Genomic DNA, 55,922 nt, shown 5'->3' with positions numbered 1-55,922 from the left:
CATGGCCCAGGCGCTGTTCATCGGCGTCAGCGCAGTACTGATTGGCGTGCAAGCGGTGGAGCGGCTGCAGAATCCGCAACCTTTGGGTGACACCGGGATCGGCATTGCCGTGATGTTGCTGTCACTGGTGCTGACCGTTGCCTTGCTGATGCTGCAAGGCAAGGTCATCCGCATCACCGGCTCCACAGCGGTACGCGCCGACTCACTGCATTACCGCTCCGACTTGCTGCTCAACGGCAGCATCCTGGTCGCGCTGGTATTGGCGCGCTTTGGCTGGCCACAGCTGGATGCGTTTTTCGGCCTGGGCATCGCCTTGTACATTCTCTGGAGTGCCCTGCAGATCGCTCGGGAAAGTGGCTCGATCCTGATGGATCAAGAACTGCCCAGCGACATCAGCGAGCAGATGCTGGCGCTGGCCTGCAGTGTGCCCGGTGTGCGCGGCGCCCATGACTTGCGCACGCGGGTGTCGGGCAGCCACTGGTTTGTGCAACTGCACCTGGAGTTGCCCGGGGACTTGCCGCTGACCCAGGCCCATGCCTTGTGTGACAACGCTGCGGCGGCGATCAACAGCAAGTATCCGAAGGCTGAAGTACTGGTGCATGCGGATCCGGTGATATGAGGCAGTTGGCAAGGCTGCGCCTTGCCAACGATGGGCAGCGCAGCAGCCCCGGTTCAATTGACGCTATAATCCCCGCCCACTCAAACACGCCCCCTGGGCCCACCGATAGTTATCGGCCACCTGCGCCGACGGCGCATAAGTGGCTGTAGCCGGGTCAAAACCGGTCTGCTCCACTGCCCAGCGATAACACTCATAACGGTCGCGATCCTGCTGCGGATTCTGCTCCACCGCACCGGGCCCTGGTGGACTGACCACCACATACTCGCGGCTGTCGTTCAGGTACTGGTAGTACGTCCCCGCCGCGAGAAAGTACAGTGCACTGCCAACCCACACCTGCCGCGCATAGTCCGGCAGGTAGTTGACCCGCACGCCATAAGGCGGCGTTACCACCACATAGCGCGGGCCTTGTGGGCGATACCAGTAGCCGCCGGAGTAAAAGTAGTCTTGACCGCGATAGGGTACTTTCCAGTACGGATCGGGGAAGCGCTCGATGCTATGTCCCGGGCGATACTGCGGCCCAGGCCCCCAGCCGTTGCCGTGATTCTCAGGGTGTCCCGCCTGGTAGTAGCGGCTGTCGTTACGCCGGGGAATATCCTGGTAGTAACCGATGCGCGGTTCCTGGGTCTGGCGGACTTCATCCGGACGCGACTGCAGCGGCGAGCCGCCATGGGCTGCACCCTGCCCTTCGGCCAGCAGCGGCAGATTGACACTCATGCACAAAAAACCAACACCCGCCATACGCCAGACGCGCGACTTCATACTTTCCTCTCGGACCGATAACAAGGGGCCAGGGATTACTCTATCAGGCCGTCTGCCACGGGTTATCGGCCGCCAGATGAAATTCAGGTAATAAAAAAGGGAGACCCTGGGGTCTCCCTTTGAGAATTTTGTCCGTGCTCGGCGCTTGTGACACCGGCTCACCTCACGCCGTCTTGTGGACAGTGTGTAGCCCGGGGGCCGAGCACAACCTGGTGGGGTTGCTGGCCGCAGCTGGCCTGATTGGGCCCGCCGCACTGGACTGATGTCCGGGCAGTGATTCTGGTGATAAGAATACGGCGAAGGCAGCGGCAGAGGATTGCGAAGATTGCTCAATTAAATATCACTTGCGCAATTTTTGCCTACAGATTGATAATTCAACGCAATCGAAACAGAAAAGGCCATTCCCATGAGCAAGCTTGACCGCTATGACCTGAGCATTCTTGCCGAATTGCAGCGCGATGCGCGTATCTCCAACCAGGAACTGGCCGAACGCATCGGTCTGTCGCCTTCGCCTTGCTCGCGCCGGGTCAAGCAACTGGAAGACGACGGCTACATTGCTCGCCAGGTCGCCCTGCTCGACCGCAAGAAACTCGGCTTGAGCCTGACCGCCTACGTACTGATCGGCATGGACCGTCACACGCCCGAGCGTTTCGAGACCTTCGAGGCGGCGATCCGCAGCCTGCCGCAAGTGCTCGAATGCAGCCTGGTCACCGGGATGGATGCCGACTACCAGCTCAAAGTCGTGGTGCCCGACATGGACCACTACCAGCAGTTGCTGCTGGGCCACCTGACGCGCATCGAAGGGGTTACCAGTGTGCGCTCAAGCTTCGTTCTCAACCAGGTTTTGGCCAGCACCGAATTGCCGCTCACGCACCTGCGTTAGTCAGGCTGGCAAGCGGGGCGTATAATCACGCGCCTCAACCTGCCGGAGAGTATCGATGGATCCTGCGTTGTTCGAAGAGTGGATGATGACCATCCTGGTCACCATCCTGATTGGTTTCATGGGTTTTATCGTCTGGGATCTGGCGAAAAAATCCAAGGCCGGCAAGTTCGGCACCTTCATTCTGTTTTTCGTGCTGGGCCTGGGCATCCTCGCCTTCATCATCAAAAGCGTGGTAATCGGCTTTATCGAAGGCGTTTAAAGCTTGGCCGGCACTTCCCGCCACTGGCCCTGATCAAGGCCATCCAGGCTCCAGTCGCCGATCCGCACGCGCACCAGGCGCAGGGTCGGCAGGCCGACCGCAGCGGTCATGCGCCGCACCTGACGGTTGCGTCCTTCCTTGATCACCAGCTCCAGCCAACTGGTCGGTACGCTTTTACGAAAGCGCACCGGCGGGTTGCGTGGCCACAGCTGCGGCTCATCGAGTTGACGGGCCTGGGCTGGCAAGGTCGGGCCGTCATTGAGCTCGACGCCATCGCGCAATCGCTGCAGTTGCTCCTCGCTCGGTTCACCTTCCACCTGTACCCAATAGGTCTTCGCCAGCTTGTGCTTGGGGTCGGCAATGCGCGCCTGCAACTGGCCGTCGTTGGTCAACAGCAACAAGCCTTCGCTGTCACGGTCCAGGCGTCCCGCCGGATAGATGCCGGGGATGGCGATGAAGTCCTTGAGGGTCGCGCGCCCTTCGCCGTCGCTGAACTGGGTCAGCACATCAAAGGGCTTGTTGAACAGGATCAACCGCGGCTCGGCCGGCGGCGCCTTGGCTTGGCGACGCGGGCCGGCGGGTTTGGCCGCGGGGCGCCGCGGCTTGGAGCGTGGGGGTAACGACATGGGGCCTCAGCGGAACGGCGGCTCATCAAAACTGCGCAGTTTACGCGAGTGCAGCGAGTTGAGCTCGGTACGCAGCAGGTCGAGGGCGGCAATGCCGATCTTCAGGTGCTGGCTGACCGCCCGGTTGTAGAAGGCGTTGGCCGCCCCCGGCAGTTTGATCTCGCTGTGCAGCGGCTTGTCGGAGACGCACAGCAAGGTGCCGTAGGGAACCCGCAAGCGATAACCCTGGGCCGCGATAGTGCCGCTTTCCATGTCTACCGCCACAGCCCGCGACAGGTTGATCAACGGCCGTTCCTGAGCCCAGCGCAGCTCCCAGTTGCGGTCGTCATAGGTCAACACGGTGCCGGTGCGCAGGCGCTTTTTCAGCTCGTCGCCGCGCTCGCCAGTTACTTGCGCTGCCGCTTCCTGCAACGCCAGCTGCACCTCGGCCAGGGCCGGAATCGGAATGTTCGGCGGCACCACCCGGTCGAGAATCCCGTCGCGACGCATGTAAGCGTGGGCCAGCACGTAATCGCCGATGGTCTGCGATTGGCGCAGGCCGCCGCAGTGGCCGATCATCAGCCAGCAATGCGGGCGCAGTACCGCCAGATGGTCGGTGATGTTCTTGGCGTTGGACGGGCCGACGCCAATGTTGACCAGGGTGATGCCGTCGCCATCGGCGGCGATCAGGTGGTAGGCCGGCATCTGGTAACGGTGCCAGACCACCCCGGCGACCAGGGCCTGGGCTTCGCCGTTGTCCATGGCCTTTTCGATGATCACGTTGCCGGGCAAGACCATGCGCACAAAGCGAGGATCATCACGCAGGCGCTCAAGGCCATGGGTAATGAACTGGTCGACATAGCGGTGATAGTTGGTCAGCAGGATCCACGGTTGTACATGACGCCAGTCGCTACCGGTGTAATGCACCAGGCGGCGCAGGGAGAAATCCACCCGCGCAGCGTCGAACAGCGCCAGCGGCAGCGGGTCGACGTTGGCCCAGTCGTACAGGCCATCGGCGATGCCATCGGTGGCGGCAGACAGGTCGGTGCTGGGGAACACCCGCGCCAGCGCAGCGGCAGTGATGCCGGTGCCGGCCAGCTCGTCGCCCTGCTCGACCACGTAAGGGTAAGGAATGTTCTGCTGGCTGACGCCGACTTCGACGGTGACAGTGAAGTCGCGCATCAGCGGCTTCAACTGCTCCAGCAGATAGCCACGGAACGCCGCCGGCTGGGTCACGGTGACGCTGTAGGTGCCCGGCAGCTGGACCTTGGCGTAGGCGCGGGTGATGGCCGGCACTTCGCCATGGTACTGGTAGGTCAGGCGCAGCTCGGGGTAGCGGAACTGCGCCCGCGCCTCGGCATTCGGCTCGGTGCGGTCCTTTAGGTAGCGCTTGAGCGCCTGGCTCAGGGCCGCGGTGGCTTGTTCGTGCAGGGCCGCCAGACGATCGACGGCCTGCTCGGCGGTTTCTACGACAATGAAGGCTTCATCAGTACGGCTCACAATGTACTTCCTGTCTGACATGCATGCGCCCATCTTGCCTCTATCCGGCGGCAAAGGCACGCACGTTAGAGCGGCCAGTTCGGGGTCGAGCGTTGCACCAGCGCCGCGACGTCGACACCACGGGGCAGCACGCCGTAAACCCGGCCGTTACCGCCCAGACGACTGGCGATAAAGGCGTCGCTGACCGCCGCATTGCCGGCTTCGAGCAGCAGCTTGGCTTGCAGGCCGACGGCGATGTCTTCGGTGAGCTGGCGGGCGCGGTACTGGATGTCGCCGGTGTCGGCGAACGCCGCCTTGAGGTTGCCGATATGTGCGGCCAGGCGTGGGTCACCGTGGCCATCGCCGAGTTCGGCGAACAGCGTGTCGAGCACCCCAGGCTCCTTGGACAAGGCCCGCAGCACATCCAGGCACTGGACATTGCCCGAGCCTTCCCAGGTCGAGTTGACCGGCGCTTCGCGGTACAGCCGCGGCAGAATGCTGTCTTCGACATAACCGGCGCCGCCCATGCACTCGGCCGCTTCGTTGATCATTGCCGGCGCCCGTTTGCAGATCCAGTACTTGCCCACGGCGGTGATCAGCCGGGCAAAACGCGCCTGATGCGGGTCGTCCGGCTGGTCGAGGGCGCAGCCCATGCGCAGGCTCAAGGCCAGCGCCGCTTCGCTTTCCAGGGCCAGATCGGCCAGCACGTTCTGCATCAATGGCTGCTCGGCCAGCAGCCGGCCACCGACCTGGCGATGGGCACAGTGGTGGGTGGCCTGGGTCAGGGCCTGGCGCATCAGGGCGCTGGAGCCGACCATGCAATCAAAGCGGGTCATGGCGACCATCTCGATGATGGTCGGCACGCCACGGCCTTCCTCACCGATCATCCAGGCCAGGGCCCCGCGGAACTCCACTTCGCTGGAGGCGTTGGAGCAGTTGCCGAGTTTGTCTTTCAGGCGCTGGATATAAAACTGATTGCGACTGTCATCCGGGCGGTGGCGCGGCAGCAGAAAGCAGCTCAGGCCCTTGTCGGTCTGGGCCAGGGTCAGGAAGGCATCGCACATCGGCGCCGAACAGAACCACTTGTGCCCGACCAGCTCATAAGCCTGGCCCGGGCCGGGTGCACCGACCGGATAGGCACGGGTGGTATTGGCGCGCACATCGGTGCCGCCCTGCTTCTCGGTCATGGCCATGCCCAGGGTCACGCCGACCTTGTGGCGGTCGCCAACGTTACGTGGATCGTATTCAGTGGCCAGCACCTTCGGCAACCAGTACTCGGCCAGCTCCGGCTGCAACTTGAGCGCCGGCACTGCAGCAAAGGTCATGGTCAACGGGCAGCCACTGCCCGCTTCGGCCTGGCTGTGCAGATAGGTCATCGACGCGCGGGCGACATGGGCACCTTCACGCGGGTCGGTCCAGGGCAAAGAGGGCAGGCCATGCTCGATGGCCGTGCGCATCAGCTCGTGATAGGCCGGGTGAAACTCCACCAGATCGATGCGATGGCCATAACGGTCATGACTGCTGAATTGCGGCTTGTTCTGGTTGGCCAGAAAGCCTGCGGCCATCAGCGGCCCGCCGGCCAGGGCGCCGTACGCGTCGATGCGGTCCTGGGCCCAGCCGGCGCCGTAGCGCCGCGACCACTCCTGCAGCGGCAAGTCGATGCGGTACAGGTTGGCGCCATCCAGGGACGGCGGCTGGTTGGTGACCTCATGGGTTTCAGCGTACTGGTGCAGGTTCATCGAGGGGCCTCCTGGATCCTGGCGTGACTGAAATTTCAGTGAATCACGCCCTGCCCCCCTGTCAAAGTGACAAAAACGCCTAACTAGCTGTGATTTAACCCCGGCCTGACCATGCCCAACTGCGCCTGGGGCGGGCTCAAGGGCACGCTCAGGCTCAGCTCGAAGCGGCTGCCCAGCCCCGGGTTGGACTCGTGCTGCAGACGGGCGCCGATCAGCTCGGCCAGTTGCCGGCAGATCGCCAGGCCGATGCCCAGGCCGCCGTACTTGCGGGTCATCGAGCCATCGACCTGGAAGAAGCGCTGGTACAGCGTGGCTTCATCCAGGCAATCGAAACCGATGCCGCTATCGCTGACACTCAGGCTCAAGCTCAGTTGTTCAGGCCCCAGGCGCGTACCGCGCACCTGCAACATGACCCCGCCCTGGTGGGTGAACTTGATGCCGTTATCCATCAGATAGCCCAGGCACATGGCCAACTTGTGCCGATCGCCGATCAGCACATCGGGCAGCTCCGCCGGGGTATCCAGGCTCAAGTACAGGCCCTTGGCCATGGCGGGCGCGGCGTATTCGGCCCGCACCTCCTGCAGCAGCGAGCGCAGGCTGAACGGAGCGTTCTGGGCGCTCAGGCGACCGGCCTGCAGCTCGGTGAGGACGAGGATGTCGTCGACCATGCCCATCATGTCCTGGGCCGCCGAACTGGCGGTGTGCTGGTACTGGGCCAGCTCGCCGTTCAGCGGCATGGTCTGCATGAGCTCCAACGAGCCGATCACACCGTTCATCGGCGTGCGCAATTCATGGGTGACGGTGGCCAGGAACTGGTCTTTGAGGCGGTTGCTGTTGGCCAGCTGAATGTTCAGTTGCTCAAGGGTGCGGCCGGTTTCGCGCAGGGTCTGGGCCTGCTCCTCGCGCATGCTGTTGATGCGGTCGGCCAAGGCCAGGGACAACAGACCGACTTCCAGCGCCGAGCCGATCTGGCTGGCATACATGGTCAGGAACACGTTCGGCAGGTAACCCAGCACCATCAGGGTGTTGACCAGGCCACCGAGCAAAAACGCCGTCCAGGCGATGATGAAGTAGCGGGCGACCCGCAAACCGCGGCGCCAGGCGAAAATCCCGGCGGCGAAGATGCACACGGTGAACAGCAGGGCCAAGGCGGTGGCCAGGCGCAGGGCAATGCCGTAGCTGCTGGTCAGCGACAACAGCATGACCAACGCGCCACAGCCCATCAGCACCTTGAGCACCGCGTCGAAGGCACGGCTGTGATTGCTCAGTTGCAGAAAACTGCGGGCAAACTGACAACCGAACAAGCCTGCCGCACCGATGAACATCGGCGTGGCGGCATTCGCCCACCAGGGGCTGTCGGGCCAGAAGTAAGCCACACCGGCGCCGTTGACCGAGACCTGATACAGGCCGAACGAGGCAATGTAGAGGATGTAGTACAGGTAACTGGTGTCGCGTACGCTGAGGTAGATGAACAGGTTGTACACCAGCATCCCCAGCAACACGCCGTAAATCAGGCCCAGCACATACAGGCGGGTGGGCTGTGCTTCGAGATAGGCCTGGGCCGACCACAGGGTTAGCGGTGCCTGCACCGAACCCTGGCTGTGCAGGCGCAAATAGGCTGTGGTGGTCTGGCCGGGACTGAAAGGCAGTTCGAACAGGTAGTTGTTCTGTTTGATCTGCCGGCTGGCATAAGGCAGGGCGTCGCCGGTGCGCTGGGCCAGGTGGAAGGTGCCGCTGGCGTCTGGCAGGTAAAGTTCGAGGTGATCGAGTGGCGGATACGCCAACTCCAGTAACCAGGCGCGGGGCGCGGCGGATGGCAAGGCGGCGTAGCGCAGCTGGACTTTCAGCCAGAACACCGAGGTGGAATAGCCGGCGTTAAGGACCTCGCCCCGGTGCGGGCGAAAATGCTCGCCGAACGATGGCGCACTGACCTGCGCAATGCTGGCATTGCCATCGCGGTCTTCGAACACTTGCATCACCTGCCCGAGCGGCAAGCTGCGGGTGGAGTCGTCGAAATCGACCGCCGAGGCCAGTAACGGCAACCAGCCCAGCACAACAATCAGCAAATAGCGCATACAGCCCCAGCATGGTCTGTCCCGGTCGCGTCGCGTAGCCTCCTGTCCGTTTGAGGCGACGCAATCCGGCAGTAACCGTTATCGGTTTATTCGAGCACTCTAGCATAGCTTTCCGAGCCTGCCAGACGCTACTGAAAACTTTGCGCCGAAGGCTCTAGAACGGCACTTTCAGCGATTTTAAAGTTGTAGTTCAAACGCCCGTTGAAAAATCCCCGGCGCCGGGGCGGACCCAGCAAAAGCGTTTGGTGATAAGCTCGCGCACCATGAATACCTACAGCTCCCGCCCCGTTGTCCTCTGTCTCTCCGGCCACGACCCCAGTGGCGGTGCCGGCTTGCAGGCAGATATCGAAGCCCTGATTGCGCAAGGCTGTCATGCCGCTCCGGCCGTGACCGCCCTGACCGTTCAGGACACTGTCAATGTCAGCGACTTCCGCGTCCTCGACCGCGAGTGGGTACTGGCCCAGGCCAATGCCGTGCTTGCCGATTCGACGGTCGCGGCGGTCAAGCTGGGCATGCTCGGCTCGACCGAAATGGTCGATACCGTGGTCGAACTGCTCAGTACCCATCCGCATCTGCCGCTGGTCTGCGACCCGGTCCTGCGTGCTGGCGGCGGTGGCCGCCTGGGCAAGGATGAAGTCGGCTACGCCATGCGCGAGCGCTTGCTGCCACTGGCTACCATCGCTACCCCTAACCTTCCCGAAGCGCGCATCCTGGCCGAACTGCCCGAAGGCAGTGCCGATGAATGCGCAGAAAAGCTCCTGCCTTTTGTCAGACACCTGCTGATCACCGGCGGTCACGGTGACGAACACGAAATCCACAACCGCCTGTACAGCCGCGACGGCCAGCGTCACACCTGGACCTGCCAGCGCCTGCCCGGCAGCTACCATGGCTCCGGCTGCACCCTGGCCAGCGCCCTGGCCGGCCGCCTGGCCCTCGGTGAACAACTGCAAAGCGCCGTGCGTTCGGCCCTGGACTATACCTGGCGGACCCTGCGCGACGCAGAGCAGCTGGGCAAAGGCCAGTATGTACCGCGTCGCCTGCCCCTGGATTTCTGTTCCTGATCTTCGTTTGAGGTCTACACCATGAAGTTACGCGGCCTGTATGCCATCACTGACAGCCAGTTGCTGGCCGGCAAGTTTCTGCCCTATGTCGAAGCGGCGCTCGAAGGCGGCGTGACCTTGCTGCAGTACCGTGACAAGAGCCAGGACGAGTCCCGCCGCCTGCGCGAAGCCGAGGCCCTGGCCGACCTGTGCGCACGCTACAAGACCCAGCTGATCATCAACGATGACGCCGAACTGGCTGCGCGCCTGGGCGTCGGCGTGCACCTGGGCCAGACCGACGGGCCGTTGACCCCGGCACGAGCCCTGCTCGGACGTAACGCCATCATCGGTTCCACCTGCCACGCGCAAATCGACCTGGCCGAGCAGGCCGCCCGTGAAGGCGCCAGCTACGTCGCCTTTGGCCGCTTCTTCAACTCGGTGACCAAGCCGGGCGCGCCTGCCGCCGACACCGCCCTTCTGGAACAAGCGCGCAACCGCATCAGCCTGCCGATCTGCGCGATCGGCGGTATCACCCTCGACAACGCCGCCCCGCTGGTCGCCCACGGCGCCAGCCTGCTAGCGGTGATTCACGGCCTGTTCGGCGCCGACAGCACGCAGGAAGTCACCCGCCGTGCCCGCGCCTTCAACGCCCTGTTCGCATCTGCCTGATTGAGAGAGCCCATCATGTCTCGTTCCGAAACCCTGTTTGCCAACGCCCAGAAACACATCCCCGGTGGCGTCAACTCGCCGGTGCGGGCGTTCAAGAGTGTTGGCGGCACCCCGCTGTTCTTCAAGCACGCCGAAGGCGCCTATGTCACCGACGAAGATGACAAGCGCTACGTCGACTACGTTGGCTCCTGGGGCCCGATGATCCTCGGCCATAGCCACCCGGACGTGCTCGAGTCGGTACGCAAGCAACTGGAACACGGCCTGTCCTATGGCGCGCCGACTGCCATGGAAACCGAAATGGCCGATCTGGTCTGCTCGATCGTGCCATCGATGGAAATGGTCCGCATGGTCAGCTCCGGCACCGAAGCGACCATGAGCGCCATCCGCCTGGCCCGTGGCTACACCGGCCGCGACAGCATCATCAAGTTCGAAGGCTGCTACCACGGCCACTCCGACAGCCTGCTGGTTAAAGCCGGTTCCGGCCTGCTGACCCAGGGCGTGCCAAGCTCCGCCGGCGTGCCGGCAGCCTTTGCCAAACACACCCTGACCCTGCCGTTCAACGACATCGACGCGGTCGCGAAGATGCTCGCCGAAGCCGGCCAGGAGGTCGCCTGTATCATTGTTGAGCCGGTTGCCGGCAACATGAACTGCGTACCGCCGGCGCCAGGTTTCCTTGAAGGCCTGCGCACGCTGTGCGACGAGCATGGCGTAGTGCTGATCTTCGACGAAGTGATGACCGGTTTTCGCGTGGCCCTGGGCGGCGCTCAGGCGCATTACGGCGTTACCCCTGACCTGTCGACCTTCGGCAAGATCGTCGGCGGTGGCATGCCGGTAGGCTGCTTCGGCGGCAAGCGCCAGATCATGGAACAGATCGCGCCACTGGGTCCGGTTTACCAGGCCGGTACCCTGTCGGGCAACCCGCTGGCCATGGCCGCCGGCCTGACCACCCTCAAGCTGATCAGCCGCCCGGGCTTCCATGACGAGCTGAGCGCCTTTACCAGCCGCCTGCTCGACGGCCTGCAGCAGCGCGCCGATGCTGCTGGGGTCCCGTTCGTCACCACCCAGGCCGGCGGCATGTTCGGTCTGTATTTCAGTGGCGCCGACGATATCGTCACCTTCGATGACGTCATGGCCAGCGATGCCGAGCGCTTCAAGCGTTTCTTCCACTTGATGCTCGAAGGCGGCGTGTACCTGGCGCCAAGCGCCTTCGAAGCCGGCTTTACCTCGATCGCCCACGGTGAAACCGAGCTGCAAATCACCCTGGATGCGGCGCAGAAGGCCTTCGCCAAGCTGTAAATTCAGTGAACCATCGCGGGGCAAGCCCGCTCCTACAGGAGCGGGCTTGCCCCGCGATGGGGCCTTGCAAAGCAGAAAATCGAGTAAAGACTTTGTAAGGTAGGCGCTGCTTATCCCATAATGTGCCACCAGACACTTTGGCCGCAGCTTTGCAGAGGTAAGTCGATCCCCATGAACCGCACCGGCCGCGCCCTCGCCCTGGGCTGCCTGTTGCTTCTTCAGCCCCTGCTGGCCACGGCAGGCGGTAACTCGTTGCTGATTCCAGCAACGGGCCGCTGCACCCTCGATTCCCAGCCCGAAGACCTGCCGCAAGCCCTCGCTGCCTGCCAGGAAGCGGCCAAATCCGGGGACGCACAGGCCCAGTACGAGCTGGGTGAGTTCTACTACGAAGGCACCCACACCCCACGCGACCTCAACCAAGCCCTGAGCTATTTCGAGCAAGCCTCGCTGCAAGGCCACGCCGAGGCGCAATACCGCTTGGGCACCATGTTCTACAAGGGTGAAGGTGTGGCAGCCAACAATGTGCAGGCCTACATCGTGTTGAAGATGGCCGCGGTCAACGGCGCAGAAGACGCGCTGGACATGGCCGACGAGGTGTCTGCCAAGATGCCCCGTGATGAGCTGGAAGTCGCCACCCAGGTGCTGGGGCAGATCTTCCGCAAGTACCTGCTGGAGCTACAGACCGTCGACGGTCGCACGCCTTTCGCACCGCTGCCTTAAGACCCTGCTTATTTTTCCGGCATGGGCATCGGGAACGGCATCACATTGCCAGTACCGCGCGCCTCGCTGATCTTCGGCGTGCCCAGGCGCTCGACCTCATCAATGCGCACGATCGAGTGCATCGGCACAAAACTGCGCGTCACGCCTTCGAACTGGGCCTTGAGCTTTTCTTCACTCGGGTCGACCACCACTTGGGTGCGCTCGCCAAAGACAAATTCCTCGACCTCAAGAAAGCCCCACAGATCGCTTTGATAGATCTGTTTGGCGTACATCTCGTACACCTGGCCCTGGTTGAGAAAGATCACTTTGTAGATCGGAGCTTCGCGCTTGGTCATTTTGGGCGGGGGCAATCATGGGTGGTAAATAAGTCGCAAACTATAACATAGGCACCGGGCCGACAACGCTAGGATCCAACGCCCCGGGCCCTTATAATGTGCGGTTCTTCGAATTACCAGATGATCTCCCATGGCCAAGAAGCTTTATATCGAAACCCACGGTTGCCAGATGAACGAGTACGACAGCTCGCGCATGGTCGATCTACTGGGTGAACATCAAGCACTCGAGGTCACGGCCCGCGCCGAAGACGCCGACGTCATCCTGCTCAACACCTGCTCGATCCGCGAGCGCGCCCAGGACCGGGTGTACTCCCAACTGGGCCGTTGGCGTGAACTCAAGGACCTGAAACCGGACATGGTCATCGCCGTCGGCGGCTGCGTGGCCAGCCAGGAAGGCGAGTCGATCCGCAAGCGCGCGCCCTATGTCGACGTGGTCTTTGGCCCGCAGACCCTGCACCGCCTGCCGGAAATGATCGACGCGGCGCGTACCACGCGCCTGCCCCAGGTCGATGTGTCGTTCCCGGAAATCGAAAAATTCGACCACCTGCCCGAGCCGCGCATCGATGGCCCCACCGCCTACGTCTCGGTGATGGAAGGTTGCAGCAAGTACTGCACCTTCTGCGTGGTGCCTTACACCCGTGGCGAGGAAGTCAGCCGGCCGTTCGACGATGTACTGGCCGAGGTCATCCACCTGGCCGAGAACGGCGTGCGCGAAATCACCTTGTTGGGGCAGAACGTCAACGGCTACCGTGGCCAGACCCACGACGGGCGCCTGGCGGACCTTGCCGAGCTGATCCGCGTGGTCGCCGCCGTCGATGGCATCGACCGCATCCGCTACACCACTTCGCACCCGCTGGAGTTTTCCGACAGCCTGATCCAGGCCCACGCCGAGGTGCCGGAGCTGGTCAAGCACCTGCACCTGCCGGTGCAATCGGGTTCCGACCGGGTGCTGGCGGCGATGAAGCGCAACCACACGACCCTCGAATACAAGTCCAAGCTGCGCAAACTCAAGGCCGCAGTGCCGGGCATCTGCATCAGTTCGGACTTCATCGTCGGCTTCCCCGGCGAAACCGAAAAAGACTTCGAGCAGACCATGAAGCTGGTGGCCGACGTCGGTTTCGACTTCTCCTACTCGTTCGTCTACAGCCAGCGCCCGGGCACCCCGGCCTCGGACCTGCCGGACGAAACCCCGGAAGAGGTAAAAAAGGAACGCCTCAAGGCCCTGCAGCATCGCCTCGATACCCAGGGCTTCGAGATCAGCCGACAAATGGTCGGGACTGTCCAGCGCATCCTCGTCACCGATTACTCGCGCCGCGACCCCGGCCAGTTGCAGGGGCGCACCGAGAATAACCGTATCGTCAACTTCCGCTGCGACAATCCGAAGCTGATCGGCCAGTTCGTCGACATCCATATCGACGACGCGCGCCCGCACTCGCTGTTCGGCTCGCTGGCCCACTGACCTGTCCTGCCGGGCCTTGTTACAGGCCCGGCGACCCTTGATCGTTTCAGCGCTTTCGCCCTGCAGCGGCTAGGGTTATCCTTGAGACCATATCCTTTGCCGTTGGGCGGCTGAAAAACGACCTTGAACGCACCTATCGAACCACATCGTTTCATCCTCGAGCCCTTCGAGGCCCATCGCTTCGCCAACCTGTGCGGGCAATTCGACGAGCATCTGCGCCTGATCGAACAGCGCCTGGCCATCGAAATCCGCAACCGCGGCAATCAGTTCGAACTGATCGGCGAACCCAAACACACCTCCTCTGCCGAGCAACTGCTGCGCCGCCTCTATCGCGAGGCCCAGGCCACCGAGCTGTCGCCGGAAATGGTCCACCTGTACCTGCAGGAATCGGCCGTCGAGGAGCTGGAAAACCCGGCCGTCAACGAAGTCAGTGTTTCCCTGCGCACACGCAAGGGCATGATTCGTCCACGCGGGCTGAACCAGCAGCGCTATGTGAAGGAAATCCTCGGCAACGACATCAACTTCGGCATCGGCCCGGCCGGTACTGGCAAGACGTACCTGGCCGTGGCCTGCGCGGTTGACGCCCTGGAGCGTGAACAGGTACGGCGCATCCTGCTGGTACGCCCGGCAGTTGAGGCGGGCGAGAAGCTCGGCTTCCTGCCCGGTGACCTGGCGCAGAAGATCGACCCGTACCTGCGCCCGCTGTATGACGCGCTGTACGAGATGCTCGGCTTCGAACACGTGGCCAAGCTGATCGAGCGCCAGGTGATCGAGATTGCCCCGTTGGCCTACATGCGCGGCCGCACCCTGAACAACAGCTTCATCATCCTCGACGAAAGCCAGAACACCACGGTCGAGCAGATGAAGATGTTCCTCACCCGTATCGGTTTCGGCTCCACCGCCGTGATCACCGGTGACATCACCCAGGTCGACCTGCCGCGAGGCACCAAGTCGGGCCTGGCCCATGTCATCGAGGTGCTCAAGGGCGTGCCGGGCATCAGCTTCACGCACTTCCAGCCCAAGGACGTGGTTCGCCACCCTTTGGTACAGCGCATTGTCGAGGCTTACGAGCGCTTCGAGAGCCAGCAGCAGAACCCGACCGAAGGCAAACATCGCGATGCTTGAGCTCGATCTGCAACTGGCAAGCGATGCGAACCACCCGACCGAAGCGCAGTTTCGCCAATGGTGCGAGCTGGCACTGCGCCAGCGCACGGCCGACTCGGAACTGACCATTCGTCTGGTCGATGAAGCCGAAGGCTGCGAACTGAATCACACCTGGCGGGGCAAAGACTACGCCACCAACGTGCTGTCCTTCCCGGCCGACGTGCCTGACGAGCTGCTCGACATTCCGCTGCTGGGCGATCTGGTGATCTGCATCGCCGTGGTCGAGCGCGAGGCCGCCGAACAGGGCAAGGCACTCGAAGCCCACTGGGCGCATCTGGTCATCCACGGTTGCCTGCACCTGCTGGGCTACGACCACATCGAGGACGATGAGGCCGAGGAAATGGAAGCACTGGAACGAACGTTGCTAGCTGAACTGGGTCATCCGGACCCGTACGCTGACGACGAACACGACGACATTCAACACTGATATCTGCAAAGGATCACGAGTAACCGCCATGAGCGAAGATCGATCGAGCAACGGGCAAAAGTCCTGGCTGGGCAAACTGACCCAGGCTTTTGCCCACGAGCCGAAAAACCGCCAGGAGCTGCTTGAGCTGCTGCGCGAAGCGCATCAGAACAAGCTGCTCGACAGCGAGGCGCTGACCATTGTCGAGGGTGCCATCCAGGTCGCTGACCTGCAGGTACGCGACATCATGGTGCCGCGCTCGCAAATGATGAGCATCAAGGCGACCCAGTCGCCGCGTGAATTCCTGCCGGCGGTGATCGACGCCGCCCACTCGCGCTACCCGGTCGTTGGCGAAAGTCACGACGACGTGCTCGGCGTGCTGCTGGCCAAGGACCTGTTGCCGCTGATCCTCAAGGAGAATGGCGACAGCTTCAACATCAAGGACCTGCTGCGCCCGGCCACCTTCGTGCCCGAGTCCAAGCGCCTGAACGTGCTGCTGCGCGAATTTCGCGCCAACCACAACCACATGGCCATCGTCATCGACGAGTACGGCGGCGTGGCAGGCCTGGTGACCATTGAAGACGTGCTCGAGCAGATCGTCGGCGATATCGAAGACGAGCATGACGTCGAGGAAGACAGCTACATCAAGCCGCTGCCCAGTGGCGACTTCCTGATCAAGGCGCTGACGCCGATCGAGAACTTCAACGAGTTCTTCGACAGCCAGTTCTCCGACGACGAGTTCGACACCGTTGGCGGCCTGGTGATGAGCGCCTTTGGCCATCTGCCCAAGCGTAACGAGACCACCGAGATCGGCCCGTACCGATTCCGCATTCTCAACGCCGACAGCCGCCGAATTCACCTGCTACGTCTGACCCCTATCACCCGTTAAGGACAACCATGCGCTGGATCACCCGCCCCGGCTGGCCCGGTAACCTGCTGGCCGTGGCGGCCGGTGCAATCACCACCCTGGCCCTGGCGCCATTCGACATCTGGCCGCTGGCACTGCTCGCGGCCGGCTTGTTCTACCTCGGCCTGCGCGAGCTCAGCCCGCGCCAGGCCCTGGGCCGCGGCTGGTGTTTCGGCTTTGGCCTGTACGCCGCCGGTACCAGCTGGATCTACGTCAGCATTAATACCTATGGCGGTGCCACACCGTTGCTGGCTACCGGGCTATTGCTGGCTTTCTTTGCCGCCATTGCCTGGTTCTTCGCCCTGCCCGCCTGGCTCTGGGCGCGCTGGTTACGGCGCAACGAGGCGCCGCTGGCCGATGCCTTGTGCTTCGCCGCCCTGTGGGTGGGCCAGGAAGCGTTCCGCGGCTGGTTTCTTACCGGTTTCCCCTGGCTGTACTCCGGCTACAGCCAACTCGACGGGCCGCTGTCGGGCCTGGCGCCGCTGGGCGGTATGTGGTTGATTTCGTTCTGCCTGGCCCTGTGCGCGGCGCTGCTGTGCAACCTGCCGCGCCTTCGCGAGCGCAAGTCGTTCCTGGCAGTGGCCATCACCCTGCTGCTGGCGCCCTGGGCAATCGGCCTGGCACTGAAGAACCACGCCTGGACCAGCCCAGCGGGCAAGCCGCTGACCGTTGCCGCACTGCAAGGCAATGTCGAACAAGAACTGAAGTGGAACCCGGAGCACGTCAACGCCCAGCTGGCGCTGTACCGCGACATGAGCTTCAGCTCGAAACCGGTCGACCTGCTGGTGTGGCCGGAAACCGCTGTGCCGATCCTCAAGGAGCAGGCCCAGGGTTATCTGGACATGATGGGCAACTTCGCCGCCGAGCGTAATTCGGCGCTGATCACCGGGGTGCCGGTGCGCGAAGTGGTGCACCAGCAACGGCGCTATTACAACGGCATTACCGTAACCGGTGAGGGCGACGGCACTTACCTGAAGCAGAAACTGGTGCCGTTCGGCGAGTACGTACCGCTGCAGGACATGCTCCGCGGCCTGATCGCCTTCTTCGACCTGCCAATGTCGGACTTTGCCCGCGGACCGGCTGACCAGCCGCTATTGCAGGCTAAGGGCTATCAGATCGCGCCGTACATCTGCTACGAAGTGGTCTATCCGGAGTTTGCAGCAAGCCTGGCGGCCCGCAGCGACATCCTCCTGACCATCAGCAACGACACCTGGTTCGGCACCTCGATCGGCCCCCTGCAACACCTGCAGATGGCGCAGATGCGCGCGCTTGAGGCTGGACGCTGGATGATCCGCGCCACCAACAACGGTGTCACCGGCCTGATCGACCCGTTCGGGCGGATCACCGCGCAGATCCCGCAGTTCGAGCGCGGCATCCTCTACGGCGAGGTGGTACCGATGCAGCAACTCACCCCGTACCTGCAATGGCGCTCCTGGCCGCTGGTAATCCTCTGTGCGCTACTGCTGGGCTGGGCCCTGCTGGCCAGCCGGATCGCCAAGACCGTCTAGTAGAACAGCTTGTAGCCGAGCAGGCCGACTGCCTCATTGAGCAGTTGGCCGCTCTGCCACAGCGACTTGCCTTCCGGCAGCCAGCCGCCGAATGGCCGGGCATGGTCGCGGCCGAGAAAGCCCACCGGCGCCGGCACTACGGTAAAACCGGCCTGCTCGAAGCTCCAGCGTGAACGCTGCATGTGCCAGGCCTGGGTGACCACCACGACGCGTTTGATCCCCAAGGGCTGCAACAGCTCGGCACTCATCTGGGCGTTCTCCCAGGTGGTGCGGCTGCGCTCTTCTTTCCAGCGCACGCTCACACCCAGATCACGTTGCAGGGAGTCGGCCATCAGCTGCGCTTCGCTGGGCGGGGTACCGTAGTGCAAGCCGCCGCTGGTCAGCACCGGCAAACCCGAGGCCTTGGCCAACTGCGCCGCGTAACGCATACGCTCCATGGCCACGCCCGTGGGCTGGTCCTGCGCATCCCAGGCCGGATCACCGCGTTCGCGGCCGGCGCCGAGGATGACAATGGCATCGGCATGCGCAGCCAGCCCGGCCCATTGGCGGGTGGCCAGCGCCGGCTCGCTTTCCAGTTGCCGGGCGGCTTGCTCCACCACGATCGGCAGGCTCATCAGCCACAGCCCACCCAGGCCCAGGACAAAGCACAGGGCCGACAGGCGTGGCCAGGATTTGCGTAGCCACCAGGCAACAATAAGCAACAGGAACAACACGCCAGGCGGCATGATCATTTGTTTGATGAGATAGCGAATCGGCACGGGACACCTCCTTGGAGGTGCGCAGCCTAAGAGGATCGGCACCTGGCAACAATAGTCAGGTGCCGATCAGGGAAGTTTTTTACACTTGTGGCGCACTCCGCCTTGCGCCGATAAAACCCGAACGGCTACTTGAATTGCAGCGTCCTGGACTTTGCTGTGGTAGCGGAACGCTTGTCCTTGAGCCAGACGATTCTGGCCGAAGGCGGCGTCTGCGTTTGTGGCAATGCGCCGACGCGTCCATGCCCGCCCTCTGGAAGGGATTCCAGATAGGCTTTGATCACTTCGAATTCAGCGCGGCTCAGACCACGCAACTCCAATTCAGCAGGCACTTCATCGCGTAATCGAACGGAGGTTCTGGCGACCTCGAGGGCCAGGCCCAGACGATCGATCAGCCGTTCGTAAAGCTCCGGTTTGGTTGCTTGTTGCTGCGACTCTCCCATCCGTTCACCTCATTGAAGATAAATATATCTCCCCCCACACATGAGCTTAGCGTTACTCGTAAAAGCAGCTGGACGCCGCGACCAACGGCCCGCCGCGCCGCAGCCGGTGCAATCAGGGTTTCCCTCGGTGGACAGGGGTCATGTATGCTAGGGCGTTCACCATACTTGACACCGGATTGCCGATGCAGCGGTTTGATCGCTGCCTGGATAAGGTCTCCCATTTCTCAGCGCAAAGTAGCCATGCACGAACTCTATCAGCCCCGCGAAATCGAAGCCGCCGCCCAGTCTTACTGGGATGAGCGAAAGTCTTTTGAAGTCAGTGAACAGCCAGGCAAGGACACGTACTACTGCCTATCGATGTTCCCGTACCCAAGCGGCAAGCTACATATGGGCCACGTGCGCAACTACACCATCGGTGACGTGATCGCCCGTTACCAGCGCATGCTCGGCAAGAACGTCCTGCAGCCAATGGGCTGGGACGCCTTCGGCATGCCGGCGGAAAACGCCGCGATGAAGAACAACGTCGCGCCGGCCAAGTGGACCTACGAAAACATCGACTACATGAAGACCCAGCTCAAGAGCCTGGGCCTGGCCTTCGACTGGTCGCGTGAAGTCACCACCTGCAAGCCGGACTACTACCGCTGGGAACAGTGGCTGTTCACCCGCCTGTTCGAAAAAGGCGTGATCTATCGTAAAAACGGTACCGTGAACTGGGACCCCGCCGACCAGACCGTCCTCGCCAACGAGCAGGTCATCGATGGCCGCGGCTGGCGCTCGGGCGCGCTGATCGAGAAGCGCGAAATCCCGATGTACTACTTCAAGATCACCGACTACGCCGACGAGTTGCTGGATAGCCTCGACGAACTGCCGGGCTGGCCTGAGCAGGTCAAGACCATGCAGCGTAACTGGATCGGCAAGTCCCGTGGCATGGAAGTGCAGTTCCCCTACGACCAGGCCAGCATCGGCCACGCCGGGGCCCTGAAAGTCTTCACCACCCGTCCAGACACCCTGATGGGCGCCACCTATGTGGCCGTTGCCGCCGAGCACCCGCTGGCCACCCAGGCCGCCCAGGGCAACCCAGAGCTGCAAGCCTTCATCGATGAGTGCAAGAGCGGCAGCGTCGCCGAAGCCGACATCGCCACCCAGGAGAAAAAGGGCCTGGCCACCTCGCTGTTCGTCGAGCATCCGCTGACCGGCGAAAAACTGCCGGTGTGGGTCGCCAACTACGTGCTGATGCACTACGGCGACGGCGCGGTCATGGCTGTTCCGGCTCACGACGAGCGCGATTTCGAGTTCGCCCACAAATACAACCTGCCGCTCAAGGCAGTGGTGCGCACCAGCGCTGGCGATGAAGTCGGCAGCGAGTGGCTGGCCGCCTATGGCGAGCACGGCCAACTGATCAACTCCGGCGAATTCGACGGCCTGGACTTCCAGGGCGCGTTCGATGCCATCGAAGTGGCGCTGATCAAGAAAGAGCTGGGCAAATCCCGCACCCAGTTCCGCCTGCGCGACTGGGGCATCAGCCGTCAGCGTTACTGGGGCTGCCCGATCCCGATCATCCACTGCCCGTCCTGTGGCGATGTGCCGGTGCCGGAAGAGCAACTGCCGGTCACCCTGCCAGAGGACGTCGTCCCTGATGGCGCTGGCTCGCCACTGGCGCGCATGCCCGAGTTCTATGCGTGCAGTTGCCCGAAATGCGGCACTGCGGCCAAGCGCGAAACCGATACCATGGACACCTTCGTCGAGTCGTCGTGGTACTTCGCCCGCTACGCCTCGCCCAACTACGAAGGCGGCATGGTCGATCCGAAAGCGGCCAACCACTGGCTGCCGGTCGACCAGTACATCGGCGGTATCGAACACGCGATCCTGCACCTGCTGTACGCGCGTTTCTTCCACAAGCTGATGCGCGACGAAGGCCTGGTCTCCTCCAACGAGCCGTTCAAGAACCTGCTGACCCAGGGCATGGTCGTCGCCGAAACCTATTACCGCGTTGCCAGCAACGGCGGCAAGGACTGGTTCAACCCGGCCGACGTCGAAATCGAGCGCGATGCCAAGGCCAAGATCATCGGCGCCACGCTGAAGACCGACGGCCTGCCGGTCGAGATCGGCGGCACCGAGAAGATGTCCAAGTCCAAGAACAACGGCGTTGACCCTCAGGCAATGATCGAAGCCTACGGCGCCGACACCTGCCGCCTGTTCATGATGTTCGCCTCGCCGCCAGACATGAGCCTGGAATGGTCCGACTCCGGTGTCGAAGGCGCCAACCGCTTCCTTCGCCGCGTCTGGCGCCTGGCTCAGGCCCATGTGGCCCAGGGCCTGCCGGGCAAGCTGGATGTCGCCAGCCTCGATGACGGGCAAAAAGTGATCCGCCGTGCCATCCACGCGGCCATCAAGCAGGCCAGCACCGATGTCGGCCAGCACCACAAGTTCAACACCGCCATCGCCCAGGTGATGACCGTGATGAACGTGCTGGAAAAAGCCCCGCAAGCCAGCGAACAGGACCGCGCCCTGCTGCAGGAAGGCCTGGAAGCCGTCACCCTGCTGCTGGCGCCGATCACTCCGCACATCAGCCACGAGCTGTGGCAGCGCCTGGGTCACCAGGGCGCCGTTATCGATGCGGCCTGGCCGGTACTGGACGAAAGCGCCCTGGTCCAGGACAGCATCGTCCTGGTCATCCAGGTCAACGGCAAACTGCGTGGCCAGATCGAAATGCCGGCTGCGGCCAGCCGCGAAGAAGTCGAAGCCGCCGCGCGCAGCAACGAAAACGTGTTGCGCTTCACCGAAGGCCTGAGCATCCGCAAGGTCATCGTGGTACCGGGCAAGCTGGTCAACATCGTCGCCAACTGACAGGAACGCCGGCCCGCCGCAGCGCGGGCCGGCGCACAGAATCGGCCCACAAGGGAGCTACAACATGATCAAACGCAATCTGCTGGTAATGGGCCTGGCCGTGATGCTCAGTGCCTGTGGTTTCCAGCTGCGCGGTACCGGCAACACCGAACTTGCGATCAAGGAACTGGACCTGAGCGCACGTAACGCCTACGGCGAAACCGTGACCCAGCTGCGTCAGGCCCTGCAGAGCAGTGGCGTTAAAGTCTACGCAGGCGCGCCTTACAAGCTGGTGCTGACCAACGAGCAAGAAACCCAGCGCGCCGCAACCTATGCCGGCGGCTCGGGACGTTCGGCCGAATACGAGCTGACCACGGTACTGAGCTACAGCATCGAAGGCCACAACGACACCAATCTGCTAAACGACAAGCTGGAAGTGCGCAAGATCTACGTGCATGACGGCAACAACATCACCGGCTCGCAGCAGGAAGCTACCCAGACCCGCGTAGAAATGCGCCGCGACCTGGTGCAGAACATGCTGGTGCGCCTGCAGCTGCTGACCCCAGGCCAGCTTGACAGCCTGCAGCAAAAGGCTGACGAGCGCGCCAAGGCCGAAGCCGACGCCCTCGAAGCGGCCCGCCGCGCCCAGGACGAAACGCCTCAGCAGTCGCCGCTGCAACTGCCGGTCAACTGAGAATGAACGGGGCACTGCGGTGCCCCGTCTGCCATCATGAAACTCACTCCCGCCCAGCTCAATAAACACCTGCAAGGCAGCCTCGCGCCGGTCTACGTGATCAGTGGCGATGATCCGCTGCTGTGCCAGGAAGCTGCCGATGCCGTACGCACTGCGGCGCGCCAGCAAGGTTTCGATGAACGCCAGGTGTTCAGCGCCGACGCCAACTTCGACTGGGGCACCCTGCTCCAGGCCGGCGCCAGCCTGTCGCTGTTCGCCCAAAGGCGCCTGCTCGAGCTGCGCCTGCCTTCCGGCAAGCCGGGTGACAAGGGCGCCGCCGCACTCATCGAATACTGCTCCAATCCCGCCGAAGACACCCTGCTGCTGATCAGCCTGCCCAAGCTCGATGGCAGTGCGCAGAAAACCAAGTGGGGCAAGGCGCTAGTCGAAGGCCAGCACGTCCAGTTCGTACAGATCTGGCCGGTGGACAGCCAGCAACTGCCGCAATGGATCAGCCAGCGTCTGTCCCAGGCCGGGTTGAGCGCGCAGCGCGACGCCGTTGACCTGATTGCCGCACGGGTTGAAGGCAACCTGCTGGCAGCAGCCCAGGAGATCGAAAAGCTCAAGCTATTGGCCGAGGGCAATCAGATCACCGTCGAAACGGTGCAGGCGGCAGTAGCCGACAGCGCCCGCTTCGATGTCTTCGGCCTGGTAGATGCGATTCTTAACGGCGAGGCAGCCCATGCCTTGCGCATGCTTGAAGGCTTGCGTGGCGAAGGTGTCGAGCCGCCGGTGATCCTCTGGGCCCTAGCCCGGGAGCTGCGCCTGCTGGCCGGGCTGGCCCAGCAGTTCAGCCAGGGCGTGCCGCTGGACAAGGCGTTCAGCCAGGCCCGGCCGCCGGTCTGGGACAAGCGCAAACCGTTGATGAGCAAGGCCCTGCAACGCCACTCGGCGCAGCGCTGGAGCCAGTTGCTGCAGGATGCCCAGCGCATCGACGCACAGATCAAGGGGCAGGCCCAGGGTTCGCCTTGGACCAGCCTGGCGCGTTTGTCGTTGTTGATGGCGGGGCAGCGTCTGGCGTTGCCGGCGGAGTGAAATTAATCGCGGGGCAAGCCCGCTCCTACACAGGTCGTGTGGGAGTGGGCTTGCCCCGCGATAGCTTCACGCCTATATTGCGCGCACACCCACCTAGCAGGACTCCCTGTCATGAGCAAAAAACCCGCCAAGCCCGGGCCCAACAAGGCCAAATCCATCGTCGCCCAGCCTTTGTTCCGCAGCCGCCAGGAACCCGCCGGCAAAGGCAAAGGCAGCTACCGCCGCGAAGCCTTCCAATCGAGAGATTGGGAGGCTTCTTACTTTTTAGCCGCATAAAGGCAAGAATCCGGCAGGCATGGTATGGTCGGCACCTGACCTGAAATACCTGGACCTGTGCATGCCCCTTTGTCTTTCCCGTCGCTGGCAACCTCGCCAGCTGATTGCCGCCTCCAGCCTCATCCTGCTTGTCGCCTGCGCGGAAAAACCCACCGCCGCCGATGCGCTGCCGCTGGCCCCTGCCCAGCCGGCTCCGGTAGTCACCCTGCCCACCCCCGCCGTCGACACCAGCAGCGAAATCCAGCCGCTGCAAACCTTCGCCCAATGGCAGGCGGGCTTCCGTCAGCAAGCCCTGCAAGCGGGCATCAATGCCGGCACCTTCGACCGCGCATTCCTCGGCGTCACGCCCGACATGGATGTAATCAAGGCTGATCGCAGCCAGCCGGAATTCACCCGGCCGGTATGGGAATACCTTGATGGCGCCCTCTCGCCGCTGCGTGTACGCAACGGCAAGGGCCTGCTGGAAAAACATGCAGAGTTGCTGAGCCAGATCGAACAACGCTACGGCGTCGACCGCAATGTGCTGGTTTCGGTGTGGGGTATGGAAAGCAACTTTGGCCAGTTCCAGGGCAACAAATCGGTGATCCGCTCCCTGGCCACCCTGGCCTACGAAGGCCGCCGTCCGGCGTTTGCCCAAGCGCAGCTGATCGCGGCGCTGCAGATCCTGCAAAACGGTGATATCCAGCCCGACGCCATGAAAGGCTCCTGGGCCGGGGCCATGGGCCAGACCCAGTTCATCCCCACCACTTACAACACCCATGCCGTGGACTTCGATGGCGATGGCCGTCGGGATATCTGGACCAGCTCGGCTGACGCCCTGGCGTCGACCGCTCATTACCTGCAAAGCTCCGGCTGGAAACGCGGCGAGCCTTGGGGCTTTGAAGTGCAACTGGCGCCTGGCTTCGATTACTGGCTGGCCGATGGCAGCCAGCGCAAGACGGTGTCCGAGTGGATGCAGTTGGGCCTGAAGCTGCCTGCCGGAGTGCGTCTGCCTGCCGGTAGCGAGCAGCTGTCCGCTGCCCTGTTGCTGCCTGCGGGTTATCGCGGCCCGGCCTTCCTGGTGCTGGACAACTTCCGCGCGATCCTCAAGTACAACAACTCGTCGTCCTACGCCATGGCCGTCGGCCTGCTCGGCCAGCGCTTCGATGGCTCAGGCTATATTGCCGGGTCATGGCCCAAGGATGACCTGCCGCTGAGCCGCAGCGAGCGCGTCGAGCTGCAGACTCTGCTCAGTGCCCGCAGCTACGACGCCGGCGCCGCCGACGGGATCATCGGCGCCAACACCCGCAAGGCCATTCGTAGTGCCCAGCAGGCGCTGGGCTGGCCTGCCGATGGGTATCCGACGCACAAGCTGCTCGATAGCTTGCGTCAGCGTTAAACCCCGATCGTGGGGCAAGCCAGGGTCTACAGACGCTGGCTTGCCCCGCGATTGCGCTCAAACAGATCCTGCTCCAGGCGCAAACACTTGCCCTCGGCATCCAGATGCACCCTGGCCCCGATCGGCAACGTCAGGTTCGGGTCGCAATGACCACTGCGCCATCCGGCCAGCACCGGCACCTGCAACGGCGCAAAGAACTGGCGCATCAAGGGTGCCAGCGCCTGCAGCGTGATCCCGGCAAAATCCCCGACCAGCACGCCACGAACACCCTCAAGCTTGCCCGCCAGGCGCAACTGCGTCAGCAGGCGGTCAACCCGGTACAACGGCTCGTTGATGTCCTCGATAAACAGAATGCCGCCGCCACAGTGGATTTCTGCAGGGGTGCCGAGGGTTGCGCACAGCATCGACAGGTTACCCCCTATCAAAGGTCCGCTGGCGGTGCCTGGCAGGATTGTGGTCAGCGGCCAGGCCTCGGGATGCTCAAGGCTGTCACCGGCGCCCACACGACCACTGAGCTGTTCGAACAGCGATGACAGCGTCGGCTCCTGCTTGTTGCCCAGCAATTCCGACTTGAGCATGGCGCCGTGGAAGGATACGAACCCGGCATGACGGGCGATGGCCGTGTGCAGCGCAGTAATGTCGCTGTAGCCGACCAAAGGCTTGGGATGACGGCGCAGCAGGTCAAAATCGATGTGTTCCAGCAGGCGCATGCTGCCGTAGCCACCGCGCAGGCAGATGATGGCATCGACATCCGCAGCACTAAAGGCATCATGCAAATCCTGCAAGCGCTGCGCATCGCTACCGGCCAGATAACCCTCGGCGGCGGTCACTCCCGGGTAGATCCGGCAGCGATAGCCGCGCGCCTGGAACCATTGGTGGACCTTGAGCGTATCGACCTGGGCGGGACCGGCCGGGGCAATGATCGCGATCAGCCCGCCAGCAGGCAAGGCCATCGGCAGCGGCTGGGCGTGGGACAGCACATCGGCCTGATGCGTGAAGGGAAGATTCATCCAGACGACTCCATGTGTGGACAGACCCGTCCACTGTAATTCAACGACCCGCGCAACAGCGCAAGGAAGCCCTGCCACAAACAAAAATGCCGATGCCGCAGGGTTGCGAGCATCGGCATTACGGCACGGCGGCGTCGATCAGAGCTTGATCTTGGCCTCGTGCGCCTGCTGGTCAGCATGGTACGAAGAACGCACCAGCGGACCGGAAGCAACGTTCTTGAAGCCCATCTTGTAACCTTCTTCGGCAAACCAGGCGAAGGTGTCCGGGTGCACGAAACGCTGCACCGGCAAGTGGCTGCGCGACGGCTGCAGGTACTGGCCGAGGGTCAGCATGTCGATGTTGTGCTCGCGCATGCGATGCATCACTTCGATCACTTCTTCGTCGGTTTCGCCAAGGCCGAGCATCAGGCCGGACTTGGTCGGTACGTGCGGCACCAGCTCCTTGAACTTCTGCAGCAGGGTCAGCGACCACTGGTAGTCCGAGCCCGGACGCGCAGCCTTGTACAGGCGCGGCACGGTTTCCAGGTTGTGGTTGAACACATCCGGCGGAGTCTCGGCGGTGATCGCCAGGGCCACGTCCATGCGTCCGCGGTAGTCCGGCACCAGGGTCTCGAGCTGGACGCCCGGCGACAGTGCGCGGATTTCACGGATGCAGTCGGCAAAGTGCTGGGCGCCACCGTCACGCAGATCGTCGCGGTCCACCGAGGTGATCACCACATACTTCAGGCGCAGGTCGGCAATGGCCACGGCGAGGTTCTTCGGCTCGTCGACGTCCAGAGGCTTGGGCCGGCCATGGCCAACGTCGCAGAACGGGCAACGACGGGTGCAGATATCACCCATGATCATGAAGGTCGCGGTGCCTCCCGAGAAGCACTCGCCCAGGTTCGGGCAGGAGGCCTCTTCGCAGACGCTGTGCAGCTTGTGCTTGCGCAGCAGTTGCTTGATACGGTCGACTTCCGGCGAAACCGGGATACGCACACGAATCCAGTCAGGCTTCTTTGGCAGCTCGTCGGTGGGGATGATCTTTACCGGGATACGCGCGACTTTTTCCGCGCCACGCAGTTTGACACCCGCCTCGACCTTCGGCCGTGGCGCTGGCGTCACGCTTTGCACTGGTTCTTGCACAACAGTAGTCATATTCAGAAGATTCCGCCCGTAAGGGTCGTCTGCTCAGCATAGTCGAGGTGCTTGACCAGCTGCCCGCGCAGCCTTGCCCTTACCTCAGAGAGTTCGATCGAGCCTGCCTGATCGCGCAGCTGGGTCATGGCCAGCCCCGCATACCCGCAGGGGTTAATCCGGCGGAATGGCGCAAGGTCCATGTCCACGTTCAGGGCAAGGCCGTGGAACGAACAGCCATTGCGAATCCGCAGGCCGAGCGAGGCGATCTTCGCCCCGTCGACATAGACGCCCGGCGCATCGGCCTTGGCCGCCGCTTCGACGTTGTAACTGGCCAGTAACTCGATCAGGCAGCGCTCGATGCGGCTGACCAGATCGCGCACGCCAAAGCCCAGGCGCCGCACATCCAGCAGCAGGTACGCCACCAGTTGGCCCGGGCCGTGATAGGTCACCTGGCCGCCGCGATCGGTCTGCACCACCGGGATATCCCCCGGTACCAGCAGATGCTCGGCCTTGCCGGCCTGGCCCTGGGTGAACACCGCCGGGTGTTCAACCAGCCATACCTCATCCGCCGTGCCCGGGCCACGCTGGTCGGTGAACCGACGCATGGCCTCCAGCACCGGCTCGTAAGGCAGCAGGCCGAGGTCGCGAAAGCCGAGGCAATCGGGCATCAGAGCACCATTTTCACGATTCCGGTCGCGCGCAGGGCGCTGTTGATATCGTGCAGCTGGTCTTCACCGGTGGCGACGATGTGCAGTTGCACCGTGGTGTACTTGCCTTCCTTGCTCTGACGTTCCGCCAGGGTACTCATGTCGACCGTGGCGTACTTCTTCAGGATCTCGATCACCGTGTCCTTGAAATTGACCACGGTGTCGCCAATGACCTTGATCGGGTAATCGGCGCAAGGGAATTCGATTTTGTGCGACTTGTCAGCTTCGGTCATGGCAATAACGGCCTCGTAAGCCGTGGCAACAACAACGCCCCCGCATGAATGGCGGGGGCGTGGCAGGTCACGATATCAGTTGAACAACCCGTAGAAGAATAGCCGAATGCTATCCCACACACGACGGAAGAAACCACCTTCCTCAACGCCATCCAGGGCGATCAGGTCGGCACTGTGGACAACCTTGTCATCCAGTTTGACTTCCACTTTACCGATCACGTCACCTTTGTTGATCGGAGCGATCAATTGCGGGTTCATGGTCATGCTCGCGGCGAGCTTTTTCAATTGGCCTTTAGGCAAAGTCATGGTCAGGTCTTGCGCAAGGCCGGCCTTGACCTGGTTGGCGGCACCTTTCCAGACCGGCGCCTGAGCCAGCTCAGTACCCTTCTGGTAGAAGGTCTGGGTTTCGAAGAAACGGAAACCGTAGGTCAGCAGCTTCTGAGTCTCGGCAGCGCGAGCCTGGTCGCTATTGGTGCCGAAGACCACGGCGATCAGGCGCATGCCGTCACGAACCGCGGAAGTCACCATGCAGTAGCCGGCTTCGTCGGTGTGGCCGGTTTTCAGACCGTCGACGGTCTTGTCGCGCCACAGCAGCAGGTTGCGGTTGGTCTGCTTGATGTTGTTCCAGAAGAACTCTTTCTGCGAGTAGATCGCATAGTGAGCCGGGTCTTCGTGGATGATCGCGCGGCCCAGCACGGCCATGTCGTGAGCCGACGAGTAGTGCTCGGGGTTCGGCAGACCGGTCGGGTTCATGAAGTGGGTGTTGGTCATGCCCAGGTCAGCGGCAGTCTTGTTCATCATGTCAGCGAAGGCGTCTTCGCTGCCGGCCATGTGCTCGGCCAGGGCAACGCTGGCATCGTTACCGGACTGGATGATGATGCCGTGCAGCAGGTCGCTGACGCTGACCTGGGAGCCGACCTTGATGAACATACGCGAACCGCCGGTGCGCCAGGCGTTTTCGCTGACGGTGACCGGGTCGTTCTCGCCCAGCTGGCCACGACGGATATCCAGGGTCGCGATGTAGGCGGTCATCAGCTTGGTCAGGCTCGCCGGAGGCAGACGCTGGTCACCATTGTTCTCGACCAGGATGTTGCCGCTGGAGGCTTCCATGAGCACGTAGGACTTGGCAGCCAGTTGCGGCGGCGACGGCATCATCTGCTCTGCCGCGAAGGCGGCAGGGGCAATCATCAGCGGTACAAGCAGGCAAAGGCGTTTGGCAAAGCTGGTTATGTTCATCCGTCTCTCGAAATGGCTAATGGGCTCATGCCCTTATGGGCAAAACGTTTACAGGCACATGGCCTGACGGGCAAAACCGCCATTGTACATGGCGACTAAGCCCGGCTGCATGACAAACCGATCAGTCCCCCCGATCAGTCTGCCGTGACGACTTTGGGCTGCCCCAGATTGGCCAGCCGCACGCTGTCCTGCATCTGCTGGGCTTCACCCTGGCTGTTGATCGGCCCCAGACGGACCCGGTGCAGGGTCTGCTGGTTACGCACGATGGAACTGATGAAAACCGGCGCGCTGACCATGCTGCTGAGCTTGGAGCGCAGCAGTTCGGCGGCGTCCGGGTTGGCAAAAGCGCCGACCTGCAAGTAAAGACCATTGCCGGCCTGGCTGTTGTTGCTGGCGACCTGAACCGGCACAACCGCTGCTGCATGCTGCTGCGGCGGCGGCGTCCATTGTTCGACAGTGCCGGTGCTGGCCGGCAGCGCCTGGGTCTGGGCCACTTGCGGTTGGTCGAGGACCATCGGCACCGGCTGGCCACGCTGGGCCCACCATTGTTTCGGGTCGATGCCCTCGACGCGCACCCGCGCGGTACCGGTTTCGGCATAGCCGAGCTTCTTTGCCGCGGCGTACGAGAGGTCGATGATGCGGTCGGAATAGAACGGCCCGCGGTCGTTGACCCGCAGGATCACGCTGCGCTGGTTGTCGAGGTTGGTGACCTTGACGTAGGCCGGCAGCGGCAGGGTCTTGTGCGCCGCGCTCATGCCGTAGAGGTCATAGACCTCGCCATTGGCGGTGTTCTGGCCGTGGAACTTGGTGCCGTACCACGACGCAGTGCCTTCGGCGCGGTAGTTGCGCGACTCCTGGATCGGGAAGTAGGTTTTGCCCAGCACGGTGTACGGGTTGGCCTTGTAGTTGCCGGTATGCACGGTCGGGGTCGCGTCAGGGATCTTCGAAACGTCGACATCCCACCACGGCGCGCCATCCTTGTGGGCCCGGTTGATGTCCAGGCCTGGCTTGGCCCGCACCACATTGGCATTACCCTGGGTCGAGGGGCTCGGGCGGCTGCTCGAGCAGCTCACCAGCACCAGGCCAAGGGCTGCGCAACCGAACAGTTTCAGCGATGTAGCGGAGAACATTACGCGCATTACTTGGCGCCCCGTGCTTGAACCAGCAGGTCCGAGAGCTGATGCACTGCCATGGCATACATCACGCTGCGGTTATAGCGAGTGATCGCGTAGAAGTTTTTCAGGCCCAGCCAGTATTCCGGGCCATTGTCACCTTCGAGCCGGAAGGCGGTGACCGGCAGATCATCGCGCAGCGCATCATGACTCGACCAGCCCAGTGCCCGCAACTGCGCGACTGTCTTGACCGCATCGATGCCCGGGCTCAGCCCCTCGTCGACGCGTTCGCCACGCACCGTGGCGCGGCTGACCACCTGCTCGCCGGCAACCCAGCCATGGCGCTTGAAGTAGCTGGCGACGCTGCCGATGGCATCATCCGGGTTGTTCCAGATATTGATGTGGCCGTCGCCGTCAAAGTCCACGGCGTAGGCGCGAAAGCTGCTCGGCATGAACTGCGGCAGGCCCATGGCCCCGGCGTAGGAGCCTTTGAGGGTCAACGGGTCGACCTGCTCTTCACGTGCCAGCAACAGGTACTCGCGCAACTCCTTGCGGAAGAATTCGGCGCGCGGCGGGTAATCGAAGCCCAGGGTCGACAGCGCGTCGATCACCCGGTAGTTGCCGGTGTTGCGGCCAAAGAAGGTCTCGACGCCGATGATCGAGACGATCACCTGGGCCGGCACGCCGTATTCCTGCTCGGCGCGGGCCAGGGTGGCTTCATGCTGGCGCCAGAAGTCGACGCCACGGGCAACCCGGGCATCGGTGAGGAACATCGGGCGGTAGTCTTTCCAGGGCTTTACCCGCTCGGCCGGGCGCGAAATCGCATCAAGGATCGACTGCTTGCGCTGAACCTCGCGAAACACCCCCATCAGCTGCTCACCGGCAAAACCGTAGTCGCGGGTCATTTCGCCGACGAACTCGGCTACCTGGGGCGAACCGTCGTAGTCGCCGGCAGTAGCGCTTTGCGCCCCGCCCAGCAAACCCAGAAAGCCGACCCAGGGCGCGCAACGAGCCGCCCAGCCACGCATTGCTTGCATGTAATTCTTCACCTTATTCAAACCTGCGCAATCCATTTGCGATGCGTATGGATCGACATTAAAACCCCAAACGCTGACAGCAGCGTCACCAACGAAGTTCCGCCATAACTAATGAAGGGCAGCGGCACACCCACCACAGGCAACAAGCCGCTGACCATACCGATATTGACGAATACGTAAACAAAGAAGGTCATGGTCAGGCTGCCGGCCAGCAACTTGCCGTAGAGCGTCTGGGCCTGGGCGGTAATCACCAGGCCGCGGCCGATCAGCAAAAGGTAGATCAGCAGCAGCGCACAGATGCCGACCAGGCCAAACTCCTCGCCGAGCACGGCGATGATGAAGTCGGTGTGGCTTTCCGGGAGAAAATCCAGGTGCGACTGGGTGCCCAGCAACCAGCCCTTGCCGAACACGCCGCCCGAACCGATCGCCGCTTTCGACTGGATGATGTTCCAGCCGGTGCCCAGCGGATCGCTTTCCGGGTCGAGGAAGGTCAGCACCCGCTGCTTCTGGTAGTCGTGCATGACGAAGAACCACATGGCCACCGCCACTGGCACCGCCGCCGCCACTACGCTGAGGATCCAGCGCCAGCGCAGACCGCCCATGAACAGCACGAAGGCGCCAGAAGCAAGGATCAGCAACGCGGTCCCAAGGTCAGGTTGGCGGACGATGAGAATGAACGGCAAGCCGATCAGGATCAGGCTGATCATCACGTGCTTGAGGTGCGGCGGCAGCGAGCGCTTGGCCAAGTACCAGGCGATGGTCGCCGGCATGATGATCTTCATGAACTCCGAGGGCTGGAAGCGGATCACCCCGGGAATGTTGATCCAGCGCGTGGCGCCCATGGCGTTGTGGCCCATGACGTCCACCACCACCAACAGGATTAACCCCACCACATAGGCCAGGGGCACCCAGCGGGCCATGAAACGCGGCTCGAGCTGGGCGATGACGAACATCGACACTAGGCCAATGCCGAAAGAACTGGCCTGCTTGAGCAGCAGGTCCCAGTTCTTGCCGCTGGCCGAATAGAGGACGAACAGGCTGCCGGCGGCCAGGGTCAGCAGCAGGATCAGCAACGGGCCGTCGATATGGATGCGCTGCAGGAAGCTGGCGCGACGACGCATGACGTCCTCGCTGGAGAGCATGCGATCGAAATTGTTCTTCACTTGGCCGATTCCTGAACGACGGTGGCGGGAGCGAACTCGGGTTTGAGCCGGCCATTCTCGTCGAGCAACCAGGCGTCCATCACCTGACGCATCACGGGCGCTGCGACGCGGCCACCGGCCTCGCCGTTTTCGATCATGACCGACACCACGATCTTCGGGTTCTCTGCCGGGGCGAAGCCAACGAACAGGGCGTGGTCACGGTGGCGCTCCTGAACCTTGTTGCGGTCATAGCGCTCGCCCTGCTTGATCGCCACTACCTGGGCGGTGCCACTCTTGCCGGCAATCCGGTACTGGGCCCCGGCGGCGGCGGCGCGGGCGGTGCCGCGGGCGTTGTGCATCACCTGTTCCATGCCGTGGGTAACCTTGGCCCAGTCGGACTTGTCACGCAGTACGATGTCGTCCATCGGATTCTCGTCCACCGGCGGCTGGCCTTCGATGGTCTTGGCCAGGTGCGGACGGTTCCACTTGCCCTTGCTGGCGATCAGCGCGATGGCCTGGGCCATCTGCAGCGGCGTGGTCTGCATGTAGCCCTGGCCGATACCGAGGATCAATGTCTCACCCGGGAACCAGGCCTGGCGGCGGGTAGCACGCTTCCATTCGCGGGTCGGCATCAGGCCGGCGGACTCCTCGAACATGTCGAGGGAGACTTTCTGCCCGAGGCCGAACTTGTTCATGTAACTGGACAGGCGGTCGATGCCCATCTTGTGCGCCAGGTCGTAGAAGTAGGTGTCGTTGGAGCGCATGATCGCCAGGTCCAGATCGACCCAGCCGTCACCGCTGCGGTTCCAGTTACGGTATTTGTGGTCATAGTTGGGCAACTGGTAGAAGCCCGGGTCGAATACCCGACTGCTGGCCGTGACTACGCCACTGTCGAGGCCAGCGATGGCTACTGCCGGCTTGATGGTCGAACCCGGCGGGTACAGGCCACGCAGTACGCGGTTGAACAGCGGACGGTCGATCGAGTCGCGCAGCTCGGCATAGGCCTTGAAACTGATGCCGGTGACGAACGGGTTGGGGTCGAAGCTCGGCTGGCTGACCATCGCCAGCACTTCACCGGTGTTCGGATCGAGCGCCACGATAGCGCCGCGACGCCCGCCCAGTGCGGCCTCAGCGGCCTCCTGCAGCTTGATGTCGAGACTCAGGACGATGTCTTTGCCGGGGATCGGATCGGTGCGCTTGAGCACCCGCAATACCCGGCCACGGGCGTTGGTCTCGACCTCTTCGTAACCCACCTGACCGTGCAACTCCGGCTCGTAGAAACGCTCGATGCCGGTCTTGCCGATATGGTGGGTGCCACTGTAGTTGACCGGGTCGAGGGTCTTGAGCTCTTTCTCGTTGATCCGCCCGACATAGCCGACCGAGTGGGCAAAGTGCGCACCCTGCGGGTAATGGCGCACCAACTGGGCGACCACCTCAACACCGGGCAGGCGGAACTGGTTCACTGCGATCCGGGCGATCTGTTCCTCGGTCAGTTCGAACAGGATCGGCACCGGCTCGAATGGCCGTCGGCCCTGGCGCATGCGCTTTTCGAACAGGGTGCGGTCATCCGGGGTCAGTTCCAGCACTTCGACAATCACGTCGAGCACCTGCTGCCAATCGCCGGAGCGCTCGCGGGTCATGCTCAGGCTGAAGCTTGGCCGGTTATCGGCGACGATCACCCCGTTACGGTCGAAAATCAGCCCGCGGGTCGGCGGAATTGGCTGCACATGCACCCGGTTGTTTTCCGACAGGGTCGAGTGATAGTCGTACTGGATCACCTGCAGGTAATACAGACGGGCGATCAATACGCAGATCAGCAGGACGATCGCCACTGCACCGACCACGACGCGGCTACGCACCATACGGGCGTCTTTCTCGTGATCCTTGAGGCGAATCGGCTGCGACATTGAAAAGGCTTAAGGCTTATTTATGGTAGGGGTGCCCGGACAATACGGTCCAGGCGCGGTACAGCTGTTCGCCGATCAGTATCCTTACCAACGGGTGGGGCAGTGTCAGCGGCGACAGCGACCAGCGCTGCTCGGCCCGCGCGCAAACTTCCGGCGCCAGCCCTTCGGGGCCACCGACCATGAAGTTGACAGTACGCGAGTCCAGGCGCCAGCGGTCCAGCTCGACCGCCAGTTGCTCGGTACTCCAGGGCTTGCCATGGACCTCCAGGGTGACAATCCGTTCCCCTGGCTGGACCTTGGCGAGCATGGCCTCGCCCTCCTGACGAATCAGGCGAGCGACGTCGGCATTCTTGCCCCGGGTATTGAGCGGTATTTCCACCAGCTCCAGCGACAGCTCAGAGGGCAGGCGCTTGGCATATTCATGCCAACCGTCCTCGACCCACTTGGGCATGCGCGAGCCGACCGCGATCAGACGCAGACGCACGAGCCTTCCTTATTCCCGATCTTTCAGCTTGTCTGAAAAGTCGTGGGTGTTTTCCGGGCTGTGGTGCTTGCCATCGGCGGCGCGGCTTTGCTCGGCACCCATCCACAGACGTTCGAGGTCGTAGAACTGACGGGCAGCGGCGGTCATCATGTGAACGATGACGTCGTTGAGGTCAAGCAGTACCCAGTCGCTGTCGCCCTTGCCTTCTTCGCCCAGAGGCTGCACGCCCTTGGCCTTGACCTGCTCACGGACCTTTTCCAGCATCGCGCTGATCTGGCGGTTGGAGGTACCGGTAGCGATGATCATGTAATCGGTCAGGCTGTGCTTTTCTTTTACGTCGATGACCTGGATGTCCTGGGCCTTGACGTCTTCCAGGGCTGCCTTGGTCAGTTCGACCAGCTCTTCGGCGCTGACGTTGTGTTTTTGCTTGGTCATATAAAACTCATTCAACTCAATAGTATGGGGCGCTTCTCAGCACCCTCAGTTCGGCGCACGGTAAAGGTTGTGCGCATCGATGTAGGCCAGTACTGCGTCCGGCACCAGAAACCGCACCGACTTGCCGCTGGCCAGCAGCTGTCGGATCTGCGTGGCTGACACCGCAAGCGGCGTCTGCCAGACGAATGCAATATTCCCGGCAGGCCCGTCCAGGGCCTGCGGATCACTGACCGAACGTGCGGCCAGCAGGTTGCGCAAGGCATCCGGCGGCTCGACGTCGGCATCCGGGCGTTGCAGCACCAGGATATGACAGTGTTGCAGCAATTCTTCCCAACGGTGCCAACTGGGCAGGCCGCAGAACGCGTCCCAGCCCAGCAGCAGAAACAGCTGCTCCGAGGCGGCCATTTCAGCACGCATCAGTTCCAGCGTTTCAATGGTGTACGACGGCTTGTCACGGGCCAGCTCGCGGGCATCGACCGACAGCGTCGGCACGCCCTGTACAGCACACTGGACCATCGCCAGGCGGTCCTGGGCCGACACCTGTGGCGTGTCGCGGTGCGGCGGGCGGGCGTTGGGCATCAGCCGCAGCTCGTCCAGCGCCAGCACCTCGGCTACCTCCAGCGCACTGCGCAGGTGACCGATGTGCACCGGGTCGAATGTCCCGCCGAGCACGCCGATGCGCCGGGCGGGCGACATCGTCGAGACTGGGGCGAGCGGTTTGCGCTCGGCCAAGTCAGAGCGACTCCTGTCCGCGTAGCTGACCGTCGCCGATCACCACGTATTTCTCGCAGGTCAGGCCTTCCAGGCCGACCGGGCCGCGGGCGTGCAGCTTGTCGGTGGAAATACCGATCTCTGCGCCCAGGCCGTATTCGAACCCGTCGGCAAAGCAGGTCGGGGTGTTGATCATCACCGACGACGAATCGACCTCGGCCATGAACTGGCGAGCCTGCGCCTGATGTTCGGTCACGATCGAGTCGGTATGGTGCGAACCATAGCGATTGATGTGCTCGATGGCCTGGTCCAGGCCGTCCACCACACGGATCGACAGAATCGCCGCGAGGTATTCGGTGTTCCAGTCCGCTTCTGTCGCCGGCACCGCCTCGATAATTTCAAGGGTACGCTCGCAACCGCGCAGTTCGACGCCTTTTTCCCGAAATTGGCGGGCCATTTCCGGCAAAAACTCGGCAGCTATCGACTGATCGACCAGCAGGGTTTCCATCGCCCCGCAGATGCCATAGCGGTAGGTCTTGGCGTTGAAGGCAATGCGCCGGGCCTTGTCCAGCTCGGCATGCGCGGCCACATAGACGTGGCAGATACCGTCCAGGTGCTTGATTACCGGCACCCGCGCGTCGCGGCTGATGCGCTCGATCAGGCCCTTGCCGCCACGCGGCACGATGACATCGACAAACTCCGGCATGCTGATCAGCGCACCGACCGCTTCGCGATCGGTGGTTTCAACCACTTGCACCACGGCTGCCGGCAAGCCGGCCTCGGCCAGGCCGCGCTGGATGCAAGTGGCAATGGCACGGTTGGAGTGGATGGCCTCGGAGCCGCCACGCAAGATGGTGGCGTTGCCCGACTTGAGGCACAGGCTGGCAGCGTCGATGGTCACGTTCGGACGCGACTCGTAAATGATGCCGATCACCCCCAGCGGTACGCGCATCTTGCCGACCTGGATACCCGATGGCCGGTAGCTCATGTCGCGGATCGCGCCGACCGGGTCCGGCAGGCTGGCCACCTGACGCAGGCCGACGATCATGCCGTCGATGCGTGCCGGGGTCAGCGCCAGGCGCTCGAGCATGGCCGGTTCCAGGCCATTGGCGCGGCCAGCGGCGAGGTCCAGCTCATTGGCGGCGGTCAGCTCGGCGCGGGCAGCGTCCAGGGCGTTGGCGGCGGCTTGCAGGGCGCGGTTCTTCTGCGCGGTGCTGGCACGGCCGATCACGCGCGACGCCGCGCGGGCAGCGCGCCCCAGGCGGGTCATGTAGTCAAGAACGGACTCAGTCATGGGCTCAGTGGTCTTGGCGAAGGGGAAAATCGGATGATTATAACTGTCGCGTGGTCCCACGCCCAGCGGTGACAGGCGGATGGTCGAAAAGAGTGCCGCTTCCCCACTCCATAATGACCATTCAGGGTTGGTTAAGGCAGAAATTGCTATCATCGCCCACCTGTCCACCCGCGAACCTGCCCGTATGCCCGACTCCGCCCCCTGCCCGCTCAAGGCCCTGCCTGACAGCTTTTTCGACCGCGACGCCGGCGAACTGGCCAGGGCTCTGCTGGGCAAGGTCATCCGCCACCGCCACGGCCCCTACTGGCTGGCGGCACGGATCATCGAGACCGAGGCCTACTACCTCACCGACAAGGGCAGCCACGCCTCGCTTGGCTACACCGAGAAACGCCGGGCGCTGTTCCTCGACGGCGGGCACATCTACATGTACTACGCCCGCGGTGGCGACTCGCTGAACTTCAGCGCTCACGGCCCTGGCAACGCCGTGCTGATCAAATCGGCCTATCCGTTTGTCGACGCCCTGTCGGACACCAACAGCCTGGCGCAAATGCAACTGAACAACCCCGACGCCAACGGCCAGCCGCGCCCGCCCGAACGCCTCTGCGCCGGCCAGACCCTGCTGTGCAAGGCCCTGGGCCTGAAAGTGCCGCATTGGGACGGTAAACGCTTCGATGCCGAGCAACTGTTTGTCGAAGACTGCGGTATCAACGTGAAACAAATTATCCAGACCACCCGCTTGGGGATTCCCCACGGCCGCGATGAACATCTGCCCTACCGTTTCGTCGACGCCGACTTCACCCGCCATTGCACACGGAACCCGCTGCGCCGGGGTCAAGTCGAAGGCCGGGACTACTTTTTACTGACACAAGGAAACTGACACGATGGGCCCATGGCTCGACAGCATGACCACCTGGCTCAGCGCCAACCCGCAGTGGCTGGGCTTGGCAATTTTTCTGGTGGCCTGCGTGGAATGCCTGGCGATTGCCGGGATCATCGTCCCCGGCACCGTTCTGCTGTTCGCCGTCGCGGTACTGGCCGGCAGCGGCGCACTAAGCCTGGGCGAAACCTTGTTGCTGGGTTTTGCCGGTGGCTTGCTCGGCGATGCGATCTCCTACACCTTGGGCCGGCGCTTTCACCAGAACATCCGCCGCTTGCCGCTGCTGCGCCACCACCCTGAGTGGATCGGCAGCGCCGAGACCTACTTCCAGCGCTACGGCATCGCCAGCCTGCTGGTCGGGCGCTTCATCGGCCCGCTGCGACCGATGCTGCCGATGGTCGCCGGCATGTTCGACATGCCGCTGCCGCGCTTTATCGCCGTCAGCCTGCTGGCCGGCGCTGGCTGGGCGGTGGCCTACCTGCTGCCGGGCTGGGCCACCGGCGCGGCCATGCGCCTGCCGTTGCCGGAGGGTTTCTGGCCACAGGCGGGGGTGGTGATGGGCGGCCTGGCGGTGCTGATCGGCCTCAGCGTCAACAGCAGCCTGCGCAGCATGCGTCGCGGCACCCGGCTGATTGCCGGGATGAGCCTGCTGGCCTTGATCGGGCTGTTTCTCGGCTGGCCGTACCTGACCCAGTTCGACCAGGGCCTGATGACCCTGATCCAGGAAAACCGCAACCGCGCCATCGATGGCACCGTAGTGCTGATCACCCGCCTCGGCGACTTCCGTACCCAGTTCTTCCTCGGCGGCCTGCTCACCGGCCTGTTGCTGCTGGCCCGGCAATGGCGCCCGGCGATTTTCGCCGGCAGCACCCTGATCGGCACGGCTCTGGCCAATGGCAGCCTCAAATGGCTGTTTGCCCGAGCGCGCCCGGAGGTGCTGACCGACCCGCTGACCACCTACAGCATGCCCAGCGGCCACAGCTCGGCATCGTTTGCGTTCTTTCTGGTACTGGCCGTGCTGGCCGGGCGCGGGCAGCCGCCGCGCATGCGCCTGACCTGGATTATGCTGGGCTGCATCCCGGCGCTGTCGATTGCCCTGTCACGGGTATACCTGGGGGCGCACTGGCCGACCGACATCCTCGCCGGCGCCATGCTCGCCTGCGGCGTGTGCGCTACCAGCCTGACCCTGACCCAGTATCGCCAACCGCTCACCGCCCTGCCGCTGAAGGTCTGGTGGTTGATTCTGCCGGCCTGCGTTGCCTTGCTGGCGTTTTTCGCTTTGCACTCATTGCCACACGCCCTGCTGCGCTACCAGTACTGACAGCTCAGGCAAACAGTTCGCCCTGCAGTCGATCGAGCAGCGCCTGGATAGCCTCCAGGCGTTTGTGTGGTGAGTCGATGGCCAGCAGGTCGAGCTTGTCTTCTTCAACGAACGGCAGCAGATAGGCGAGCTGGTTGGCCAGCGCCTGCTGCCCGCCCACCGTCACCGGCATGCCCAGGGCTTCGACCATCGGGTGCTCACCCAGGGCCTGCAGCAGCGCCAGCAAGTCGTGATGGTCATCTTCCAGTGGCTCGTCGGCAAGTTCCGGCAACCAGGACACATCAGCCACCAGCAACTGGTCCTTCTGCACCTCGAACGGCCCGACGCGAAAGCGCCGGGTGCCCTCGACCCGAATCCCCAACAGGCCGTTGTCCTGCTGCTGGAAATCGCGAATCACCGCCTCACAGCCGATCGGCGAGAAACCGCTGGGCGCAGCGCCCACCTGTTCGCCTTCGAGGATGCACACCACGCCAAAGCCGCCGCCCTGTTTCATGATGCGGCCGATCATGTCCAGGTAGCGCGCCTCGAAGATCTGCAAATCGAGAAAGCAGCCCGGGAACAGCACGGTATTGAGCGGAAACAGGGGTAACGTCATTGCAACTCCTCAAGCAACCAGGCTAACCGCCAGTGGCAGGAATACCGCCGTGGCAACCCCCATCAGGCTCATCGCCAGGGCCGCGAAGGCCCCGCACTCTTCACTTTCCTGCAGTGCTACCGAAGTGCCCACCGCATGCGCCGTCACGCCCAGAGCCATGCCACGCGCTTCCGGGCTGTGCACACCACAACGCGACAACAGCGCCGGGCCGAAAATCGCCCCGATCACTCCGGTGATCAGGACGAACACCGCCGCCAGCGCGGCCACGCCGCCAATCTGCTCGGCCACCAGCATGGCAATCGGCGAAGTCACCGACTTGGGTGCCATGGTCATCAGGATCATGTGCTCGGCGCCGAACCACCAGCCCAGCAACAAGCAGGCACCCGTGGCGAACACCCCTCCGATTACCAGCGTAGTAAAGGTCGGCCAGAACAGCTGGCGAATGCGCCGCAGGTTGAGATAGAGCGGTACCGCCAGGGCCACGGTCGCCGGGCCCAGGAGAATGTTCATGATCTCGGTGCTTTTGCGGTACTCGCTGTAGGTCAGGCCGCAGGTGAGCAGTACGCCAATGACCACCAGCATCGACACCAGTACCGGCTGCAGGAAGATCCAGCGGGTTTTCTCGTAGGCCGCCAGCACCAGTTGGTAGGCGCCCAGGGTGATGCCGATGCCGAACAGCGGATGGTGAATGACGGCATTGACGGCGCCGCTCCAGTCCAGGCTCATGGCTGCTCCTCATGGCTGCCCTGGCGGGCCATCAGCTTGTGCATCAGCACACCGACGAACACCAGCGTGAGCAGCGCCGACAGCACCAGGGCACCGACGATGGCCCAGAAGTCCGCGGCGATATCCGCGGCGTAGACCATCACCCCCACCGCCGGCGGCACCAGCAGCAGTGGCAGGTAGCGCAGCAGGCTGTTGGCCGCCTCGCTCAGGGGCGCGCCCACCTCGCCGCGCAGCATCAGGTACACCAGCAGCAACAGCAGGCCGATGATCGGCCCGGGCAGGATCGGCACCAACAGGTGATTGATTGCCGTTCCGAGCAACTGGAACAGCACCAGCCAGGTCAAACCACGCAACAGCATAAGCATCTCCTTGAAGCCTGGCGGCCATTATAAGCACGCTAACGACCGCGCTATAAGCCGATATTCGCCGACTTGACCGCATCCAGCGAGCGTGCTGATCTTAGACTTTCGAATCTGCCGAAGTCATAAGAAAACCAAAGACAATCTGGAGAGTCACAATGCCCTATGTACCTGTTGCAGAGCTTTCGCAGTACGTTGGAAAGGAACTGGGATGTTCCGAATGGCTGACCATCGATCAACAACGCATCAACCTGTTTGCCGAGGCAACCGGCGACTTTCAGTTCATCCATGTCGATCCGGTGAAGGCGGCAAAAACGCCATTTGGCAGCACCATCGCTCACGGCTTTCTCACCCTGTCGCTGATCCCCAAGTTGATGGAGGACATTCTGGTCATGCCCGAAGGCCTGAAAATGGTCGTCAACTATGGCCTGGACAGTGTGCGCTTCATCCAGCCGGTCAAAGTCGACAGCAAGGTGCGGCTGAAAGTCGAGCTGACTGACGTCACCGAGAAAAAGCCCGGGCAATGGCTGCTCAAGGCCACCGCTACCCTGGAAATCGAAGGCCAGGAAAAACCCGCCTACATCGCCGAACCGCTGTCGCTCTGCTTCGTCTGATCCAGGCATTGGGTGAAACCGTCCTGGCGACTGTTTCACCCGCCGCATTCTGCGGCATACTCGGGGCCTCACTCGTCCGGACCCCGCCATGCGCCCACTCGTTCCTCTTGCCCTGACCCTGCTATTGGCCGCTTGCGGTGATGGCGAACCGTTGTCGCCCCCTGATGCGCGCCTGCCCGATGGCGGCCGCTATCGTGGCGAAGTGGTCGATGGACTGTTGCAAGGTGCCGGGCGTATCGACTACCCCAATGGCAGCTGGTACCAGGGCAACTTCCTCAATGGCCAGTGGCAGGGTCAGGGCGAGTGGCACGGCAGCAATGGCGAGGTTTACCGCGGCCAGTTCCAGCAGGGCCTGTTCCACGGCCTGGGCACCCTGAAGACGCCAGGCAGCAGCTACACCGGCGGCTTCAAGCTGGGTCGGCGCGATGGCGAAGGCACCTTGAAAGAGCCCGGCCTGCTCTACCGCGGCCAATTCAAGGACGACCAGTACAACGGCGCCGGCCATCTCGAACTAGCTGACGGCAGCCAGTACCAGGGCCTGTTCACCCGAGGCAAACCCAATGGCGAAGGCATTCGCAGCGATGCCAGCGGCAACCAGTTCAGCGGCCATTTCGTCAACGGCCAGCTTGAAGGCAGTGGCACATTCAATAGCGCCGAGGGCGATCAATACATCGGCGCCTTTCACGACAACCGCCTGGAAGGTCGCGGCCGCTACGAAAACGCTGACGGCGACGTGTGGATCGGCCAGTTCAAGGATGGCTCGCTCAGCGGCAAGGGCGAGCTGATCGGCAGTGACGGCAGCCACTACAAGGGCAACTTTCGTGACTGGCGCTTTTCCGGTAACGGCCGCCTGCAGTTGCCGGATGGCAGCGTCTATGTCGGCGGCTTCGAAAACGACACCTACCAGGGCAATGGCCGCCTGACCCTGGTCGACGGGCGCAGTGAGAGCGGCCTGTGGCTCAGCGGCCAGCGCGTGCGCGACGAGCACGGCAAGCTGTTGCCCGACCCGCTGGAACTGGCCCTGCTCAACCAGGGCAACCTGCTCGACCAGGCGCTGGCCAAGGTGCCAGCCTCGACCCCGGAAATCGAACTCTACAGCCTGGCCCTTGGCGGCGATGGCAAGCAGAGCGTGTTCCTGCGCGAAGCCGATTATGTCAGCAACATGCTCAAGAGCCGCTTTGGTGCGGTGGGCCAGATCAACCTGGTCAACCACCGCGACCACCTCGCCGACCGGCCCATGGCCACCCGCGAGAACCTCGCCCGCGCGGTGCGCACTCTGGCAGAGCGCAGCGGCCCGGAAGACCTGGTGTTCATCTACCTGACCAGCCACGGCAGCCACGAGCATGAACTGGTCCTCGACCAGCCGCGCCTGCAGCTGGCTGATCTGCCCGCCGATGCCCTGGCCACAACCCTCGCGCCACTGAAAGACCGCGACAAGATTATTGTCATCTCGGCCTGCTATTCCGGCGGCTATATCGCCCCGCTCAAGGACGACAGGACCTTGATCATGACCGCCTCGCGTGCCGACCGTGTGTCGTTCGGCTGCTCGGAAGAAGCCGATTTCACCTATTTCGGTGATGCCTTGTTCGCCCAGGCCCTGAACCAGACCGATGATCTGCAACAGGCATTCGCCCGAGCCACGGCCGCCGTCGCCGAACGCGAGTCGATTGAAGGCTTTGACGCCTCCGAGCCGCAGATCTGGGCGCCCAAAGCAGTCTTAGAGCACTGGAAGCGACTGCGCCAGCAGCAAGCACGCAAGGCGTTGCAAAGTGCTGAGGGCCAATCAAGTGAACATGCAAAAAATGCGAGCAACCACTAAGCTGACTGTATCAAGGGAGAGACATCATGTACTTGACGCCTCAGCACATCCTGCTTGCCGGAGCCACCGGTCTTACCGGTGAACATTTACTTGATCGGCTGCTCAACGAGCCTACCGTCAGCCGCGTATTGGCCCCAACCCGTCGCCCTCTGGCCGAACACCCGCACCTGGAAAACCCGGTGGGTGACCCGGCGGTATTCCTCCCGCAACTGGCGGGTCGTGTCGATATCGCCTTCTGCTGCCTGGGCACCACCATCAAGCAGGCCGGATCGGAGCCGGCCTTTCGCGCCGTCGACCTGGACATGGTCGTCGCCTTCGGCAAACGCGCCCGGGAAATGGGCGCACGGCATCTGCTGGTGGTCAGCGCCCTGGGCGCCGACCGCAGATCGCCGATCTTCTACAACCGGGTCAAAGGTGAAATGGAGGCTGCATTGAAGGCCCAGGACTGGCCGCAATTGACCATTGCCCGGCCGTCGTTACTGCTGGGCGATCGCGTCGAACCGCGGCTGTCGGAGAGGCTGGCCGGGCCGCTGTCGAAGTTGATTCCGGGCAAGTATCGGGGGATCGAGGCGTGCCAGCTGGCGCGGGCGCTGTGGCGTCTGGCGCTGGAAGAGCAGGACGGGATTCGGATCGTCGAGTCGGATGAACTGCGCAGGTTGGGCAGATAACAATCGCGGGGCAAGCCCGCTCCCACAGTCCACTGCGTGGGAGCGGGCTTGCCCCGCGATGGGTCCAGTCGCTACAACCCGCCAGTCGCCTGAAACCCAACCCCCAACGCGGTCAACACCGACAACGGTAGCAACAAGGTATCGAGCAAGGCACTGCCCGGCAGGTCCCAGCCAGGATACTTCGGTGCCTGCGCCCCAAAGCGATCCATGGCGCAACAGCCACCCTGCATGGCATACAAATCAAGGCGCGTACCTGCGTAAACCACCGGCGCCCCCGGCTTGGCCGCATCCAGGGTACGTACACTGGCACAACCGCTAGCGATCAAGCACAGCACCATCACGCCAAGCAGTCGCTTCATTCATCGGCGCCGAAATGATGCTCGCCCCAACGCGGCAGCATGTCCTGGGGGATATCCAGCAGGTTGAGAATCCGTGCGACGACGAAGTCGATCAGGTCATCGATGGTCTGCGGCTGATGATAGAACCCCGGCGCCGCCGGCAGGATCACCGCACCCATGTTCGACAGCTTGAGCATGTTTTCCAGGTGAATGGTCGAGAACGGCGCTTCGCGCGGTACCAGGATCAACTGCCGACGCTCCTTCAAGGTAACGTCCGCAGCCCGCTCGATCAGGTTGTTGCAGGCGCCGGTGGCGATCGCCGACAAGGTGCCGGTAGAGCACGGCACCACCACCATCGCCGCCGGCGCGCCCGATCCCGAGGCCACTGGCGACATCCAGTCTTCTTTGCCATACACACGAATCTGCCCGGCCGCAGCGCCGGTGTACTCAGTGAGGAAGGCTTGCATGGCTTGCGGTTTGGCCGGCAGCAACACATCAGTCTCGGTGGCCATTACCAGTTGCGCGGCCTTGGAGATCAGAAAATGCACCTCGCGGTCTTCGCGCACCAGGCAATCGAGCAGGCGCAGCCCGTACTGCGCCCCCGAAGCCCCGGTCATGGCCAGGGTAATGCGTTGCGGCCCGCTCATTTCAGCGCCTCGGCCAGCTTGCCGTGCAGCCCGCCAAAGCCGCCGTTGCTCATGATCACCACCTGGGTGCCGGGCTTGGCCTGGCTCTTGACCCGTTCGATGATCGCTTCAAGGCTGTCTGCGACCACAGCAGGTACCTTGCACTCGGCCGCCGTGGCGGCCAGGTCCCAGCCCAGGTTCGGCGGGGCGTACCAGATCACCTGGTCGGCATCGTTGACGCTCTCGGGCAGGCCATCGCGGTGGGCACCGAGTTTCATCGAGTTGGAGCGCGGCTCGATCACGGCGATCAGCGGCGCATCGCCAATACGCTTGCGCAGGCCGTCGAGGGTGGTGGCGATGGCAGTCGGGTGGTGAGCGAAATCGTCATAGATGGTCACGCCCTGTACTTCAGCGACCTTTTCCATCCGGCGTTTGACGCTCTTGAACGCGCTCAGTGCCGCGATGCCCATGGCCGGCACCACGCCGACATGGCGCGCGGCTGCCAGGGTGGCCAAGGCGTTGGCGACGTTGTGCTGACCGGTCAGCTCCCACTCGACCACGCCCTGGGTTTCGCCTTCGAAGCTGACTTCGAAACGCGAACCATCGGCGCTGAGCAGCTTGACCTGCCACTGCCCGCCTTCACCAGTGGTTTGCACCGGCGTCCAGCAACCCATCTTGATCACCCGCTCCAGCGCTGGCTCGGTGGTTGGATGAATCACCAGGCCTTCGCTTGGAATGGTCCGCACCAAGTGATGGAACTGCCGCTCGATCGCGGCCAGGTCTGGGAAGATATCCGCATGATCGAACTCAAGGTTATTGAGGATCGCGGTGCGAGGGCGGTAATGAACGAACTTCGAGCGCTTGTCGAAGAAGGCGCTGTCGTATTCGTCGGCCTCGACCACGAAGAACGGCGTGCCGCCCAGACGTGCCGACACCGAAAAATTCTGCGGCACGCCGCCGATCAAAAAGCCCGGGCTCATGCCCCCGTGCTCCAGCACCCAGGCGAGCATGCTGCTGGTGGTGGTCTTGCCATGGGTACCGGCAACCGCCAGCACCCAGCGGCCCTGCAGCACATGGTCGGCCAGCCACTGCGGGCCCGACACATAGGGCAGGCCCTTGTTCAGTAAGTACTCCACTGCCGGGTTGCCCCGCGACAGGGCGTTGCCGATCACCACCAGGTCGGGTGCCGGTTCCAGCTGGGCGGCGTCATAGCCCTGGGTCAGCTCGATGCCCTGGGCCTCGAGCTGGGTGCTCATCGGTGGGTAGACGTTGGCATCGGAGCCAGTGACGCGATGGCCAAGCTCTTTGGCCAGCACCGCCAGCGAACCCATGAAAGTGCCGCAAATACCGAGAATATGAATGTGCATGATCGACCTCGCAAAACGTCGAGGCAGGGTAGCCTAGGGCGCGAAAAATCGCATCCTGTGTTTCGCTCAGGCGTCCCGGGCGATGCCGTGTTTGCGAAGTTTTCGATACAAGGTATTGCGGCTGACCCCCAACTGCGCCGCGACATGGGTCATGTGCCAGCGGTGTTGCTCGAGTACCGTCAGCAAGGCGTTGCGCTCGGCGCTGTCCAGCGGCGGCGCGGGGTTATCCACAGGCGGATTGTTTTTGCCAAGTAGCGGTGCCTGGCGCACCACCGCCGGCAAGTCGGCAAACTCGATGCGCCCGTCTTCGCACAGGGCCACCAGGGTGCGCATCACGTTGCGCAACTGGCGCACGTTGCCTGGCCAGGCAAAGTCGAGCAACGCCCGGCGCGCCGCAGGCTCCAGGCTCACCGCTTGCTCGCCGGCCTCTTCAGCCAGGATGAAATCGAGCAACTGGGATTTGTCGCTGCGCTCGCGCAAGGCCGGCAGGTCGATCTCAAGGCCATTGAGGCGGTAATAAAGGTCTTCGCGGAAGCTGCCATCCTCGACCCGCTCCAGCAGGTTGCGGTGGCTGGCGCTGATAATGCGGACGTTGACCGCCTGCGGCTCGCCACCGATGGGCACAACCATGCGGTCTTCCAGCACGCGGAGCAAACGGGTCTGCAGGGCCAGCGGCATGTCGCCGATTTCGTCGAGCAACAGCGTGCCGCCATCGGCCTGCTGCAACTTGCCACGCATGCCTTCCTTTCGCGCGCCGGTAAAGCTGCCGCCGCGATAACCAAACAACTCGCTCTCGATCAGGCTCTCGGGGATCGATGCACAGTTGAGGGCGACAAACGCTTTGCCGTTGCGCTGACTGGCCTGGTGCACGGCTTTGGCGAAGGCCTCCTTGCCGCAGCCAGTCTCGCCCCTGAGCAGCAACGGCACATCACGCTCGAATACGCGTACGGCGCGGCGAAAATCGTTCTGCAGGGCCGGATCGACCAGACAGATACCCCCGGGCTGCGCGATTTTGACCGGAGCAATAACAGGCGCCACCGCTGGCACCGAACGCACCTGACCACGCAAACTGGCGAACAACAAGCGTCCATCGCGGGTACGCAGCGGCCAGGTGGCGCTGGCCTGGGCCGTGGCGCGGCCGAACAGCTCGCTTTGGGCGCAATCGAAAAACATGTCCACAGGCTTGCCGAGCACGCCGCCACGGATGGTGCCCAGCAGGTTCAAGGCACTCTGGTTGACCGCGCAGACCCGCCCGTCGCCATCAAAGGCCAACAAGCCCTCACTGAACAGCCCGACCGATTCGGCCTGCAGGTGGAAACGCAGCAGGTACTGGTTCTCGAAATAACGCAGGAAATAACAGCTCTCGATCATCTTCGCCGAGAGGTTGACCAGCGCCATGGTGTGGAACTGGCTCTGGCGCGAGACATCAGCGCGAGCAGACGACACATCGAGCACCGCCAGCAGTTCACCGTGTGGATCGAACACCGGGCTGGCCGAGCAGGTCAGCCCGGTATGCCGGCCACGAAAGTGTTCATCCTGATGAATAGTGACTGCCTGACGTTCGACCAGGCAGGTACCGATGCCGTTGGTGCCTTCGCGCGCCTCGCTCCAGTCGGCACCCAGCCACAGCCCGGCACGCTCGAAGATGCGCCGCTCGGTAGGCGCGGTGACGCAATTGAGGATCACCCCGCGAGCGTCGGTGAGCAATACCGCATGACCGGCGCCGGAAAGCTGCTGGTGCAGGCTGTTCATCTCGTTGCCGGCGATCTGCAACACCTGCTGCAAGCGCTCACGGCTTTCCAGCACCCGGCCGTGTTCGAGCACGGTCGGGGCCATGCTCTGGGCCGGGTCCAGGTGATAGTCCTCAAGGCAACGCAGCCAGGAACGGGCGATCGATGGATCGCTGCCAGGGCCCTGTACCAGGGCCTTGCCCTGAGTCACGGTGAGTACTTGCCGGGCGTGCCGGCTGAGGTGATTGCTCTGCACTTTTTATTGTTCTCCGCAGACGAGATAGGCCCAGCATCCTCCACCCGTCGGCGCAATGCAATGCTGGCTTGACCGCCGGGTCACGCCTTGTGTCAACAACGGTACAAAGTGTCACCCAGGCTGTACCGGAGCCGCTACAGCCCCTCTCCTGAGCCCCCGCCAAACCCTGGCAAGCCCTTGATTTAACTGGGCCCGCCCACACTGGCCCAACCCTTGCTCTATGCTTTACATCCTCCCCAACAAGCACAATAGCCAGGAGACACACCATGCGTTACGCACATCCCGGTACCGAAGGCGCCAAGGTTTCCTTCAAGAGCCGTTACGGGAACTACATCGGTGGCGAGTTCGTCGCTCCAGTCAAAGGCCAGTACTTCGAAAACACCTCGCCGGTGAACGGCCAACTGATCGCCGAATTCCCGCGCTCGACTGCCGAAGACATCGAAAAAGCCCTGGATGCCGCCCACGCCGCCGCTGATGCCTGGGGCACGACGTCGGTGCAGGCACGCTCGCTGATCCTGCTGAAAATTGCCGACCGTATCGAACAGAACCTCGAACTGCTGGCCATCACCGAAACCTGGGACAACGGCAAGGCCGTCCGCGAAACCCTCAACGCCGACATCCCGCTGGCAGCCGACCACTTCCGCTACTTCGCCGGCTGCCTGCGCGCCCAGGAAGGCAGCGCCGCTGAGATCGACGGCAACACCGTGGCCTATCACATCCATGAACCGCTGGGCGTGGTCGGGCAGATCATCCCGTGGAACTTCCCGATCCTGATGGCCGCCTGGAAACTCGCCCCGGCCCTGGCCGCCGGCAACTGCGTGGTGCTCAAGCCCGCCGAGCAAACCCCGCTGGGCATCACCGTGCTGCTGGAAGTGATCGGCGACCTGCTACCCCCTGGCGTGCTCAACGTGGTGCAAGGCTACGGCCGCGAAGCCGGTGAGGCCCTGGCCACCAGCAAGCGCATCGCCAAGATCGCCTTCACCGGTTCCACCCCGGTCGGCTCGCACATCATGAAATGCGCCGCCGAGAACATCATTCCGTCCACCGTCGAGCTGGGCGGCAAGTCGCCGAACATCTTCTTCGAAGACATCATGCAGGCCGAGCAGAGCTTCATCGAAAAAGCCGCCGAAGGCCTGGTGCTGGCGTTCTTCAACCAGGGTGAAGTGTGCACCTGCCCGTCCCGCGCCCTGGTGCAGGAGTCGATCTACCCGGCGTTCATGCAGGAGGTGATGAAGAAGATCAAGCAGATCAAGCGCGGCGACCCGCTGGACACCGACACCATGGTCGGCGCCCAGGCCTCCGAGCAACAGTTCGACAAGATCCTTTCGTACCTGGAAATCGCCGAGAAGGAAGGCGCCGAGCTGCTGACCGGCGGCAAGGTGGAAAAACTCGAAGGCAGCCTGTCGACCGGTTACTACATCCAGCCGACCCTGCTCAAGGGCACCAACAAGATGCGCGTATTCCAGGAAGAAATCTTCGGACCGGTGGTGAGCATCACCACCTTCAAGGACGAAGCCGAAGCCCTGGCGATTGCCAACGACACCGAGTTCGGCCTCGGTGCTGGGGTCTGGACCCGCGACATCAACCGCGCCTACCGCATGGGCCGCGGTATCAAGGCCGGTCGCGTCTGGACCAACTGCTACCACCTGTACCCGGCCCACGCCGCGTTCGGGGGCTACAAGAAGTCCGGCGTCGGCCGTGAAACCCACAAGATGATGCTCGATCACTACCAGCAGACCAAAAACCTGCTGGTCAGCTACGACATCAACCCGCTGGGCTTCTTCTAAACGAGCAACAGGGCGGCTCTGACCCCGGGGCCGCTCTGGCTCGCTTCCTGCAAGACCATCACCAGACAAACCGGCACCCGCCGGTATTGATAAAAAGAACAGGTGAACCCTATGCCAAGCGATCATACCGGCAGCGCGCCGGCAGGCTCTTCTGTCGACTTCGAAAAGGTCGGCTCCGACTACTTCCAACAACGTGAACTGAAAAAGGGCGCCGCCGGCTGGGTATTGCTGGTGGGCCTGGGCGTCGCCTACGTGATTTCCGGCGACTATGCCGGCTGGAACTTCGGCCTGGCCCAGGGCGGCTGGGGCGGCATGTTCCTCGCCACCTTGCTGATGGCGACCATGTACCTGTGCATGTGCTTCTCGCTGGCGGAGCTGTCGTCGATGATCCCTACCGCCGGTGGCGGCTACGGCTTTGCCCGTAGCGCGTTCGGGCCCTGGGGCGGGTTTCTCACCGGCACGGCAATCCTCATCGAGTACGCGATTGCTCCGGCGGCCATTGCCGTGTTCATCGGCGCCTATTGCCAGTCGCTGTTCGGCATCGGCGGCTGGATAATCTACCTGGCCTTCTACATCATATTCATCGGCATCCACATCTTTGGCGTCGGTGAAGCACTCAAGCTGATGTTCATCATCACCGCCGTGGCCGCCATTGCCCTGGGTGTGTTCCTGGTGGCGATGGTGCCGCACTTCGACGTCAACAACCTGTTCGACATCGCCCAGACCGACGCCGTCGGCGCCAGCAGCTTCCTGCCGTTTGGCTATGTCGGGGTGTGGGCGGCGATCCCTTACGCCATCTGGTTCTTCCTCGCGGTCGAAGGCGTCCCGCTAGCTGCCGAAGAAACCAAGAACCCCAAACGCGACCTGCCCCGCGGCCTGATCGGCGCCATGCTGGTGCTGCTGGCCTTCGCCCTGCTGATCCTGGTGGTCGGCCCTGGCGGCGCCGGGGCCGAAGCACTGAAAGCGTCGGGCAACCCGCTGGTTGAAGCACTGTCGAAAGCCTACGGCGGTTCGACCTGGATGGGTGGCTTCGTCAACCTGGTGGGCCTGGCCGGCCTGATCGCCAGCTTTTTCTCGATCATCTACGCCTATTCGCGGCAGATCTTTGCCTTGTCCCGTGCCGGCTACCTGCCACGCAAGCTGTCAGAGACCAACAAGAGCAAGGCGCCAGTACTGGCCCTGGTGATCCCCGGCATTATCGGTTTCGGCCTGTCGCTGACCGGCCAGGGCGACCTGCTGATCCTGGTCGCGGTGTTCGGCGCTACGCTGTCTTATGTACTGATGATGGCCGCGCACATCACCCTGCGCATCCGCCGGCCGAAAATGGAACGGCCGTATCGCACCCCCGGCGGCATCTTCACCTCAGGCGTGGCCCTGGTGCTGGCCTGCATCGCGGTCGTGGCGGGCTTTTTGGTCGACCCACGGGTAGTGATTGGCGCTGCAGTGATTTATGCGGTATTGATTGCCTACTTTGCTTTCTACAGCCGGCACCACCTGGTCGCCGGGACCCCGGAAGAAGAATTCGCCGCGATCCAGAAGGCCGAAGAGGCCCTGCACTGATCAACGCCACCTACGCCGCAGGCCAGCCCTGCGGCGTTCTGGAGATTCTGTATGGCAAGTTTTGTTCACACGGCCGGCAACCAGACCTACCGTTTCGACAGCCTCAAGGAAGTCATGGCAAAGGCCAGCCCGGCGCGCTCGGGTGACTTCCTCGCTGGCGTCGCCGCCAGCAATGACGGCGAACGGGTAGCGGCGCAGATGGCCCTGGCCGACATCCCGCTCAAGCACTTCTTGAGCGAAGCGCTGATCCCGTACGAAGACGATGAAGTCACCCGACTGATCATCGACACCCACGATGCCAACGCCTTTGCCGCCGTCAGCCACCTGACCGTGGGGGGTTTGCGCGACTGGCTGCTCAGCGAAGCGGCCGATGAAGACAGCCTGCGCGCCCTGGCCCCGGGCCTGACCCCGGAAATGGCCGCGGCCGTTTCGAAGATCATGCGCGTACAGGACCTGGTGCTAGTGGCGCAGAAAATCCGCGTGGTCACCCGTTTTCGCGGCACCATGGGCCTGCGCGGGCGCCTGTCGACCCGCCTGCAACCCAACCACCCCACCGACGAGCCGGCCGGCATTGCCGCGAGCATTCTCGACGGCCTGCTGTACGGCAATGGCGACGCGATGATCGGCATCAACCCGGCTACCGACAGCATCGCCTCGATCTGCGCCCTGCTGGAGATGCTCGACGCCATCATCCAGCGCTACGACATCCCCACCCAGGCTTGCGTGCTGACTCACGTGACCACGTCGATCGAAGCGATCAACCGCGGCGTGCCGCTGGACCTGGTATTTCAGTCGATTGCCGGCACCGAGGCGGCCAACGCCAGCTTCGGCATCAATCTCAACGTGCTCAAGGAGGGTTACGACGCCGGCCTGAGCCTCAATCGCGGCACCCTCGGGCAGAACCTGATGTACTTCGAGACCGGCCAGGGCAGCGCCCTGTCGGCCAACGCCCACCATGGCGTCGACCAGCAGACCTGCGAAACCCGCGCCTACGCCGTGGCTCGCCACTTCAAGCCGTTTCTGGTCAACACCGTGGTCGGCTTCATCGGCCCGGAATACCTCTACAACGGCAAGCAGATCATCCGCGCCGGGCTTGAGGACCACTTCTGCGGCAAGCTGCTCGGCGTGCCCATGGGTTGCGACATCTGCTACACCAACCATGCCGAAGCCGACCAGGACGACATGGACATGCTCCTGACCCTGCTGGGTGTGGCCGGGATCAACTTCATCATGGGCATCCCCGGCTCCGACGACATCATGCTCAACTACCAGACCACTTCATTCCACGATGCGCTCTACGCCCGCCAGACCCTGGGCCTGAAGCCTGCACCGGAGTTCGAGGGCTGGCTGGCGCGCATGGGCATCTTCACCCAGGCCGACGGCCGGGTGCGTTTCGGTGACAACCTGCCACCGGCCTTCCGCCAGGCCCTGGCACAACTGGGATAAGCGAGTCGACTATGGCCAACACCCCACAACACGACAACAGCGCCAATCCCTGGCTGGAACTGCGCCGCCTGACCCCGGCGCGCATCGCCCTGGGCCGTACTGGCACCAGCCTGCCGACCGGCGCCCAGCTTGACTTCCAATTTGCCCACGCCCAGGCCCGCGACGCCGTGCACCTGGCCTTCGACCATGCCGGCCTGCGCGAGCAATTGAGCGAGCGCGGGCGTGACAGCCTGCTGCTGCACAGCGCCGCCGCCGATCGCCACAGTTATCTGCAGCGCCCCGATCTGGGGCGCCGCCTGCACGAAGATTCAGCACAACGGCTGCGCGAGCATGCCCAGGCCAACCCCGGCGGCGTTGACTTGGCCATCGTCGTTGCCGACGGCTTGTCGGCCCTGGCCGTGCATCGTCATACCCTACCGTTTCTCGCCCGCCTGGAAGAACAGAGCGCCGCCGACGGCTGGTCGACAGCACCGGTGGTATTGGTGGAACAAGGCCGGGTGGCGGTGGCCGACGAGGTGGGCGAGCTGCTCGGGGCGAAAATGACCGTGATTCTCATCGGCGAACGCCCGGGCCTGAGCTCGCCGGACAGCCTCGGGCTGTACTTCACCTACAACCCCAAGGTTGGCCTCACCGACGCCTACCGCAACTGCATCTCCAACGTGCGCCTGGAAGGCCTGAGCTACGGCATGGCCGCCCATCGCCTGTTGTACCTGATGCGCGAGGCTTGCCGACGACAGCTGTCTGGGGTCAATCTGAAGGACGAAGCCCAGGTGCAAACCCTTGAGTCAGACACTGATGCACCGAAAAGCGGAAATTTCCTGCTGAGTAAACCTTGAGATCGTAGATTGCGCTTTCTAATTGCTTTCAGGCAGCATCGGCCAAGGCTGCCGGCGATTCGCCGCAAACTCCCATGGAACCTGAGGCCTGCTTATGCGAATCATCAAAGCAACCCTGGAACATCTGGACCTGCTTGCCCCGCTGTTCGTCAAATATCGCGAATTCTACGGCCAGTTGCCTTACCCGGACTCCTCACGCTCGTTCCTGGAAAAACGCCTGGAGCGTGGCGAATCGATCATCTACCTGGCCCTGCCGGACGATGACGACAGCAAGCTGATGGGTTTTTGCCAGCTCTACCCGAGCTTCTCGTCGCTGTCGCTCAAGCGCGTGTGGATCCTCAACGACATCTATGTCGCCGAAGACTCCCGGCGCATGCTGGTGGCCGACCACCTGATGCGCGAAGCCAAGAAGCTGGCCAAGGAGACCAACGCCGTACGCATGCGGGTATCTACCAGCAGCGACAACGAAGTGGCGATGAAAACCTACGAATCCATCGGCTTTCGCGAAGACACCGAGTTCAAAAGCTACATCCTGCCGATCAACTCGGACTGAGCCGAACGCAACGGCAGGCGCAACGCCTGCCGTTGACACCCATTCGACATCCGCCGCTACAAACTGCGCAGGCACAATCTGTTCGTAGCCGTATAATGCGCCTCTTCATTGTGTGTGAAACTTTACCCATCTTCCGGGTAGCGACCGTCCGCATTCGCACTGCCAGCCATCGCAAGCCCGTCGCTCGGGTCAAGAACACAGGTGCTGTACATGGATTTCAACCCGCTGGACCTTATTCTGCATCTCGACGCCTACCTGGACCTGTTGGTCAACAACTACGGCCCGTGGATCTACGCGATCCTGTTTCTGGTGATCTTCTGCGAGACTGGTCTGGTGGTCATGCCCTTCCTGCCGGGTGATTCCCTGCTGTTCATCGCCGGCGCCGTCGCTGCGGGCGGCGGCATGGACCCGGTACTGCTCGGCGGCCTGCTCATGGCCGCGGCCATTCTCGGCGACAGCACCAACTACGTGATTGGCCGAACAGCAGGCGAACGCTTGTTCCGCAACCCCAATTCGAAGATCTTCCGCCGCGACTATCTGCAGCAAACCCACGATTTTTACGAACGCCATGGTGGCAAGACCGTGACCCTGGCGCGCTTCCTGCCGATCCTGCGCACTTTCGCGCCGTTCGTCGCCGGCATCGCCAAAA

The 55,922-nt window shown here is 63.0% G+C and carries 55 protein-coding genes and 1 pseudogene (2 of these 56 only partly in view); 28 read left to right on the top strand and 28 right to left on the bottom strand.

Annotated features, from left to right (window positions below; translation table 11 throughout):
- Window positions 1-619: the 3' portion of a cation diffusion facilitator family transporter gene (locus F8N82_RS00875; RefSeq protein ID WP_038998617.1), read on the top strand. Its footprint begins 254 nt before the window's first position; 619 of the gene's 873 nt are visible here — the last part of the coding sequence; its start codon lies beyond the left edge, outside the window; its stop codon occupies window positions 617-619.
- Window positions 620-672: 53 nt separating this feature from the next.
- On the opposite strand, the pseudogene F8N82_RS00870 reads toward F8N82_RS00875, so the two are convergent.
- Window positions 673-1,378, bottom strand: a pseudogene (locus F8N82_RS00870) (DUF6515 family protein).
- Between the two features lie 406 nt (window positions 1,379-1,784).
- Here F8N82_RS00870 and F8N82_RS00865 point away from each other — a divergent pair.
- Complete coding sequence (locus tag F8N82_RS00865) at window positions 1,785-2,261, top strand: Lrp/AsnC family transcriptional regulator (protein ID WP_010222927.1); 477 nt, start codon at window positions 1,785-1,787, stop codon at window positions 2,259-2,261.
- Window positions 2,262-2,316: 55 nt separating this feature from the next.
- Window positions 2,317-2,520, top strand: coding sequence for a DUF2788 domain-containing protein (locus F8N82_RS00860; protein WP_010222926.1), 204 nt, complete (start codon window positions 2,317-2,319; stop codon window positions 2,518-2,520).
- On the opposite strand, the gene F8N82_RS00855 is transcribed toward F8N82_RS00860, so the two are convergent.
- The 4 genes from F8N82_RS00855 to F8N82_RS00840 form a co-directional block, all read right to left on the bottom strand.
- Window positions 2,517-3,146 carry a pseudouridine synthase gene (locus F8N82_RS00855; RefSeq protein ID WP_038998613.1) on the bottom strand — a complete coding sequence of 210 codons (630 nt, stop codon included), beginning with the start codon at window positions 3,144-3,146 and terminating at the stop codon, window positions 2,517-2,519. The genes F8N82_RS00860 and F8N82_RS00855 overlap by 4 nt on opposite strands.
- Window positions 3,147-3,152: 6 nt before the next feature.
- Entirely contained in the window at window positions 3,153-4,658 is a 1,506-nt protein-coding gene (amn, locus tag F8N82_RS00850) for an AMP nucleosidase (RefSeq protein ID WP_371857296.1), read from the bottom strand.
- 32 nt (window positions 4,659-4,690) lie between these two features.
- Entirely contained in the window at window positions 4,691-6,343 is a 1,653-nt protein-coding gene (locus F8N82_RS00845; RefSeq protein WP_038998611.1) for an acyl-CoA dehydrogenase family protein, read from the bottom strand.
- Between the two features lie 83 nt (window positions 6,344-6,426).
- The gene (locus tag F8N82_RS00840; RefSeq protein WP_038998610.1) at window positions 6,427-8,418 is read right to left on the bottom strand and encodes a sensor histidine kinase; all 1,992 of its coding nucleotides are present in this window, start codon (window positions 8,416-8,418) and stop codon (window positions 6,427-6,429) included.
- A gap of 263 nt (window positions 8,419-8,681) precedes the next feature.
- On the opposite strand from F8N82_RS00840, the gene F8N82_RS00835 reads away from it, so the two are divergent.
- The 4 genes from F8N82_RS00835 to F8N82_RS00820 all read left to right on the top strand — a co-directional run bounded on the left by F8N82_RS00835 (window position 8,682) and on the right by F8N82_RS00820 (window position 12,143).
- Window positions 8,682-9,479, top strand: a complete 798-nt coding sequence (locus F8N82_RS00835; protein WP_038998609.1) for a hydroxymethylpyrimidine/phosphomethylpyrimidine kinase — start codon at window positions 8,682-8,684, stop codon at window positions 9,477-9,479.
- A 21-nt stretch (window positions 9,480-9,500) separates the two neighbouring features.
- A complete protein-coding gene (gene thiE, locus F8N82_RS00830; RefSeq protein ID WP_038998607.1) occupies window positions 9,501-10,127 on the top strand; it encodes a thiamine phosphate synthase in 627 nt (208 codons plus the stop codon).
- A gap of 15 nt (window positions 10,128-10,142) precedes the next feature.
- Window positions 10,143-11,423 carry a glutamate-1-semialdehyde 2,1-aminomutase gene (gene hemL, locus F8N82_RS00825; protein WP_038998606.1) on the top strand — a complete coding sequence of 427 codons (1,281 nt, stop codon included), beginning with the start codon at window positions 10,143-10,145 and terminating at the stop codon, window positions 11,421-11,423.
- A 171-nt stretch (window positions 11,424-11,594) separates the two neighbouring features.
- Window positions 11,595-12,143 carry a tetratricopeptide repeat protein gene (locus F8N82_RS00820; protein WP_038998605.1) on the top strand — a complete coding sequence of 183 codons (549 nt, stop codon included), beginning with the start codon at window positions 11,595-11,597 and terminating at the stop codon, window positions 12,141-12,143.
- A gap of 8 nt (window positions 12,144-12,151) precedes the next feature.
- Here F8N82_RS00820 and F8N82_RS00815 read toward each other — a convergent pair whose 3' ends face one another.
- Window positions 12,152-12,478: a DUF1820 family protein gene (locus F8N82_RS00815; protein ID WP_038998603.1), complete on the bottom strand. Its 327-nt coding sequence runs from the start codon at window positions 12,476-12,478 to the stop codon at window positions 12,152-12,154.
- A gap of 130 nt (window positions 12,479-12,608) precedes the next feature.
- Between F8N82_RS00815 and miaB the strand changes: the two genes are divergently transcribed.
- From miaB to lnt, 5 genes are all read left to right on the top strand, one after another.
- Window positions 12,609-13,937 carry a tRNA (N6-isopentenyl adenosine(37)-C2)-methylthiotransferase MiaB gene (miaB, locus tag F8N82_RS00810; RefSeq protein ID WP_038998602.1) on the top strand — a complete coding sequence of 443 codons (1,329 nt, stop codon included), beginning with the start codon at window positions 12,609-12,611 and terminating at the stop codon, window positions 13,935-13,937.
- A gap of 123 nt (window positions 13,938-14,060) precedes the next feature.
- Complete coding sequence (locus F8N82_RS00805; RefSeq protein WP_038998601.1) at window positions 14,061-15,062, top strand: PhoH family protein; 1,002 nt, start codon at window positions 14,061-14,063, stop codon at window positions 15,060-15,062.
- Window positions 15,055-15,528: an rRNA maturation RNase YbeY gene (ybeY, locus tag F8N82_RS00800; protein WP_038998600.1), complete on the top strand. Its 474-nt coding sequence runs from the start codon at window positions 15,055-15,057 to the stop codon at window positions 15,526-15,528. The genes F8N82_RS00805 and ybeY overlap by 8 nt, the downstream gene beginning before the upstream one ends.
- 28 nt (window positions 15,529-15,556) lie before the next feature.
- Window positions 15,557-16,396, top strand: coding sequence for an HlyC/CorC family transporter (locus tag F8N82_RS00795; RefSeq protein ID WP_010222913.1), 840 nt, complete (start codon window positions 15,557-15,559; stop codon window positions 16,394-16,396).
- A gap of 8 nt (window positions 16,397-16,404) precedes the next feature.
- Window positions 16,405-17,922 carry an apolipoprotein N-acyltransferase gene (lnt, locus tag F8N82_RS00790; protein WP_038998599.1) on the top strand — a complete coding sequence of 506 codons (1,518 nt, stop codon included), beginning with the start codon at window positions 16,405-16,407 and terminating at the stop codon, window positions 17,920-17,922.
- Here the strand turns inward: lnt and F8N82_RS00785 are convergent.
- Window positions 17,919-18,680: a YdcF family protein gene (locus F8N82_RS00785; protein ID WP_038998598.1), complete on the bottom strand. Its 762-nt coding sequence runs from the start codon at window positions 18,678-18,680 to the stop codon at window positions 17,919-17,921. The two genes, lnt and F8N82_RS00785, sit on opposite strands and share 4 nt — an antisense overlap.
- Before the next feature lie 125 nt (window positions 18,681-18,805).
- On the bottom strand, window positions 18,806-19,120 hold the full coding sequence (locus F8N82_RS00780; RefSeq protein ID WP_038998597.1) for a hypothetical protein: 315 nt from the start codon (window positions 19,118-19,120) through the stop codon (window positions 18,806-18,808).
- A 240-nt stretch (window positions 19,121-19,360) separates the two neighbouring features.
- On the opposite strand from F8N82_RS00780, the gene leuS reads away from it, so the two are divergent.
- The 5 genes from leuS (at window position 19,361) to F8N82_RS00755 (ending at window position 25,368) form a co-directional block, all read left to right on the top strand.
- Window positions 19,361-21,967, top strand: coding sequence for a leucine--tRNA ligase (leuS, locus tag F8N82_RS00775; protein WP_038998596.1), 2,607 nt, complete (start codon window positions 19,361-19,363; stop codon window positions 21,965-21,967).
- Window positions 21,968-22,031: 64 nt separating this feature from the next.
- Complete coding sequence (gene lptE / locus F8N82_RS00770; RefSeq protein ID WP_038998595.1) at window positions 22,032-22,640, top strand: LPS assembly lipoprotein LptE; 609 nt, start codon at window positions 22,032-22,034, stop codon at window positions 22,638-22,640.
- 36 nt (window positions 22,641-22,676) lie between these two features.
- The gene (gene holA / locus F8N82_RS00765) at window positions 22,677-23,714 is read left to right on the top strand and encodes a DNA polymerase III subunit delta (protein ID WP_038998594.1); all 1,038 of its coding nucleotides are present in this window, start codon (window positions 22,677-22,679) and stop codon (window positions 23,712-23,714) included.
- Window positions 23,715-23,825: 111 nt separating this feature from the next.
- Window positions 23,826-23,990 (top strand): alternative ribosome rescue factor ArfA, encoded by a 165-nt coding sequence (gene arfA, locus F8N82_RS00760; RefSeq protein ID WP_038998593.1) that lies wholly within the window; start codon window positions 23,826-23,828, stop codon window positions 23,988-23,990.
- A 61-nt stretch (window positions 23,991-24,051) separates the two neighbouring features.
- Window positions 24,052-25,368, top strand: a complete 1,317-nt coding sequence (locus F8N82_RS00755; protein ID WP_038999704.1) for a lytic murein transglycosylase — start codon at window positions 24,052-24,054, stop codon at window positions 25,366-25,368.
- A 26-nt stretch (window positions 25,369-25,394) separates the two neighbouring features.
- Here the strand turns inward: F8N82_RS00755 and F8N82_RS00750 are convergent, their stop codons facing one another.
- From F8N82_RS00750 to F8N82_RS00690, 13 genes are all read right to left on the bottom strand, one after another.
- Window positions 25,395-26,378 (bottom strand): S66 peptidase family protein, encoded by a 984-nt coding sequence (locus F8N82_RS00750; protein ID WP_052251623.1) that lies wholly within the window; start codon window positions 26,376-26,378, stop codon window positions 25,395-25,397.
- A 138-nt stretch (window positions 26,379-26,516) separates the two neighbouring features.
- A complete protein-coding gene (gene lipA / locus F8N82_RS00745; protein ID WP_010222903.1) occupies window positions 26,517-27,515 on the bottom strand; it encodes a lipoyl synthase in 999 nt (332 codons plus the stop codon).
- Window positions 27,516-27,517: 2 nt separating this feature from the next.
- A complete protein-coding gene (gene lipB / locus F8N82_RS00740) occupies window positions 27,518-28,165 on the bottom strand; it encodes a lipoyl(octanoyl) transferase LipB (protein WP_038998592.1) in 648 nt (215 codons plus the stop codon).
- Window positions 28,165-28,437, bottom strand: a complete 273-nt coding sequence (locus tag F8N82_RS00735; protein ID WP_038998591.1) for a DUF493 domain-containing protein — start codon at window positions 28,435-28,437, stop codon at window positions 28,165-28,167. The genes lipB and F8N82_RS00735 overlap by 1 nt, the downstream gene beginning before the upstream one ends.
- A gap of 75 nt (window positions 28,438-28,512) precedes the next feature.
- Entirely contained in the window at window positions 28,513-29,673 is a 1,161-nt protein-coding gene (locus tag F8N82_RS00730; protein ID WP_038998590.1) for a D-alanyl-D-alanine carboxypeptidase family protein, read from the bottom strand.
- A gap of 134 nt (window positions 29,674-29,807) precedes the next feature.
- Window positions 29,808-30,812, bottom strand: coding sequence for a septal ring lytic transglycosylase RlpA family protein (locus F8N82_RS00725; RefSeq protein ID WP_038998589.1), 1,005 nt, complete (start codon window positions 30,810-30,812; stop codon window positions 29,808-29,810).
- Window positions 30,812-31,822, bottom strand: coding sequence for a lytic murein transglycosylase B (gene mltB, locus F8N82_RS00720; RefSeq protein WP_038998588.1), 1,011 nt, complete (start codon window positions 31,820-31,822; stop codon window positions 30,812-30,814). Before mltB ends, F8N82_RS00725 begins: the two co-directional genes overlap by 1 nt.
- 17 nt (window positions 31,823-31,839) lie before the next feature.
- Window positions 31,840-32,943, bottom strand: coding sequence for a rod shape-determining protein RodA (rodA, locus tag F8N82_RS00715; RefSeq protein ID WP_052251672.1), 1,104 nt, complete (start codon window positions 32,941-32,943; stop codon window positions 31,840-31,842).
- Window positions 32,944-32,981: 38 nt separating this feature from the next.
- Window positions 32,982-34,871: a penicillin-binding protein 2 gene (gene mrdA / locus F8N82_RS00710; protein WP_038998585.1), complete on the bottom strand. Its 1,890-nt coding sequence runs from the start codon at window positions 34,869-34,871 to the stop codon at window positions 32,982-32,984.
- Window positions 34,872-34,887: 16 nt separating this feature from the next.
- Entirely contained in the window at window positions 34,888-35,355 is a 468-nt protein-coding gene (gene rlmH, locus F8N82_RS00705) for a 23S rRNA (pseudouridine(1915)-N(3))-methyltransferase RlmH (protein WP_010222895.1), read from the bottom strand.
- A 9-nt stretch (window positions 35,356-35,364) separates the two neighbouring features.
- The gene (gene rsfS / locus F8N82_RS00700; protein ID WP_038998584.1) at window positions 35,365-35,790 is read right to left on the bottom strand and encodes a ribosome silencing factor; all 426 of its coding nucleotides are present in this window, start codon (window positions 35,788-35,790) and stop codon (window positions 35,365-35,367) included.
- A gap of 45 nt (window positions 35,791-35,835) precedes the next feature.
- The gene (gene nadD, locus F8N82_RS00695; RefSeq protein ID WP_095163182.1) at window positions 35,836-36,486 is read right to left on the bottom strand and encodes a nicotinate-nucleotide adenylyltransferase; all 651 of its coding nucleotides are present in this window, start codon (window positions 36,484-36,486) and stop codon (window positions 35,836-35,838) included.
- A gap of 37 nt (window positions 36,487-36,523) precedes the next feature.
- The gene (locus tag F8N82_RS00690) at window positions 36,524-37,795 is read right to left on the bottom strand and encodes a glutamate-5-semialdehyde dehydrogenase (protein ID WP_038998582.1); all 1,272 of its coding nucleotides are present in this window, start codon (window positions 37,793-37,795) and stop codon (window positions 36,524-36,526) included.
- Between the two features lie 184 nt (window positions 37,796-37,979).
- On the opposite strand from F8N82_RS00690, the gene F8N82_RS00685 reads away from it, so the two are divergent.
- Both F8N82_RS00685 and F8N82_RS00680 read left to right on the top strand, forming a co-directional pair.
- The gene (locus F8N82_RS00685; protein ID WP_038999702.1) at window positions 37,980-38,672 is read left to right on the top strand and encodes a DNA-3-methyladenine glycosylase; all 693 of its coding nucleotides are present in this window, start codon (window positions 37,980-37,982) and stop codon (window positions 38,670-38,672) included.
- Window positions 38,673-38,676: 4 nt separating this feature from the next.
- A complete protein-coding gene (locus tag F8N82_RS00680; RefSeq protein WP_038998581.1) occupies window positions 38,677-39,993 on the top strand; it encodes a bifunctional DedA family/phosphatase PAP2 family protein in 1,317 nt (438 codons plus the stop codon).
- A 4-nt stretch (window positions 39,994-39,997) separates the two neighbouring features.
- On the opposite strand, the gene F8N82_RS00675 is transcribed toward F8N82_RS00680, so the two are convergent.
- Genes F8N82_RS00675 through F8N82_RS00665 form a run of 3 tightly spaced genes read right to left on the bottom strand, consistent with a single transcriptional unit; the run spans window position 39,998 to window position 41,673 of the window.
- Window positions 39,998-40,588: an LON peptidase substrate-binding domain-containing protein gene (locus tag F8N82_RS00675; RefSeq protein ID WP_038998580.1), complete on the bottom strand. Its 591-nt coding sequence runs from the start codon at window positions 40,586-40,588 to the stop codon at window positions 39,998-40,000.
- 9 nt (window positions 40,589-40,597) lie between these two features.
- Window positions 40,598-41,314 carry an LrgB family protein gene (locus F8N82_RS00670; protein ID WP_038998578.1) on the bottom strand — a complete coding sequence of 239 codons (717 nt, stop codon included), beginning with the start codon at window positions 41,312-41,314 and terminating at the stop codon, window positions 40,598-40,600.
- Complete coding sequence (locus tag F8N82_RS00665; RefSeq protein ID WP_038998577.1) at window positions 41,311-41,673, bottom strand: CidA/LrgA family protein; 363 nt, start codon at window positions 41,671-41,673, stop codon at window positions 41,311-41,313. Before F8N82_RS00665 ends, F8N82_RS00670 begins: the two co-directional genes overlap by 4 nt.
- Window positions 41,674-41,831: 158 nt before the next feature.
- Here F8N82_RS00665 and F8N82_RS00660 point away from each other — a divergent pair, with 158 nt between their 5' ends.
- The 3 genes from F8N82_RS00660 (at window position 41,832) to F8N82_RS00650 (ending at window position 44,774) form a co-directional block, all read left to right on the top strand.
- Window positions 41,832-42,287 carry a MaoC family dehydratase gene (locus F8N82_RS00660; protein ID WP_038998575.1) on the top strand — a complete coding sequence of 152 codons (456 nt, stop codon included), beginning with the start codon at window positions 41,832-41,834 and terminating at the stop codon, window positions 42,285-42,287.
- An 88-nt stretch (window positions 42,288-42,375) separates the two neighbouring features.
- The gene (locus F8N82_RS00655) at window positions 42,376-44,106 is read left to right on the top strand and encodes a C13 family peptidase (RefSeq protein WP_038998574.1); all 1,731 of its coding nucleotides are present in this window, start codon (window positions 42,376-42,378) and stop codon (window positions 44,104-44,106) included.
- Between the two features lie 26 nt (window positions 44,107-44,132).
- On the top strand, window positions 44,133-44,774 hold the full coding sequence (locus F8N82_RS00650; RefSeq protein WP_038998573.1) for an oxidoreductase: 642 nt from the start codon (window positions 44,133-44,135) through the stop codon (window positions 44,772-44,774).
- Window positions 44,775-44,845: 71 nt separating this feature from the next.
- Here the strand turns inward: F8N82_RS00650 and F8N82_RS00645 are convergent, their stop codons facing one another.
- The 4 genes from F8N82_RS00645 to F8N82_RS00630 all read right to left on the bottom strand — a co-directional run bounded on the left by F8N82_RS00645 (window position 44,846) and on the right by F8N82_RS00630 (window position 49,091).
- Window positions 44,846-45,133, bottom strand: coding sequence for a YceK/YidQ family lipoprotein (locus tag F8N82_RS00645; protein WP_038998572.1), 288 nt, complete (start codon window positions 45,131-45,133; stop codon window positions 44,846-44,848).
- Window positions 45,130-45,759, bottom strand: a complete 630-nt coding sequence (ubiX, locus tag F8N82_RS00640; RefSeq protein ID WP_038998571.1) for a flavin prenyltransferase UbiX — start codon at window positions 45,757-45,759, stop codon at window positions 45,130-45,132. The genes F8N82_RS00645 and ubiX overlap by 4 nt, the downstream gene beginning before the upstream one ends.
- Window positions 45,756-47,105, bottom strand: coding sequence for a UDP-N-acetylmuramate:L-alanyl-gamma-D-glutamyl-meso-diaminopimelate ligase (gene mpl / locus F8N82_RS00635; protein WP_038998570.1), 1,350 nt, complete (start codon window positions 47,103-47,105; stop codon window positions 45,756-45,758). The genes ubiX and mpl overlap by 4 nt, the downstream gene beginning before the upstream one ends.
- A 66-nt stretch (window positions 47,106-47,171) precedes the next feature.
- Window positions 47,172-49,091, bottom strand: a complete 1,920-nt coding sequence (locus F8N82_RS00630; RefSeq protein WP_038998569.1) for a sigma-54-dependent Fis family transcriptional regulator — start codon at window positions 49,089-49,091, stop codon at window positions 47,172-47,174.
- A 266-nt stretch (window positions 49,092-49,357) separates the two neighbouring features.
- Here F8N82_RS00630 and exaC point away from each other — a divergent pair, with 266 nt between their 5' ends.
- The 6 genes from exaC to F8N82_RS00600 all read left to right on the top strand — a co-directional run.
- On the top strand, window positions 49,358-50,878 hold the full coding sequence (gene exaC, locus F8N82_RS00625; RefSeq protein ID WP_038998568.1) for an acetaldehyde dehydrogenase ExaC: 1,521 nt from the start codon (window positions 49,358-49,360) through the stop codon (window positions 50,876-50,878).
- 111 nt (window positions 50,879-50,989) lie between these two features.
- Window positions 50,990-52,438 (top strand): ethanolamine permease, encoded by a 1,449-nt coding sequence (gene eat / locus F8N82_RS00620; protein WP_038998567.1) that lies wholly within the window; start codon window positions 50,990-50,992, stop codon window positions 52,436-52,438.
- A gap of 51 nt (window positions 52,439-52,489) precedes the next feature.
- Window positions 52,490-53,884, top strand: coding sequence for an ethanolamine ammonia-lyase subunit EutB (locus tag F8N82_RS00615; protein WP_038998566.1), 1,395 nt, complete (start codon window positions 52,490-52,492; stop codon window positions 53,882-53,884).
- 11 nt (window positions 53,885-53,895) lie between these two features.
- Entirely contained in the window at window positions 53,896-54,720 is an 825-nt protein-coding gene (eutC, locus tag F8N82_RS00610) for an ethanolamine ammonia-lyase subunit EutC (RefSeq protein ID WP_038998565.1), read from the top strand.
- A 94-nt stretch (window positions 54,721-54,814) separates the two neighbouring features.
- Entirely contained in the window at window positions 54,815-55,273 is a 459-nt protein-coding gene (locus F8N82_RS00605; RefSeq protein ID WP_038998564.1) for a GNAT family N-acetyltransferase, read from the top strand.
- A gap of 210 nt (window positions 55,274-55,483) precedes the next feature.
- Window positions 55,484-55,922, top strand: partial view of a DedA family protein gene (locus tag F8N82_RS00600; protein ID WP_038998563.1) — the 5' portion only. 212 nt of this gene lie beyond the right edge of the window; only the first 439 of its 651 coding nucleotides appear in the window; its start codon is at window positions 55,484-55,486; its stop codon lies off the right edge, out of view.

Source organism: Pseudomonas fluorescens (assembly GCF_902497775.2).
GTDB classification, from domain to species: Bacteria; Pseudomonadota; Gammaproteobacteria; order Pseudomonadales; family Pseudomonadaceae; genus Aquipseudomonas; species Aquipseudomonas putida_F.
Note: the sequence above shows the minus strand (reverse complement) of the source record. Positions and strands in the feature narration are given on the sequence as shown.

Bases quoted from the DNA above. Each gene is read 5' to 3' on its own strand.
- F8N82_RS00605 (WP_038998564.1), top strand. From the start codon at position 54,815: ATGCGAATCATCAAAGCAACCCTGGAACATCTGGACCTGCTTGCCCCG.
- leuS (WP_038998596.1), top strand. From the start codon at position 19,361: ATGCACGAACTCTATCAGCCCCGCGAAATCGAAGCCGCCGCCCAGTCT.
- lipB (WP_038998592.1), bottom strand. From the start codon at position 28,165: ATGCCCGATTGCCTCGGCTTTCGCGACCTCGGCCTGCTGCCTTACGAG.
- F8N82_RS00750 (WP_052251623.1), bottom strand. From the start codon at position 26,378: ATGAATCTTCCCTTCACGCATCAGGCCGATGTGCTGTCCCACGCCCAG.
- F8N82_RS00690 (WP_038998582.1), bottom strand. From the start codon at position 37,795: ATGACTGAGTCCGTTCTTGACTACATGACCCGCCTGGGGCGCGCTGCC.
- F8N82_RS00795 (WP_010222913.1), top strand. From the start codon at position 15,557: ATGAGCGAAGATCGATCGAGCAACGGGCAAAAGTCCTGGCTGGGCAAA.
- F8N82_RS00840 (WP_038998610.1), bottom strand. From the start codon at position 8,418: ATGCGCTATTTGCTGATTGTTGTGCTGGGCTGGTTGCCGTTACTGGCC.
- F8N82_RS00780 (WP_038998597.1), bottom strand. From the start codon at position 19,120: ATGGGAGAGTCGCAGCAACAAGCAACCAAACCGGAGCTTTACGAACGG.
- F8N82_RS00650 (WP_038998573.1), top strand. From the start codon at position 44,133: ATGTACTTGACGCCTCAGCACATCCTGCTTGCCGGAGCCACCGGTCTT.
- holA (WP_038998594.1), top strand. From the start codon at position 22,677: ATGAAACTCACTCCCGCCCAGCTCAATAAACACCTGCAAGGCAGCCTC.
- F8N82_RS00655 (WP_038998574.1), top strand. From the start codon at position 42,376: ATGCGCCCACTCGTTCCTCTTGCCCTGACCCTGCTATTGGCCGCTTGC.
- F8N82_RS00670 (WP_038998578.1), bottom strand. From the start codon at position 41,314: ATGAGCCTGGACTGGAGCGGCGCCGTCAATGCCGTCATTCACCATCCG.
- F8N82_RS00725 (WP_038998589.1), bottom strand. From the start codon at position 30,812: ATGCGCGTAATGTTCTCCGCTACATCGCTGAAACTGTTCGGTTGCGCA.
- F8N82_RS00680 (WP_038998581.1), top strand. From the start codon at position 38,677: ATGGGCCCATGGCTCGACAGCATGACCACCTGGCTCAGCGCCAACCCG.
- F8N82_RS00735 (WP_038998591.1), bottom strand. From the start codon at position 28,437: ATGACCGAAGCTGACAAGTCGCACAAAATCGAATTCCCTTGCGCCGAT.
- F8N82_RS00860 (WP_010222926.1), top strand. From the start codon at position 2,317: ATGGATCCTGCGTTGTTCGAAGAGTGGATGATGACCATCCTGGTCACC.
- eutC (WP_038998565.1), top strand. From the start codon at position 53,896: ATGGCCAACACCCCACAACACGACAACAGCGCCAATCCCTGGCTGGAA.
- F8N82_RS00845 (WP_038998611.1), bottom strand. From the start codon at position 6,343: ATGAACCTGCACCAGTACGCTGAAACCCATGAGGTCACCAACCAGCCG.
- F8N82_RS00685 (WP_038999702.1), top strand. From the start codon at position 37,980: ATGCCCGACTCCGCCCCCTGCCCGCTCAAGGCCCTGCCTGACAGCTTT.
- F8N82_RS00835 (WP_038998609.1), top strand. From the start codon at position 8,682: ATGAATACCTACAGCTCCCGCCCCGTTGTCCTCTGTCTCTCCGGCCAC.
- F8N82_RS00665 (WP_038998577.1), bottom strand. From the start codon at position 41,673: ATGCTGTTGCGTGGTTTGACCTGGCTGGTGCTGTTCCAGTTGCTCGGA.
- mpl (WP_038998570.1), bottom strand. From the start codon at position 47,105: ATGCACATTCATATTCTCGGTATTTGCGGCACTTTCATGGGTTCGCTG.
- F8N82_RS00865 (WP_010222927.1), top strand. From the start codon at position 1,785: ATGAGCAAGCTTGACCGCTATGACCTGAGCATTCTTGCCGAATTGCAG.
- lnt (WP_038998599.1), top strand. From the start codon at position 16,405: ATGCGCTGGATCACCCGCCCCGGCTGGCCCGGTAACCTGCTGGCCGTG.
- amn (WP_371857296.1), bottom strand. From the start codon at position 4,658: ATGGGCGCATGCATGTCAGACAGGAAGTACATTGTGAGCCGTACTGAT.
- rodA (WP_052251672.1), bottom strand. From the start codon at position 32,943: ATGCGTCGTCGCGCCAGCTTCCTGCAGCGCATCCATATCGACGGCCCG.
- miaB (WP_038998602.1), top strand. From the start codon at position 12,609: ATGGCCAAGAAGCTTTATATCGAAACCCACGGTTGCCAGATGAACGAG.
- nadD (WP_095163182.1), bottom strand. From the start codon at position 36,486: ATGTCGCCCGCCCGGCGCATCGGCGTGCTCGGCGGGACATTCGACCCG.
- ubiX (WP_038998571.1), bottom strand. From the start codon at position 45,759: ATGAGCGGGCCGCAACGCATTACCCTGGCCATGACCGGGGCTTCGGGG.
- F8N82_RS00815 (WP_038998603.1), bottom strand. From the start codon at position 12,478: ATGACCAAGCGCGAAGCTCCGATCTACAAAGTGATCTTTCTCAACCAG.
- rsfS (WP_038998584.1), bottom strand. From the start codon at position 35,790: ATGACCAAGCAAAAACACAACGTCAGCGCCGAAGAGCTGGTCGAACTG.
- lipA (WP_010222903.1), bottom strand. From the start codon at position 27,515: ATGACTACTGTTGTGCAAGAACCAGTGCAAAGCGTGACGCCAGCGCCA.
- F8N82_RS00645 (WP_038998572.1), bottom strand. From the start codon at position 45,133: ATGAAGCGACTGCTTGGCGTGATGGTGCTGTGCTTGATCGCTAGCGGT.
- exaC (WP_038998568.1), top strand. From the start codon at position 49,358: ATGCGTTACGCACATCCCGGTACCGAAGGCGCCAAGGTTTCCTTCAAG.
- F8N82_RS00730 (WP_038998590.1), bottom strand. From the start codon at position 29,673: ATGAACATAACCAGCTTTGCCAAACGCCTTTGCCTGCTTGTACCGCTG.
- eat (WP_038998567.1), top strand. From the start codon at position 50,990: ATGCCAAGCGATCATACCGGCAGCGCGCCGGCAGGCTCTTCTGTCGAC.
- arfA (WP_038998593.1), top strand. From the start codon at position 23,826: ATGAGCAAAAAACCCGCCAAGCCCGGGCCCAACAAGGCCAAATCCATC.
- lptE (WP_038998595.1), top strand. From the start codon at position 22,032: ATGATCAAACGCAATCTGCTGGTAATGGGCCTGGCCGTGATGCTCAGT.
- F8N82_RS00660 (WP_038998575.1), top strand. From the start codon at position 41,832: ATGCCCTATGTACCTGTTGCAGAGCTTTCGCAGTACGTTGGAAAGGAA.
- F8N82_RS00615 (WP_038998566.1), top strand. From the start codon at position 52,490: ATGGCAAGTTTTGTTCACACGGCCGGCAACCAGACCTACCGTTTCGAC.
- mrdA (WP_038998585.1), bottom strand. From the start codon at position 34,871: ATGTCGCAGCCGATTCGCCTCAAGGATCACGAGAAAGACGCCCGTATG.
- F8N82_RS00675 (WP_038998580.1), bottom strand. From the start codon at position 40,588: ATGACGTTACCCCTGTTTCCGCTCAATACCGTGCTGTTCCCGGGCTGC.
- F8N82_RS00820 (WP_038998605.1), top strand. From the start codon at position 11,595: ATGAACCGCACCGGCCGCGCCCTCGCCCTGGGCTGCCTGTTGCTTCTT.
- ybeY (WP_038998600.1), top strand. From the start codon at position 15,055: ATGCTTGAGCTCGATCTGCAACTGGCAAGCGATGCGAACCACCCGACC.
- F8N82_RS00755 (WP_038999704.1), top strand. From the start codon at position 24,052: ATGCCCCTTTGTCTTTCCCGTCGCTGGCAACCTCGCCAGCTGATTGCC.
- thiE (WP_038998607.1), top strand. From the start codon at position 9,501: ATGAAGTTACGCGGCCTGTATGCCATCACTGACAGCCAGTTGCTGGCC.
- mltB (WP_038998588.1), bottom strand. From the start codon at position 31,822: ATGCAAGCAATGCGTGGCTGGGCGGCTCGTTGCGCGCCCTGGGTCGGC.
- hemL (WP_038998606.1), top strand. From the start codon at position 10,143: ATGTCTCGTTCCGAAACCCTGTTTGCCAACGCCCAGAAACACATCCCC.
- F8N82_RS00855 (WP_038998613.1), bottom strand. From the start codon at position 3,146: ATGTCGTTACCCCCACGCTCCAAGCCGCGGCGCCCCGCGGCCAAACCC.